Annotated in this window: 49 protein-coding genes and 1 pseudogene (1 of these 50 running past the window's edge); 20 read left to right on the top strand and 30 right to left on the bottom strand. The window is 57.6% G+C overall.

Annotated elements, in window-relative coordinates; translation table 11 throughout:
* The 8 genes in view from C6558_RS32560 to C6558_RS32525 are tightly spaced (at most 49 nt apart) and all read left to right on the top strand, a layout consistent with a single transcriptional unit that may run on beyond the window.
* Positions 1-449: the 3' portion of an ABC transporter substrate-binding protein gene (locus C6558_RS32560; protein WP_158268984.1), read on the top strand. Its footprint begins 262 nt before the window's first position; the window shows 449 of its 711 coding nt (coding positions 263-711); the start codon falls outside the window, past its left edge; its stop codon occupies positions 447-449.
* 30 nt (positions 450-479) lie between these two features.
* On the top strand, positions 480-1139 hold the full coding sequence (locus C6558_RS32555; protein ID WP_107028269.1) for an amino acid ABC transporter permease: 660 nt from the start codon (positions 480-482) through the stop codon (positions 1137-1139).
* A gap of 20 nt (positions 1140-1159) precedes the next feature.
* The gene (locus C6558_RS32550; protein ID WP_158268983.1) at positions 1160-1831 is read left to right on the top strand and encodes an amino acid ABC transporter permease; all 672 of its coding nucleotides are present in this window, start codon (positions 1160-1162) and stop codon (positions 1829-1831) included.
* Between the two features lie 10 nt (positions 1832-1841).
* Entirely contained in the window at positions 1842-2615 is a 774-nt protein-coding gene (locus C6558_RS32545; protein WP_107028267.1) for an amino acid ABC transporter ATP-binding protein, read from the top strand.
* Positions 2616-2625: 10 nt separating this feature from the next.
* Positions 2626-3849, top strand: coding sequence for a Xaa-Pro peptidase family protein (locus tag C6558_RS32540; protein WP_158268982.1), 1224 nt, complete (start codon positions 2626-2628; stop codon positions 3847-3849).
* 3 nt (positions 3850-3852) lie between these two features.
* Positions 3853-5034 carry a MalY/PatB family protein gene (locus tag C6558_RS32535; protein ID WP_107028265.1) on the top strand — a complete coding sequence of 394 codons (1182 nt, stop codon included), beginning with the start codon at positions 3853-3855 and terminating at the stop codon, positions 5032-5034.
* 37 nt (positions 5035-5071) lie between these two features.
* The gene (locus tag C6558_RS32530; protein WP_107028264.1) at positions 5072-6466 is read left to right on the top strand and encodes an amidase; all 1395 of its coding nucleotides are present in this window, start codon (positions 5072-5074) and stop codon (positions 6464-6466) included.
* 49 nt (positions 6467-6515) lie between these two features.
* A complete protein-coding gene (locus tag C6558_RS32525; protein WP_107028263.1) occupies positions 6516-7601 on the top strand; it encodes a mandelate racemase/muconate lactonizing enzyme family protein in 1086 nt (361 codons plus the stop codon).
* 87 nt (positions 7602-7688) lie between these two features.
* On the opposite strand, the gene C6558_RS32520 is transcribed toward C6558_RS32525, so the two are convergent.
* The 5 genes from C6558_RS32520 to C6558_RS32500 all read right to left on the bottom strand — a co-directional run bounded on the left by C6558_RS32520 (position 7689) and on the right by C6558_RS32500 (position 16791).
* Positions 7689-9461, bottom strand: coding sequence for a hypothetical protein (locus tag C6558_RS32520; RefSeq protein ID WP_107028262.1), 1773 nt, complete (start codon positions 9459-9461; stop codon positions 7689-7691).
* 130 nt (positions 9462-9591) lie between these two features.
* Positions 9592-11757, bottom strand: coding sequence for a thiamine pyrophosphate-dependent enzyme (locus C6558_RS32515; RefSeq protein ID WP_107028261.1), 2166 nt, complete (start codon positions 11755-11757; stop codon positions 9592-9594).
* A 146-nt stretch (positions 11758-11903) separates the two neighbouring features.
* A complete protein-coding gene (locus C6558_RS32510) occupies positions 11904-13946 on the bottom strand; it encodes an ABC transporter permease (RefSeq protein ID WP_245449252.1) in 2043 nt (680 codons plus the stop codon).
* On the bottom strand, positions 13943-15487 hold the full coding sequence (locus tag C6558_RS32505; protein ID WP_107028260.1) for a sugar ABC transporter ATP-binding protein: 1545 nt from the start codon (positions 15485-15487) through the stop codon (positions 13943-13945). The genes C6558_RS32510 and C6558_RS32505 overlap by 4 nt, the downstream gene beginning before the upstream one ends.
* A 20-nt stretch (positions 15488-15507) precedes the next feature.
* On the bottom strand, positions 15508-16791 hold the full coding sequence (locus tag C6558_RS32500; protein ID WP_245449251.1) for a sugar ABC transporter substrate-binding protein: 1284 nt from the start codon (positions 16789-16791) through the stop codon (positions 15508-15510).
* A 239-nt stretch (positions 16792-17030) separates the two neighbouring features.
* On the opposite strand from C6558_RS32500, the gene C6558_RS32495 reads away from it, so the two are divergent.
* The 3 genes from C6558_RS32495 (at position 17031) to lpdA (ending at position 20735) form a co-directional block, all read left to right on the top strand.
* A complete protein-coding gene (locus tag C6558_RS32495; protein ID WP_107028258.1) occupies positions 17031-17705 on the top strand; it encodes a GntR family transcriptional regulator in 675 nt (224 codons plus the stop codon).
* Between the two features lie 354 nt (positions 17706-18059).
* Positions 18060-19331 carry a pyruvate dehydrogenase complex dihydrolipoamide acetyltransferase gene (locus C6558_RS32490; RefSeq protein ID WP_107028257.1) on the top strand — a complete coding sequence of 424 codons (1272 nt, stop codon included), beginning with the start codon at positions 18060-18062 and terminating at the stop codon, positions 19329-19331.
* 9 nt (positions 19332-19340) lie between these two features.
* Positions 19341-20735, top strand: coding sequence for a dihydrolipoyl dehydrogenase (lpdA, locus tag C6558_RS32485; RefSeq protein WP_107028256.1), 1395 nt, complete (start codon positions 19341-19343; stop codon positions 20733-20735).
* Positions 20736-21243: 508 nt separating this feature from the next.
* Here the strand turns inward: lpdA and C6558_RS32480 are convergent.
* Positions 21244-22509: an MFS transporter gene (locus C6558_RS32480; protein WP_107028255.1), complete on the bottom strand. Its 1266-nt coding sequence runs from the start codon at positions 22507-22509 to the stop codon at positions 21244-21246.
* A 63-nt stretch (positions 22510-22572) separates the two neighbouring features.
* On the opposite strand from C6558_RS32480, the gene C6558_RS32475 reads away from it, so the two are divergent.
* Entirely contained in the window at positions 22573-23163 is a 591-nt protein-coding gene (locus C6558_RS32475; protein ID WP_107028254.1) for a CGNR zinc finger domain-containing protein, read from the top strand.
* Between the two features lie 240 nt (positions 23164-23403).
* Here C6558_RS32475 and C6558_RS32465 read toward each other — a convergent pair whose 3' ends face one another.
* The 3 genes from C6558_RS32465 to C6558_RS32455 all read right to left on the bottom strand — a co-directional run bounded on the left by C6558_RS32465 (position 23404) and on the right by C6558_RS32455 (position 26191).
* Positions 23404-24279 (bottom strand): LysR family transcriptional regulator, encoded by an 876-nt coding sequence (locus C6558_RS32465; RefSeq protein ID WP_107028252.1) that lies wholly within the window; start codon positions 24277-24279, stop codon positions 23404-23406.
* A 40-nt stretch (positions 24280-24319) separates the two neighbouring features.
* On the bottom strand, positions 24320-25351 hold the full coding sequence (locus C6558_RS32460) for an LLM class flavin-dependent oxidoreductase (RefSeq protein ID WP_107028251.1): 1032 nt from the start codon (positions 25349-25351) through the stop codon (positions 24320-24322).
* Between the two features lie 180 nt (positions 25352-25531).
* Positions 25532-26191, bottom strand: a complete 660-nt coding sequence (locus tag C6558_RS32455; protein ID WP_107028250.1) for a hydrolase — start codon at positions 26189-26191, stop codon at positions 25532-25534.
* 154 nt (positions 26192-26345) lie between these two features.
* Between C6558_RS32455 and C6558_RS32450 the strand changes: the two genes are divergently transcribed.
* Positions 26346-27230, top strand: coding sequence for a LysR family transcriptional regulator (locus C6558_RS32450; protein ID WP_107028249.1), 885 nt, complete (start codon positions 26346-26348; stop codon positions 27228-27230).
* 409 nt (positions 27231-27639) lie between these two features.
* Here the strand turns inward: C6558_RS32450 and C6558_RS32445 are convergent, their stop codons facing one another.
* Positions 27640-28596 carry a zinc-binding alcohol dehydrogenase family protein gene (locus C6558_RS32445; protein WP_107028248.1) on the bottom strand — a complete coding sequence of 319 codons (957 nt, stop codon included), beginning with the start codon at positions 28594-28596 and terminating at the stop codon, positions 27640-27642.
* A 758-nt stretch (positions 28597-29354) separates the two neighbouring features.
* On the opposite strand from C6558_RS32445, the gene C6558_RS32440 reads away from it, so the two are divergent.
* From C6558_RS32440 to C6558_RS32430, 3 genes are all read left to right on the top strand, one after another.
* Complete coding sequence (locus C6558_RS32440) at positions 29355-30191, top strand: alpha/beta fold hydrolase (protein WP_199197088.1); 837 nt, start codon at positions 29355-29357, stop codon at positions 30189-30191.
* A gap of 125 nt (positions 30192-30316) precedes the next feature.
* Positions 30317-30667 carry an ethanolamine utilization protein gene (locus C6558_RS32435; protein WP_107028246.1) on the top strand — a complete coding sequence of 117 codons (351 nt, stop codon included), beginning with the start codon at positions 30317-30319 and terminating at the stop codon, positions 30665-30667.
* 175 nt (positions 30668-30842) lie between these two features.
* Complete coding sequence (locus C6558_RS32430; protein WP_107028245.1) at positions 30843-31856, top strand: alpha/beta hydrolase; 1014 nt, start codon at positions 30843-30845, stop codon at positions 31854-31856.
* 12 nt (positions 31857-31868) lie between these two features.
* Here C6558_RS32430 and C6558_RS32425 read toward each other — a convergent pair whose 3' ends face one another.
* Both C6558_RS32425 and C6558_RS32420 read right to left on the bottom strand, forming a co-directional pair.
* Positions 31869-32090: a hypothetical protein gene (locus C6558_RS32425; protein ID WP_199197083.1), complete on the bottom strand. Its 222-nt coding sequence runs from the start codon at positions 32088-32090 to the stop codon at positions 31869-31871.
* A gap of 171 nt (positions 32091-32261) precedes the next feature.
* Complete coding sequence (locus C6558_RS32420; RefSeq protein WP_107028244.1) at positions 32262-33002, bottom strand: SDR family NAD(P)-dependent oxidoreductase; 741 nt, start codon at positions 33000-33002, stop codon at positions 32262-32264.
* A 165-nt stretch (positions 33003-33167) separates the two neighbouring features.
* Here C6558_RS32420 and C6558_RS32415 point away from each other — a divergent pair, with 165 nt between their 5' ends.
* Positions 33168-34049 carry an AraC family transcriptional regulator gene (locus C6558_RS32415; RefSeq protein WP_107028243.1) on the top strand — a complete coding sequence of 294 codons (882 nt, stop codon included), beginning with the start codon at positions 33168-33170 and terminating at the stop codon, positions 34047-34049.
* Positions 34050-34329: 280 nt separating this feature from the next.
* Here the strand turns inward: C6558_RS32415 and C6558_RS32410 are convergent, their stop codons facing one another.
* The 7 genes and pseudogenes from C6558_RS32410 to C6558_RS41170 all read right to left on the bottom strand — a co-directional run.
* Positions 34330-35265: an alpha/beta hydrolase gene (locus C6558_RS32410; protein ID WP_245449250.1), complete on the bottom strand. Its 936-nt coding sequence runs from the start codon at positions 35263-35265 to the stop codon at positions 34330-34332.
* 16 nt (positions 35266-35281) lie between these two features.
* Entirely contained in the window at positions 35282-35374 is a 93-nt protein-coding gene (locus tag C6558_RS41800; protein ID WP_107028241.1) for a twin-arginine translocation signal domain-containing protein, read from the bottom strand.
* A 316-nt stretch (positions 35375-35690) separates the two neighbouring features.
* Positions 35691-36818: an alpha/beta hydrolase gene (locus C6558_RS32400; protein ID WP_107028240.1), complete on the bottom strand. Its 1128-nt coding sequence runs from the start codon at positions 36816-36818 to the stop codon at positions 35691-35693.
* A gap of 125 nt (positions 36819-36943) precedes the next feature.
* Positions 36944-38197: a DUF5996 family protein gene (locus tag C6558_RS32395; RefSeq protein ID WP_107028301.1), complete on the bottom strand. Its 1254-nt coding sequence runs from the start codon at positions 38195-38197 to the stop codon at positions 36944-36946.
* A gap of 94 nt (positions 38198-38291) precedes the next feature.
* Positions 38292-39227, bottom strand: coding sequence for a pirin family protein (locus C6558_RS32390; protein WP_107028239.1), 936 nt, complete (start codon positions 39225-39227; stop codon positions 38292-38294).
* A gap of 72 nt (positions 39228-39299) precedes the next feature.
* The gene (locus C6558_RS32385) at positions 39300-40169 is read right to left on the bottom strand and encodes an SDR family NAD(P)-dependent oxidoreductase (protein WP_107028300.1); all 870 of its coding nucleotides are present in this window, start codon (positions 40167-40169) and stop codon (positions 39300-39302) included.
* 30 nt (positions 40170-40199) lie between these two features.
* A pseudogene (locus C6558_RS41170) lies at positions 40200-40404 on the bottom strand (LLM class flavin-dependent oxidoreductase); the annotation flags it as partial.
* A gap of 198 nt (positions 40405-40602) precedes the next feature.
* Here C6558_RS41170 and C6558_RS32375 point away from each other — a divergent pair.
* Complete coding sequence (locus C6558_RS32375) at positions 40603-41487, top strand: LysR family transcriptional regulator (RefSeq protein WP_107028238.1); 885 nt, start codon at positions 40603-40605, stop codon at positions 41485-41487.
* A 270-nt stretch (positions 41488-41757) separates the two neighbouring features.
* Here the strand turns inward: C6558_RS32375 and C6558_RS32370 are convergent, their stop codons facing one another.
* On the bottom strand, positions 41758-42771 hold the full coding sequence (locus C6558_RS32370; RefSeq protein WP_107028299.1) for a homoserine dehydrogenase: 1014 nt from the start codon (positions 42769-42771) through the stop codon (positions 41758-41760).
* A gap of 153 nt (positions 42772-42924) precedes the next feature.
* Positions 42925-43128, bottom strand: coding sequence for a hypothetical protein (locus tag C6558_RS41165; RefSeq protein ID WP_245449249.1), 204 nt, complete (start codon positions 43126-43128; stop codon positions 42925-42927).
* Between the two features lie 554 nt (positions 43129-43682).
* Between C6558_RS41165 and C6558_RS41160 the strand changes: the two genes are divergently transcribed.
* On the top strand, positions 43683-43940 hold the full coding sequence (locus C6558_RS41160) for a hypothetical protein (protein ID WP_245449248.1): 258 nt from the start codon (positions 43683-43685) through the stop codon (positions 43938-43940).
* 575 nt (positions 43941-44515) lie between these two features.
* On the opposite strand, the gene C6558_RS32355 is transcribed toward C6558_RS41160, so the two are convergent.
* Entirely contained in the window at positions 44516-46309 is a 1794-nt protein-coding gene (locus C6558_RS32355; protein ID WP_146160936.1) for a hypothetical protein, read from the bottom strand.
* An 809-nt stretch (positions 46310-47118) separates the two neighbouring features.
* Between C6558_RS32355 and C6558_RS32350 the strand changes: the two genes are divergently transcribed.
* Positions 47119-48333 (top strand): hypothetical protein, encoded by a 1215-nt coding sequence (locus C6558_RS32350; RefSeq protein ID WP_146160935.1) that lies wholly within the window; start codon positions 47119-47121, stop codon positions 48331-48333.
* Positions 48334-48599: 266 nt separating this feature from the next.
* Here the strand turns inward: C6558_RS32350 and C6558_RS32345 are convergent, their stop codons facing one another.
* The 8 genes from C6558_RS32345 to C6558_RS32310 all read right to left on the bottom strand — a co-directional run bounded on the left by C6558_RS32345 (position 48600) and on the right by C6558_RS32310 (position 56940).
* Entirely contained in the window at positions 48600-50249 is a 1650-nt protein-coding gene (locus C6558_RS32345) for a Na/Pi cotransporter family protein (protein WP_107028235.1), read from the bottom strand.
* A 20-nt stretch (positions 50250-50269) separates the two neighbouring features.
* On the bottom strand, positions 50270-51061 hold the full coding sequence (locus C6558_RS32340) for an inositol monophosphatase (RefSeq protein ID WP_107028234.1): 792 nt from the start codon (positions 51059-51061) through the stop codon (positions 50270-50272).
* Positions 51062-51072: 11 nt separating this feature from the next.
* On the bottom strand, positions 51073-51858 hold the full coding sequence (locus C6558_RS32335; protein WP_107028233.1) for a metallophosphoesterase: 786 nt from the start codon (positions 51856-51858) through the stop codon (positions 51073-51075).
* A 12-nt stretch (positions 51859-51870) separates the two neighbouring features.
* Positions 51871-52683 (bottom strand): carbohydrate ABC transporter permease, encoded by an 813-nt coding sequence (locus C6558_RS32330; protein WP_107028232.1) that lies wholly within the window; start codon positions 52681-52683, stop codon positions 51871-51873.
* Positions 52680-53555, bottom strand: coding sequence for a carbohydrate ABC transporter permease (locus tag C6558_RS32325; protein WP_107028231.1), 876 nt, complete (start codon positions 53553-53555; stop codon positions 52680-52682). Before C6558_RS32325 ends, C6558_RS32330 begins: the two co-directional genes overlap by 4 nt.
* Positions 53556-53632: 77 nt before the next feature.
* Complete coding sequence (locus C6558_RS32320; RefSeq protein WP_245449247.1) at positions 53633-54853, bottom strand: ABC transporter substrate-binding protein; 1221 nt, start codon at positions 54851-54853, stop codon at positions 53633-53635.
* A gap of 114 nt (positions 54854-54967) precedes the next feature.
* Complete coding sequence (locus C6558_RS32315; protein WP_107028229.1) at positions 54968-56050, bottom strand: ABC transporter ATP-binding protein; 1083 nt, start codon at positions 56048-56050, stop codon at positions 54968-54970.
* A 92-nt stretch (positions 56051-56142) separates the two neighbouring features.
* A complete protein-coding gene (locus tag C6558_RS32310) occupies positions 56143-56940 on the bottom strand; it encodes a DeoR/GlpR family DNA-binding transcription regulator (RefSeq protein ID WP_107028228.1) in 798 nt (265 codons plus the stop codon).
* Between the last annotated feature and the right edge of the window lie 731 nt (positions 56941-57671).

Genomic DNA, 57671 nt, shown 5'->3' with positions numbered 1-57671 from the left:
TCGTCAACTTCTCCCGCTCTGGCGTTTGCTACGTATCGCTGAAGTCCGCCGGACAGGTAGCAACTCGCGAGGAAATGCGCAGTACGAAGCTATCGATCGTCATTCCGGCTGGAGCATCTTTCACACAGGATTTCTCCAAGGCATATCCGCAGATTGAAGTCGCCACGAAGCCCTTCCCTCCGGGTGCCAACGACTTCTTCGACGATGTCCGCACGGGCCGCTATGACTTGACGATTATCGAGGGCGTCCTTGCGCCCCAGGTCGCCGCCCTGAATCCCGATCTCCAGGTGGTTCCGTCGATCGAGCAATGCCTGGCGAGCCCTGACTTCCCGATCGAAATCGGCATTGCGGTCAACAGGGGCGATCCAGCGTTCGAGACCTATCTCTCAGGAGTAATTGAAGCCGCTGCCCCCGAGATCGAAGCTGCCGTCAAGAACAACAGCAAGTGATCACCCGACGCATAGCCTCGAGGCCAGCCAATGAACTTCCACATGGAATTGCTACAGTATTGGCCCTTCCTGCTACGCGGGCTTGGATGGACCGTGCTTATGAGCCTCGGGGCTATGGTCGGAGGTTCGATCGTGGGCCTCCTGTGCGCCGTGGGACGCAGCAGTCGGAACCGACTGCTGCGGGGTACCATCGCTGTCTACAGCAATGTTTTCCGATCCACTCCGCCGTTGGTCCAACTGCTGCTGATCTTCTACGCACTGCCAGTGTTGACGGGATACTCCTTCAACGGTGTTCAATCGGGGCTAATTGGATTGAGCCTCTATGCCGGCGCATATCTTGCGGAGGTGTTTAGAGCCGGCATAGGGTCGGTCGCAAGGGGACAATTGGAAGCGGCAGAAGCTCTGGCCATGCCAGCAATGCTCGCATTCTTCCGGATCGTACTCCCCCAGGCGATCCGCAATATGCTGCCTGCACTCACCTCTAGCGCGATTGTTCTGGTGAAAGACTCCGCGCTGCTATCTTTTGTTTCCGTCAGCGATCTTATGCGCAACGGCCAAGTCGTTGCGTCCGTCATGCACAGCAGCATGGAAGTCCTGACCGTCGTGGCCGTGCTGTACCTGTTGATCACGGCCCCCTTGGCAATCCTTTCGCATTACCTGGCAGTCGCCCAGACGCACGAACGGTCATGAAAGAAGGGAGGAAATTTTCGATGCAATACGTATGGGATTTCAGTGTCGTTTGGGTAGAATGGCCGAAGCTGCTCGTCGGCCTTGGCTACACGCTCCTGCTCACAATCCTGAGCTTTGCGCTCAGCGTCCTTTTAGGAATGATCATCTGCGGATTGCGCGTTTCTTCGGTTCGGCCGATAGCTTTCTTGGCGGGCGTCTATATCGAGTTCATGCGGTTGACGCCGCTCCTCGTGCAAATGCTTTGGATCTACACCAGCCTAGCCTTGATAGCTGGCATCGCCCTGTCGCCATTCGTGGCAGGACTGTTTGCCCTCAGCATGAATTCCGCAGCGTTTCTGGCTGAAATCTTCCGCTCCGGTCTGCGCTCAATTCCAAAAGGGCAATATGAAGCGACGGCCGTACTTGGTTTCACGCCTTGGCAATCGATGAGGAGAATTATTGGGCCACAAGTATTTCGAACAATCCTTCCGCCCTTAGGAAGCGGGTGGGTCAGTGCTTTCAAGGATACATCACTTCTGGCGGTTCTCGGAGTACCGGAACTCCTGACCCAGGCACAGGTCATCAGTTCGGCGACCTTCCGCCCGCTCGAGGTCTTCATCACCGTCGGCTTGATCTACCTGGCGCTCGCCTATCCGCAAGCACTGTTGGTCGAGCACTTTTACTCGCGGCGCAAAATGCAAACACGCGCCTAGGAGCGCTCACATGACAACTCCGATCATTGAAGTCAGGCAATTGCGAAAGTGTTATGGACAACGGGAGGTGCTCGCTGGCATCGACCTGACCATCAATCGTGGCGAGGTCACGGTCCTGATCGGACCGAGCGGCTCGGGCAAAAGCACGCTGCTGAGATGCCTGAACAAGCTCGAAAAGCCGTCATCAGGACAGATCTTGTTCGACGGCGTTGAAGTTGGCGACGATCCGCGTCGACTGAGGCAGTTGCGCCGGCGCGTCGGTATGGTGTTCCAGAGTTTCAATTTGTTTCCGCACATGACAGCCCTCCAGAACGTGATGGAGGCCCCGCGAACCGTACTTCGGCTGTCTCGGGAAGAGGCCGAGGCCCGAGCGATGAAGCTGCTTGGCAAGGTTGGGCTATCAGCGCGTGTCCACCAGTACCCGGCCACACTGTCGGGCGGTGAGCAGCAGCGCGTCAGCATCGCACGCGCCCTCGCCATGCAGCCTGAGGTCGTTTTGTTCGATGAAGTCACTTCGGCGTTGGACCCGGAGCGCGTGGGGGATGTCCTGAGCGTCATGAGGGAGCTTGCCGATGAGGGAATGACGATGGTCGTCGTGACCCATGAAATGGGTTTCGCCGAGCGGGTCGCCACGCGCGTCATCTTCGCCGACCAGGGCAGCATCATCGAAGCCAACTCACCGGACCAAATCTTTCACAACCCACAGCGCGAGCGGACGCGCCGCTTCCTTCGTCAACTCCATTGGGATGCCGCCGGACCGGCCGAACAAGCAACGGCCATATGAGAGGTCAGCCATGAGTGAGCAATTAAACCGTCGTCCAGCCCTGGAGGAACGCGATCAAATCGCGATCCAGCTCAAACTCCAGGAAGAAATGGAGCGTTCGAAAATCGATGCGCTCATCGTAACCGAAGCGAGCGCAATCTATTACGCCACAGGGCACAACAGCATCATGCAGACCCGCGCCAACACCGCCGGCTACACGATTGCAATTGTTCCTGCAAAGGGCGCATGCACGATCATCTGCCCCGACTTCGAGTTCCAGATCGCGCAAAATCTTGCGGATGTCGAAGTGTTAGCACAGCGAACCGGGATTTACATCGATCACTACTCCGACCTGGGGATCGAGGGTTCTCATGCCCAACGTCCTGCGACGGTGGGTGCCACACAGGGTTTTGTGTTCGCGCTCGATCTTGCGCGCAGTAGCAAGGCCAACTGCGTTATCGGTATCCAGCGTTCGCTGCTCACCCCGGCGGCGCTCAGCTATCTCGAGGCCAACGCGGGTGGCGCAACCTTTGTTGATTGCGCGGCCCTGCTTGCCAGGGTCCGTGCCATCAAGACGCCCTGGGAAGTCGAGGTCCTCCGCACAGGTGCCCAGATGTGCGAAAGGGTGATGAACGCCACCGGCCGCGAACTTCGCGAAGGCATGACGGAAGGCGAATTGATGCAGCTCTATGCCATCAATTGCTACAAGGAAGGTCCTGGAGTGACGGGACTATCTGACTGCCATTCCTTCGGCACGCTCTTTTCGCCCGCCGTTGTGCCTAGAGACGTAAGGCTCAAGAAGAATGATCTCGTAAGATTCGATACCGGCCCGGAATACTTAGGATACATCAGCGACATCGCCCGCGTCTTTTGTCTAGGCAGGCCATCCGATGAAGCAAGGCGAATCTATGATGCACTGGCCGCCGGATACCGCCACGCCTTTGGCATGATAGGACCTGGCGTAAGACTGGCCGACGTTTTCAAGGAAACGCAGGAGATCGTACGACGCAACGGCTTGCCCGATTACAATCGCGGCCACGTCGGGCATTCGATTGGCTGTTACAAACTGTCCGAGGAGCTGCCATACATTTCACCTGGCTCGGACGCCGTCTTCGAAGTCGGAATGGTCATGGCCTTGGAGACCCCTTACAACAGCCCACGATTTGGGGGTCTCGTGCCAGAAGACAATTTTGTTATCACTCCCAATGGCTACGAGATGTTCACTCGCGACCCACTCCAGATCGTCGAGGTCTAAGCGATGTCACACTTCGACACTGTGCCGATGCGTCGCGGTACCAACAGCCACAAATGGGATCTCGATTGCGGACCAGACGTAATAGCTATGTCTGTTGCCGACGCCGATTTCGTCACGGCTCCGTTCATCCGCGAGGCTTTGAGCGAATGTGCTCGGCGGGACGTATTTGGCTACACGTTTTGGCCTACAAGCGCTCGACAGCTAACAGTCGATTGGCTGGAGCGCCGCCACGGTTGGAGGCCTTCTGGGAACGCCGTGCTCCACTGTTCGGGTGTTCTCACGGGCCTGCGGGCTACGTTGGCCTCAGTCCTGAATTCAGGTGAGGCCGTGGTAGTAACTACGCCGGCGTACCCGCCATTCGCTCACCTTCCGCAATCGAACGGCTACCAAGTTTATGACAGCGCTCTTGTCACGAAGGAGGGGCGCTACACAATTGACTATGACAGCTTGGAAATTCAATTACGCCGCCCCGAAGCCAAGGCGATGATACTCTGCAATCCACACAATCCAGTCGGGCGTGTCTATGATCGCACCGAGCTGGAAACTGTCGTATGCCTGTGCGTTCGGCATGGAGTGACAATTATCTCCGATGAGATCCATTCGGATATCGTGATGTTCGGCAACAAGCATGTGCCTATAGCGTCCCTCTCTTCCGAAGCGGCGTCGAACACGGTCACACTTGTCTCGCCCAGCAAAACTTTTAATATTCCCGGCCTTCCCACTGCGGCAGTCATCTGTGAAGTTCCAGAACTGCTCGCGCGGATCGATAGCGCGATAAAGGCCACTGGAAATTATCATCCAGATCCGTTTGCGGTAGCAGCCTACGAAGCAGCTTTGTCCGTCGGTGGTTCTTACGTAACCTCTATGAACGAATACTTAGAGGCAAATCTCCAATACGCGTGTGATTTCCTCGCGAGCAGATGCGAACCGCTCGTCGCGCAGCGGCCGGAAGGAACTTACCTCCTTTGGATCGACTGCCGGGACCTGGGTCTTGCAGACGATGATCTCCGGTCATTCTTCGGCCATAGGGCGAAATTGAATTTGCATAGTGGCCGGCTTTTTGGAGCTGAAGGGTCCGGCTTCATGAGGCTCAACGCAGCGTGTCCGCGTAGCGTGCTGGCTTGTGCATTGAACGGGATCGAGACCGCACTTCGTACTCGTTCTCAAGAACGACGCACCGCGTAGTTTAGCGCCGGCCATCATCTTGCCAACGGAGTTAAATGTGACCGCACTCCACTACTGGTCGATTCTCGAGCTTTCGACCGCCCTGCAGATGAAGAAAATTTCGGCAGTTGAAGTTGCCGAACATATGCTGGCGCGTATCGCCGAAATTGACACTAAATATCATTCCTACATCTCAGTGATGTCTGACCGGGCGCTGGCACGTGCCAAGGCCGCTGACGAGGAAATCTCACTTGGAAAAGAACGCGGGATCCTTCATGGAATTCCGTTGGCTGCGAAAGACCTGTTCGACACTCAGGACGCGCCGACCACTGCTGGCATGCAGATTTTCAAGGATTTCGTCCCAGCATCGGATTCGACCGTCGTCGAACGCCTCTATGAGGCCGGAGCCTACCTGCTTGGCAAAACAAATCTCACAGAAGGAGCGCATGCCAAGCAGCACCGTGCCTTCGCACTGCCAATCAATCCTTGGAACGATTCCTATTGGGTGGGCGCTTCCTCGCATGGATCTGGCGTCGCCACTGCCGCAGGCTTGGCGTTTGGGTCTCTGGCCACCGACACAGGCGGCTCGATCCGGTTTCCATCTGCCTGTGCCAGCATCACAGGGATCAAACCGACATGGGGCCGCGTCAGCCGACATGGCGCCTTCCCCCTGGCTCATTCCCTAGACCATGTCGGTCCTTTTACGCGTTCGGTCGAAGACGCGGCCATAATGCTCTCGGTGATTGCCGGGGGCGACGACAAGGATGCCACAACCTTAACAGCGCCTGTTCCCGACTACCTCGCAGCGACGCGCCGAGGCGTGGAAGGCTTGCGTGTCGGGATTGATCCCAAATACGCCTTCGATGCGAACGATGTCGAAGTTGTCACTGCAGTGGAGGCTGCAAGCGTTGTTCTGGAAGCTGCGGGCGCCAAAATCCGTGAGGTGTCGTTTCCTGTTGTGCGCGAAGCTATCTTGGCATGGAGGGACATTTGCGGTGCTGAGGCAGCAAGCTTCCATAAACCGACCTACCCCTTGATGGCCGAGCGATATGATACCGGGCTAAGCGAACTCATTGAGCACGGCATCAGAACCTCAGGCATAAAGCTTGGGCAAGCATGGGTGACACGGCTGGAATTTAGGGGACTTGTTGCCGCGGCGCTAAAGGATGTCGACGTTATGCTCATTCCCACCCTGGACACGCCGGTCCCAACATTGGCCGAAGTCGAGTCCTTTGGCATAGGAGACGACGTCCTGGTCAAAATGACCAAGTACACCATTCCTTTCAACATGACGGGGAATCCCACCCTTGTCATGCCCGGCGGGTTTTCGAAAGAAGGCAAACCCATCTCCATCCAACTCGTTGGCAAACATGAAGCAGAGGAAACGCTCTTTGCCGCTGGGCATGCGTTTCAACGAGCGACTGACTGGCACTTGCGGCGTCCGATCCCATGACAGCCATCAATCCGGCCTGAGGCAGGCATAAAGAGACAAGGGTAACGCAATGCAGATCACACGCATCTTAGGTTTCGAAGTGTCGGTCCCTCCACGACCGGTGACCGGACATTCTCCACAAAACCGCCCCTATTACCTCCTGAGGCTGGAGACTGACACAGGCATACTAGGAGGCGCGATCAGCCGCCCGAACGGCACGCCGCTTCTGAGCTATATCGAGATGATTGCTCCCTACTATCTCGGCAGGGATCCGCTAATGCGCACGGCCGCATCTTCCGACCTTGAGCAGCTTCACCGACCGAATTTCCGTGCTCTGCGACCGACTGTCAGCCTCTTCGACGTCGCAATGTGGGATATCGTCGCGAAACACGCCAAGCTTCCGCTTTACCAGTTGCTGGGGGGATCGCGAACCAAAGTGCCATTGATGCCGATGATCGGAAACTTCATCGCAGAGCGAAGCATCGAAAGCGTCAAAGATGAGGCGAAGGAACTACTCGATCAAGGCTATCTCAGGTTCAAGCTACCGATCGTGGGAAATGTGAAGTTCGAAACCAAGTATGTCGAAGAGATTTTCAAGCTCGTCGATGGCCAACTCAGCGTCGACTATCACTGGTCGTTCCTCAACTACAATTGTGCGCTTTCCGCATGCCGGTCGCTTGATCGGATGGGTCTTCACTTCATCGAAGATCCTTTTCCCGCACAGTTCGTCGATTTGACTTGCAGGCTTTCAAGAGAATTGCAGACGCCGCTAGCGGCCGGCGAGGACATGACGGACTTCGACGATATCAAGCGCGCCGTAAACGAACTCGGTTTGTATCGCCTTGATGCCACGCGATGCGGGGGCGTCACAGGGGCAATCAAAGCGCTCAGTCTGGCCGACATTCAAGGATGCGGTGTTGTTCCACTGACCTCTCCGGAGCTACATGCACAGCTCGCCGGCGCGTTTTCCGTCATCGAGGCGGTCGAGTTCATCCATCGTGGAGAGCGTGCCACGCCCGCTGCAATATTGACCCGGCCGATGAACGTCGAGCAAGGCCACATCCACCTCGATGACGAACCCGGGGCCGGCTGGCACTTCGATTGGGATGCAATCGCCAAATACACAGTGGCAACAACTGAAATGACAGCCAGCTGAACGTTCGCACTTTTATCGCATGACGTTCCTGTTTCGTAGTGCCCCAATGCACTGATCGCATCGGGTTATACGCGCCCGTGGGCCGATCTAATTGCGTTGCCGGCCAGCACTTAGGACTTCAACGACCACCACCACGGCGGCAAGGACCAATACTCTTGGGAAATGGCCAAGACCCGCAGCAATCAAATATGTGTCCATGAAGACTATTGCAGTTGCAGATAGGGCCGCTGCGCCTACAAACGTCAGCAAGGACGATTTAAGATTCACGGCCAAGAACGCGGCAGCGAGGGCCGGAAAGGTATTCACGTCCACTAAAACAAAATGAGCCGTTCCATTTAGACCGGCCAGCAGGATGCCGTAAGTTGCCGAACATAGCGCGCTGTAGACGAAAGCCATCACGGACGCTAACCGCCTGTTTCCGGAGGACGTCTCCGGCCAAAACACGACCGGAATGAACAACACGGCCACGGCGATGAACGGAAAAATGGCAAAGCCACCCGAGCGGTGTTCAGTCAGCAGCGTCAGGAACGATGGCGCATAACTTCCCGGAAAATAGAACAGTAGTGCGGTCGAAACGGATTGCACAACGCCGGCTGTCGCGACAGTGACTGGGACGACGGCTCTTTTCAGATTGCTCGCCAAAACGCCGTGAAGAATGCCAACTCCAGCTGCTGTAACCAACAACGCGGGTACTATACCAAGAAGCCAGAGGTTTCTCCCGCCGGTCAACGAAATCACCGCCACGGACGCAAGACTAACCACGGCTGGCATCGAGAGATCGATATAACCGAGGCGAGCCACCGCGGCCTGTCCTGCCGCCAGCAGCGCCAGTCCGATGATGGTCGTCACAATATCGACCTGGACCAACTTCCATCCGAGAAACACGACAGCCAGAAGGACTATCGCTTCCGCGATATCTCCGGTACGGAAACTACGTATCGGTTGGACCGCTTGGTGTGATCCGGTGGCAAGACGCTTTAGACCGCCGCCTGTTGCTGCAGCGACGAAAAGCCAAAATGCGTCGAGAGAAGTCGACAAGAATTCTGGAACACCCCACAGTACCGCCATGTACTCCGTCACGACTACCACTGTTGCCCCCAGCAGCGACCCAAGGATAGCGCCTGTCCCACAGTTCGAGAGGCTGCCACCCAGAGCTACTGCCGCCAGAACCTGCAGTAGAACGGGCACGCCCAGAGAGGCATTCATTGACCCCAAAGAACCACCGAGGAAAATTCCGGCTGCCGCCGATCCCATCCCCGCCACGATATAGCTTCCAACTATTTGTGCGTTTGTCGGCTCAAGCCATGAGTGCCGATCTAGTTCCAGGATTTTCATTGCGTAGGAGGCAATACCGCACATTACGGCAATACCCGCCAAGGGTATGAGCGCTATTCCAGAAATCTCCATCCCGAACAGCACGTCGTAAAGTGCACTTCCGGCCGGCGCGGATGCGCCGTTGACGATGTCGAGCGAAAGAGCCACGGCCGCCGCGCCCATTGAGAGTGTCACAACACTCGATTTTGCCCTGAATTTCCCAACAAGAATGCCTGTCGCTGCCCCCAAGACGGCGCCAATGGAAACTGCCAGGCCGCAGGCTTTAAACAATTCTTCCGCCCCACGCGTGGGCAAGGCGGTAACGATCGTCGCTCCCAACAGCACAATCGCGCCGGCTGAAAGCCCATGCCCACCCGTCGCGAGTGGCAGCGTCTGGGCGACAGCTGCGATTACAAGCGGCGTGGCGGCGATTAGGACGTTGTTCAGATCAAGTGACGAGGTGGCCACAACGGCAGCGAAGGCAAAAAGCGCTGCCAGATAACAAAACGATACGCAAGGACGCGATGGGATCGGGAGAAAATTCACCTGAAACTTCCATACCGGTCATGCATTTCGAGCGGACACCACCGGCCAAGGAACTTGTGTGTAGACAAGATCCTTAGCCGCCACTTCTGCTGTCAGCAGAGGTGATCAAGAGCGTCGCTATCCTCGAGGCTCAGGCAACATATTCCCGAAGGGCACGGACAACCTCTTCCTTGCCTACGAAAGCAGCCCTTTCCAAGACCTTCGAGATCGACGGCGAGGCTTCTCCACCGGTCACCCGCTGGACGGGTTGGTCGAGCCAGTCAAACAGCCTGCGCTGGATCTCATCCGCAATCCAACCACCCCAAGAGGTGCCGCGCGCGCCCTGCTCGACAACGACAACATTGTTCGTCTTTTTGATGCTGTCCGAAAGCGTCGCCCAGTCGACGGAGGCCCGGTCGAGGCTTCGCACGTCAATGATCTCGATGTCCAGTCCAAGCTCTTCGGCCACTTCCACCGTACGATGCACCATCGACAGGTAAGTGATAACGGTCGCCCTGCTGCCGGTCCTGCGGACAGCAGCTTTGCCGAATGGAATGAAATAGTCCATGTCGTCGACGGCAACGGGCATCGTCTGCTGGTAAAGATCTACATGCTCGATCACGAGAACAGGGTCGTTGCACTTGAGCGCGGAATTCATTAACCCGACATAGTCGAACGCCGTTGACGGAGCCACGATCCGCCAACCCGGCGCGGTCGCGAAAATACCCGCCGGATCCATGGAGTGCTGTGACCCGTAACCGGTCCCCATGGCGACTTTGGTCCGCAGCACAAGCGGAACGGAGGAATCGCCCCCAAACATGTGCCGAGCCTTGCCGGCTTGGTTGAAGACCTGGTCCGCCGCCACCCACATGAAGTCGGGGTACATGAATTCGACGATCGGACGGCATCGGCCATCCATCGCCATGCCTGTTCCGAGCCCGAAGAATGCGTTTTCGCTGATTGGTGTGCCAAGTACCCTGTCTGGAAAACGATCTTTCAGACCGCGTGTCGCACCGTTCGTGCCGCCTTTCAAACGATGCACATCTTCGCCCAGGACGATCACCCGTGGATCGGTTTCCATTCGCCTGCCAATGACATCGGCAATCGCGTCTACGAACTTCCGGTTTTCCAAACGTCCTTTGAACGACGATTGTTCCTCCGTTCTGACGCCGTTCAGTTCGGAAAGATCACCTCGGATTCCGACGTCGCGGAAATCGGGAGAGGGCCAAAGAGACTGCCGCACCTTGCGCTTGTTTCCCTCGGTCGCTTCCGTCAATTCTGCTGCGAGTTCACTCATCACCTGAACCGACGCGTTGCGTAGGGCTTCGACACCAGCAGCCGTGATGAGCTTCCGCTTAATCATCTTGGCCGCGACCAACTCAAGCGGATCGCGCTTTTTCCAGTCAGCTTCCTCCTGTTTCGAGCGATAGCCAAAAGCACTCCCGGCAAGCGGGCCGCTTTGGTGGAAATAGCGATAGACATCAACTTCAATGAGGGCTGGTCCTTCACCGCTCCGAATTCTCCGAACCGCAGCTTCTGTCGCCAGCATCACTGCCAACGGGTCCATACCGTCAACGTGCCAGGAAGGAATTCCAAAACCGGGACCGCGTGCTGAAACTCGCGGCTCTGCGGTGACCTCATCGACGTGAGTTGCGACTGCATAGCGGTTGTTTTCGACGAAGAAGAGAACCGGCAGCTTCCATGCCGCAGCAAGATTAAAGCTTTCCAGCACGGACCCAATGTTAATTGCGCCTTCTCCAAAGTAGGTCACGGCCAAAGCATCGGTGTTCGCAAATTTGTGCGCGAAGGCCGCGCCCAACGCCAACGGCGCTCCACCACCGACGATCGCGTTCGTACCTAAACCGCCCGCCTCGATCCATCGTAGATGCATTGACCCTCCCCGCCCCCTGCAATAGCCCGGAGCGAGCCCCATGATCTCCGCCAACGTCTTGTAGAGGATGTCTCGAGTATCGGTGGTGACCGGCGAAGCCGGGTCTATTCCGCCCGGAGAGACATACTGCAATGCTTTGGCGAGAAATTGGTGATGACCGCGATGCGAACCATTCACCTGGTCGTCGGCTCGAAGTGCCAACGCCGATCCAACGGCACCGCCTTCCTGGCCGATGGACGAATGCGCCGGTCCGTGAACCAACCCCTCTCCGACAAGGTCAAGAACCTTTTCCTCGAAGGCTCGAATAAGGTGAAGTCCGGATAGCATGCTCGCCAACTTTTTCGCATCCGCTGCCTCCCAGTCGGATTGCTCCGCGGAGAGGGAGGACCATCGCTCGTTTGGCGTAAGCGTTTTCAGAACAGGCATATTTTACTCCAATTACCGAAGAATTTGGTTAGGTTGGCCTACGGCACGACCGCTTTGAATTGCGATGGTACGGCTCCAACCCTTGCTACTGGTGTTGGGCGGGCTTCTGGGTGGCCTCCTGCGATGGCGGCCGGTTTCTTGGAGGACTATCCGGCCCTTTTCTCACGCAGCAGAACCACTGCGATGAGGACAACAAATCCGTAGATTATTTCGCGGGCGGAGTTGGGGATCGTCGTGCCAGCGAGCAGCGTCTGCAAACCGGTCAGCAACAAGACGCCGCCGATCATTCCGATGTAGTATCCTCGCCCGCCGGTGATCAGTGTTCCCCCGATGATAACGACGGCAATGGACGGCAGCAGGTAGACATTGCCCATTCCAAGGCTGGCTTGTCCGCCAAATCCTGTCAGAAGAATGCCGACGAGGGCAGAGCAAAAACCGCTGAGCATGTATACGCTGACCATGACCCTTCCCACATTGACGCCGGAAAGACGTGCCACCCTTGGACTGTTGCCGATCGCGTATATCCGGCGGCCCAACGCGGTCCGCGACAGCAGAATGATCCCAAAAAGAGCGAACACTGCAACAAGCCAGACAACCGGGGTGAAGCCAATTAATCGTCCCGTCATCAGCCAACGAAGCCCGGGAGATGCAAAGCCATCAGGCGTTCCATTACTGTAAAGCATGGCAATGCCTTGCAGGACTCCATTCATTGCTAGTGTGACGACGATCGCGGGAAGTTGGAAGACAACGACGCCAATCCCATTCGCAAATCCAATCATTGCACCCACCAGGAGGGTCAGAGGTACGGCCCACCAGAGGGCTCCATCGTCGCCGTGCAGCCATCCACCGATCAATATCCCGCACAAACCGATAGCCCACGGGATCGAAAGATCGAGTCCTCCCCCCAGTATGACGGTCCCCTGCCCCAATGCCAGGATAATAAGGAACGAGCTAAGAACCAGAAGCGAATTCACATAGGAAAAGTCGATAGGCTTGATGAGAATTGAGGTCAGTAGCACCACGACGGCGAAGCAGGCATAGGCAGGTAGCACGTGTCGGAGCGCATCTCGATGACGCATAGCCCAGCTGGCTTTTGGCAATGTCGCCTTCAACGGCTCAATCAGCTTGACGAGACCTTGAGAGCCATTGGATCCCGGGCGCCAAGTGAGGCGTGCCGAAAGTTGAGACAACCAATTACGAATGCTCTGCGTTCGCCATGCTCCGGCTAGGGCAGCCGCGACAAGAACACAACCTTCCACAATTGTCGAATAGTAGGCCGATACATTGAGAACAAGAAGGATGTTGACGATCAGCATCAAGCTATAAGCACCGACCAAAGAGCCGATGCTGCCCCCGCGACCACCTCCAAGAAGGGTCCCACCGAGCACTACCGCTGTGAATATCTGCAAGAGAAGCGGCTCTCCCACCAGCGGATCGGCTGTCGCTGTCTGTGCGGTGATGACAACCCCCGCCAAACCGTAGAAAGCACCAGCGAGACCATAGGCCGCAAGCTTAACTGCACGAACGTTGATACCCGCAGCAGCTGCGGATTCCTGATCGCTTCCGATCGCATATATACTTACGCCAAATCTGCTGTTCTTGATGCCAATCCAAAGCAGCGCTACCACCGCAAGTACCACGACAGCTGACGGCAAAACGTTTTCAATGGCCGAACCAACGAAGAAGTTTGAAAATGATGCGGGGACATAGCCGCCCGGCTTGTCCAAGATAAGCAGCGTGATGCCACCGGCAATGAACATTGTAGACAATGTCACCACAATGGACTGAAGCTTCAAGAACGCTACGAAGAAGCCGTTGAACATGCCCACCAGGGCACCCACCAACACTCCAAGTAGAGACATAACGAGATGATTTGCGGGATCGTCAGACAGTTGGGTCGCAACGATTACGTTTACGAGCGAAATTATCGCACCGGCGCTCAGATCGAACCCTCCGGTCAAGATGACGACCGTCGCGCCAACGGCTGCAATGGCGAGCGCAAGTCCGCCGGAGGAAAGATATAAGAGGTCGAAGTATCCGAAGGCCGAAGCAGACAGCAAATTGACTGCAACCAGGAGAAGCGTGAGAAACCCGGCTGCGATCATGAGACCGCTGTGTCGCGACAGGTTTACGATTGGACCAATTACTCGCGTGCTCGTCATCGTTACGCCTTGTTGGGCAACGTTCATTGTACCGCCCCTTCCAATCTGGCTTCATCCGACCCGAGGGCCGCTCGAATGATGGCCGATTCCGTGATCTGCTCCTTTGCAGCATCTATCTCGCGCCGAATTCTGCCGCGGTAAAATACAAGCACCCTATGACTGAGGTGGACGACCTCTTCGATCTCGGTCGAGTAGATCATGACCGCGCCGCCAGCTGCAGCATAGTCATTGATGAGGCCGTAGATTTCGTGCTTTGTGCCCACGTCGACACCACGCGTCGGATCGAAGAGCAAGAGCACCCGGCTGCCCGAAAGCAACCACTTCGCCATGACGATCTTCTGTTGGTTACCGCCGCTAAACGCGCTTGCCGGCGCATCGAGCGCGCGATCAGCAACTTGGACGCGGCGAAGGCTGCCCATGACCGCCTTCTCTTCTTCGTCGAAATCTATCAAACCCCATTTCGTGAAATGTTCAATTACTGGAAGGGTGACGTTGCGCCGACCGTCCAAACGCAAAAAGAGGGCGTCGGTCTTTCTCTCCTCGGGAACGAAACTAATCCCGATATTCGCCTTGATGGCGTCCCGCGGCGACTGGATGCGAACCTCATTCCCATCCACCTGGATCGATCCTGACCGCCGTGGGACATCTCCAAACAGCGATAGGAACAAATCCCTCTGCCCCATGCCTTGGAGCCCGGCGACGCCGACCACTTCACCCGGGCGGATCGCGAAGGAAACATCCTCGCACCGTCCGGCGGACAAGTTCCTGACGTCTAGAACGGGCGGCTTGGATCTGTCGACCGGCGGAATCTTGGGAAACACCTTCTCGATAGACCTGCCGACAATCAGCTCGATTACTTGGTCGTCGGTAACATCGTCGAGGCCATAACTGCCGACCGTTTTTCCGTTTCTCAAGATGGTAAGCTCATCACAGAACATGCGCACTTCGGGCATGCGGTGGGTGATGAAGATGATCGTCGTTCCCTTCGCCTTTTCCTGGGCTACGATATTGGCCAACCAGGAAACGTCGTTGCCTGACAATGCCGAGGTCGATTCGTCGAGCAACAGGATTTTGGGTTTCCTGAAAAGGGCTCGGGCGATCTCGATCTTTTGCCTTTGCGGTAACTCAAGATCCCGGACTTCGGCGTTGGGCGAAATCGTGCCCAAACCCAAGGCTTCTAAGTGCGAGCGCACGGCGTGCATGCCTTCACCACGTTTGAGCTGCCCGAAGTAGCCGACGGGTTGGTATGGCATCAACATATTTTCGGCGACAGTGAGATCGCCGATCAGCGTCAATTCTTGGAATGCCGTCTGTAGTCCTAGCGCATGCGCACTCTTGGGGCTGTCGATCGAGACCTGGCGTCCAAAGATCTGCACTGCCCCCCTGGTGGGCCGCGCAAGGCCGCTGAGGATCTTAACCGTGGTGCTCTTTCCAGCTCCGTTTTCGCCGAGGAGAGCGTGAACTCTCCCCTCGGCGATCGAAAAGCTCGCATTGTCGAGAGCGACTGTCGGACCATATTCTTTGCGAACAGCCGAGAAGGCTATCGCCGCTGCGATACTGGTGTTCATGATACTTGTCCGTTTGAAAATCAGAATTCAGGCTGACCGGTGAGCGCCGCGTTTAGTCCGATTTCCGGCGTCTCCGCGTTAAAGATCTCGGCAAACCAGCCCGGATTGGTGATGATCGAAGGCTGGAAGACGTTGCAGCCTGACTTCATCTCCTCAAACGATCCCTCCAAACAAATCTTCACATTTTCGTTCGTGATTTCCGGGAGCGGGACGATCACGTCGTGAGGAATTTCTTGACCTTCGATTGCCTTAGCAGCCAGTTTCAGAGCGTAGGCGGCAGAAACGGGGGGCGATGCGTACGAGAAACTCGGCGCTGCCATTGGTCGGTAGCTACCATTTGCGCCATCTACCGCCGCATCCAACGGCAGCATCTGAATGCGATGACCGTTCGAGCCCTCCCCAGAGCACGGCTTTTTCTGATCGTCTGGGATGCCGGCTTCGTCCTGCATGGAAAAAATCGTGAAGCAACCTGCCTGACCGAGAACACCATCGATGTCCTTCCAGTCACGCGTTGCGAGCACTTTAGACATCTCTGTGCGAGTAACCGCCTGGCTCCACATGCCCGGCGTTTGAGCAACCACCTTGATCTCAGGATACTTGGCGAAAACCTCCATCGAACCTTCCGTTCGGAGGGTGTCCGTCGATGTGCCGGGGACGCCGGAGAGATAGACGATATTGCCCTTGCCGCCGAGTCTGTCTGCCAACCATTGCGCGGCCTTGGTGCCGGCTTCCTTTTGATCGATGTGAACGTTGTGGGCGCAGAGCTCTGTAATTTCGGCGTCGTACGTGAAAATGTGTACGCCCTTCGAGCACGCATTCCGGACGACCAGGTTGAGGGCAGTCGGCGAAATCGGATAGACTACAATCGCTTTGGCACCTGCCTGCACCATCGCATTGATCTGCTGGATCTGCTTCTGCGCGTTAGGCCCTGCAACCTGAACCTCCAGATCGATCTTATCCTTGAGATCCTTTGAAAGCGCCATGGCGCGCACCGTATTGGCGGCTTCCGCCTGCCAGTCGTTGCCAATGTAGCTCATCGAAAGAAAGACCTTTGCCTTGTCAGCGGCAGCAGCGGTAACAACCGTCGACGCAGCAATCAAAGCTCCAAGCGCCGAGCTTAAAAAAAAAGTACGCATACTTCCTCCCTTTTCACTTTTGAGATGCCGGGATCCCCGTCCTTGCGACGAATGGATACGATCTCGGCGCAGCATGAGCTCCTCCCATTTTGCGCCGTCGAGCATGAATAGCTCGATCACGCATGCATAAGACATCACCACGCCACGGAAGTCAACAATTGGATACATTTTATTGATCTGCCCGCCGTTTTACGAAGTTTATAGCGCACGATATGCCATCTTTGGATACGATCGACGCGAATGACGCGGATTTATCGGCATAAGAGAAGGCGCTCAGATTAGTGCGATCTTTGCGCAGAGCCGTGTGGCGATGCGTCCACTAGCGGGATTGGATCCACCGCGATGGACACTATATGTTGTGCCTGCTAGCATCCCATTGGGCTAAGGCACTACTTTATGGATGTGTAATGAGCGCAGAAACCTACCTTGACCACGTAGACGGTACGGATCTCCTTAGCGATCGCGTTGCGAATGCTGTAAAGGAGGAGATTTTGTCTGGTAGACTTTTTCCCGGCAGCCGGATCCGACAAGAAGAACTAGCGCGTCGGTTCGAAGTTAGCCGAATTCCTGTGCGTGAAGCCTTGAGGCAGCTGGAGAGCGATGGGCTCGTAACATTACGGCCCAACAGCGGCGCATGGGTATCTCGCATCGACCATGAAGAGTTGGTGGAGATTTACAAGATTCGAGAAAGACTGGAGCCCCTGGCATTGAGAGAGAGCATTCCAAACCTCTCCTCAACGCACATCGATCGGCTCGAAGAACTTTCCGACAAGATGCGACAGCCCTTAAGCACCGAGGCCTTCCTTAAGATGGATCGCGACTTTCATCTTATGACATACGCAGGTTCGGAGGCGAAAAACTTGTCCGAGATGATTGAGCGCTTTTGGAACACAACACAGCACTACCGGCGGCTGTTCACCCAAGAGGCGCAAGAAAGCACACGATGGGCAGCGCATGCGGAACATTGCCTGCTGGTCGACGCAATCAAGCGGATGGATCTCGAAGTGGGCGAGAGAATACTCGTTGGACACATCGCAAGAACAGGCGCTGCGCTTTCAATTCCGCCTTCGAGAGCAGACTAATTCTGCTCGCCAACTTCATCAATGTATCCAATATAGGCGTTTACGGCGAATAATTCGCCATTTCTTCCCGACATCATTGACATTTGTATCCAATACATGCGATGTCAGTTGACACCATCGCTTTCGCGGCGGCGATCGCCACTCCAAAAGGAGCATCTGCCTGAGGATCGCTCACAGACGTCTTACTCCAGCGAACTAGTGCCAATGGCGCCTCCCTGACGAAGAACGCGTTCTTCGGTGGCTTACGGATGCAGTGTGATTGCTCGTCGGCGCCCACAACGCCGACGCCGTAACACGTACGATCGCGAACCGTAGAGCGACGGTGCCCGTCGAGAATCTAAGAAGGAGGAGAAATTGTCTCACAAACTGCTGATGCCCGCGCTTTCGCCGTCAATGACGGATGGAAAAATCGGCAAATGGCTAGTGAAAGAGGGTGTCAACGTAACGGCCGGAGAGGTAATAGCGGAGATCGAAACCGACAAGGCAACGCTTGAATTTGAAGCGCCGTTGTCGGGTACCCTCATCAAAATCCTGATCCCGGAGGGCACCGAAGGCGTACCTGTAGATCAGCCGGTCGCCATCCTCGGCGCCGAAGGAGACGCAGTGGAGGGACAACTTGCTGCACAAGCTCCGATCGAGGGCAAGGTGGAGATGACGCCAAATCAAGCCACACCCGAGCTGCAGGTTACCAACACCGTCTCCAGACAAGCCAGCGCAAATCCTCGTGTTTCTGCCAGCCCCCTGGCGCGAGTCCTGGCGCGCCAGCACGGCATCGATTTGGCTGGCATCACGGGTACTGGACCTGGTCAGCGCATAGTCAAAACCGATATTGAAAAGGCGAAAAAAGAGATTGAGAAAAATAAGCCGACGCCCCAATCGACAGACGCCACTCCAGCCAATGATGCTCGTCGCAACCAGCTGACGCCTCAGCCATGGCAAAAATACGAGACGCTAAACAACAACACGATGCGTAAGACCATCGCGCGTCGCTTGAGCGAAGCGAAACAACACGTTCCCCACTTCTACTTAACCACATCTGTTCAGATGGATCGGGTACTGGCGCTAAGGGCAGAACTCAACGCCCGTCCAGCCGCAACTTACAAACTTTCGGTGAACGATTTCATCATAAAGGCAGCCGCATTCGCTCTTCATCGAGTTCCGGACGCAAACGTGATGTGGACGGAGGATGCGATTCTCCGCTTCAAGGATGTCGATATCTCGGTAGCAGTTTCGACCGAAGGCGGACTGGTAACGCCGGTAATCCGCAATGCCGACAATAAAGGCTTGCAGCTAATCAGTGACGAGATGAAAGAGCTCGCGTCCCGCGCTCGCGCGAACAAGCTCAAGCCAGAAGAGTATCAAGGTGGAGGTTTTAGCATCTCGAACCTTGGTATGTTTGGCGTCGAACAGTTCTCAGCAATCATAAACCCGCCGCAGAGCTGCATCCTGGCGGTCGGAGCGACTGAGAAGCGCGCGGTTGTAGGAGAGGACGACGCTGTTGTGGTCAAAGCCATGATGACGATGACACTGTCAGTCGATCACCGTTCCGTGGATGGCGCCTTGGGGGCGCGCCTTCTTGCTGAAACGAAAACGGCGCTCGAAGAGCCGCTGAGCATGATGCTTTAGGAGGCCACAATGCGGACAAAGGAATACGACGTCGCAGTTGTTGGCGGGGGCCCAGGTGGGTATGTCGCGGCGATACGCGCTTCACAGCTGGGACAGAAAGTAATCTTGATCGAACAAGAACATCTTGGTGGAATTTGTCTCAATTGGGGTTGCATACCCACCAAGGCGCTGCTGGCGTCCGCGGACGTGCTCAGGACAATAGGCCGCGCATCCAATTTCGGAATCAATGCGTCCGAACCTCGCGCGGATATCCAAGCCATCGTCGTACGGTCCAGACAGGTCGCAGCCCAGTTGTCTGGCGGCATCAAGGGTCTTCTGAAAAAGAACGCGGTCGATGTCATCATGGGGCGGGGACGTTTGACCGGTGGGCGGTCTATCGCCGTTGAGACCGGAGAAGCTCCCCTACAAATCTCGGCAGGAAACATAATCCTGGCTACCGGTGCGCGGGCGCGACAACTGCCAGGCATCCACGTAGATGATGACGTCATCGTCACGTACAAGGGGGCGCTTCAGCCCAAGACCATTCCGAAGTCGCTCCTTATCGTGGGTTCGGGAGCGATCGGGATCGAGTTCGCTTGCTTTTACTCCACGATGGGCTCGAAGGTCACGATCGTTGAAGCGCTGGATAGAATTGTTCCCACAGAGGATCATGAGGTTTCTGCCCATTTGGAGAAATGCCTCGTGAAGAGTGGTGTAGAAGTCTTGACTTCATGCAAGTTAGAAAGTCTGGAAAATCAAGGCGGGCGAGCAGTTTGCGCGCTAGGGAAAGACGGGCTGACTATCTCGCGAGAATTTGATAGGGCGATCCTGGCGATCGGCATTTCCGCGAATATCGAAGATATTGGTCTTAATGTCGCCGGGGTCAAGATCGAGCGAGGTTTGGTTGTCGTAGATGAATCCTGCCGAACCTCTGTCCCAGGGATCTTCGCGATCGGCGACATCGTTCCAGGACCTTGGCTAGCACACAAGGCAAGTCATGAAGGTGTGTTGTGTGCAGAGATCATCGCGGGTCAATCGCCTCACTCTCTCGATCGAACCTCAATACCAGCCTGCACCTATTCACATCCCCAGATCGGTTCGATCGGTCTGACCGAAACTGCTGCACGGGCTCTAGACCGGAAGTTGCGTATCGGAAGTTTTCCTTATCGAGCCAACGGCAAGAGCATCGCAATGGGCGAAAGTGATGGCTTCGTAAAGACTATCTTCGATGATGAAACAGGAGAGCTTCTTGGTGCTCACGTCATTGGCGCTGAAGCAACGGAGGTAATCTCCAGCTTTTCGTTGGGAAAAGCAGCGGAGATGACGGATCACACAGTCGTCGCCGCGATCCTTCCTCATCCAACCCTTTCCGAGATGATTCACGAGGCAACTTTGAATTCAATGGGCAGAGGTATCCATTTCTGACAAACGCCAGCCTTGACTATATCATATAGCTCAAGAAAAAGCCCGGACCGCGACTAACCAACGCGGTCACTTTCTCGTCTCTATGATCTGGATGTCCGCTCCGATGGAGAGGTTCGGCTCCAGCAGTCATCTGTCTTACACCCTTGAATGACCGCCATGTGGTCAAAGCATAACCCGGACACCACCATCCGAATGCGGCAAACAACCCTCGCGATCGGGGATCGTTGACCCCGCTACCGCTATCCCGTTCCACCTGTATTCGACCAGCATGGACGGTGATGAACGTGCTGCGACCGTCAAAGCTATGGCAAGCGATATCAGTGCGGGGTGCTGGCCAACCTAGAAAAAGTCTCCGGCTGGTTGACGCGGACAGCGGGCTTATTGACAAGCTCCGGCGCCATTGCGGTCGCGATGTTCATAGAGATAAGCCCGACACATGATTACCAACTGGTATCGTAAATCCTCAGCTACCTGACCGGAAAAGTTCCGCTCAAAAGCGTTGCGCATGTCACGCCTCCCCCATTGCTGAGCCGGTGCGCAGATTGAAAGACCTCTCCGTGTATCTAAAGGCGATGGCCAGCCCCAAGCCGATAATAGCCACTGCCGCATTCACACCCCAAAGCATCCAGGGAGCTTCAGCTTCCAGAACCGCCCAGCTTCCGACGTAGCTGCCAAGGGCCGACCCCATTCCCCAGGCAAGACCCAGTGCGCCGAAATACGTGGCCTGCTTTCCGTCCGGAGCGAGTTCTGCTGTTACTGTTTCGATTGCGGGCAGGATCAAAGACTCAGCCACCGTGTAAATGAAGACCACCAGCAGGACCCAGGAGAGCAAGTGCCAAGCAGGAGCAATAAGGTACGCGAGAAGTAGGATTGCGTAGCAATACACATTCATCTCTCGTGGCTTGATCCACTTGAACGCAAACAGCGACACGACGACGAATATCAGACCAGACACACCGTTTGTCACGAATACAGCGTTGGCTGCGCTCTCGTTGCCTGCGACCCGTGTGGCATGCAGGGGAAATGCCACGAAAAGCTGGGAGAATAGGAACCACCAGGGAAGCGTCGTCGCCAAAAACCAGAGGAACCTCCGGTCTGTAGAAACAGCAGCCCAGCTTGAAGTCACGGTCGAACGACTTTCATATAGGTGGTCCAAGTACCCAAATCTCATAGACCACAGGCCAAGAAGCAGGAACAGAAGCGCGGCCACCCTGAATGGCATGATCGTGCCATAAAGGATGAAGACTGTTCCGAGCGTTGGACCAACAACAACACCCATATTGAGAGCAAAGTTGTTGAGCACGAAAACCCTGGTGATCGTATCGTCCGATTGGCGACCGAAGATGCCGTAGAGCGCAGATTCGTAAGATGCAGTACCGAGCCCGATGAGGAGCGTTGCGCCAACGACGCCGGCTGGATTAAAGGCTAAACTGAACAGCAAGAAGCCAGCGGAGCGGGCCAAAAGACCCAAGACCATCAGATTTCGAAACCCGAAACGATCCACCAGCGGTCCGGTTATGATCGGCAACGCCCGACCGAGAGCCAAGTGTATGGTGAAAACTGTTCCAATTGCAGCCGCGGCAAGACCAAGATGGTCGACCATATGGACGGCCATCAGCGGCATTGCAGTAAAGGTCGCGAGGTTCATGAGGAACTGCATCAGAAGCAGCACGCGCACATGGATGCGCACCCCCTCAAATTGTTCTAAAACGAAGCGCCGCCACCAAGCCGAATGCACAGCTCTCAAGCGGTACTCCTCCTCCTGACGTTTCATTTTCCCCAATCCTCATGTAATGTGTTTTTTGTGAATTGGTGATTACAGTATCGGATTTTTGTAATGGGTCAAACGGATATTATAGATTACAGACACAACCGACTGGCCTGGGAGGGGTTTGCCGAGGCTCTCCTGAGAAACTACGAAGTGGCGCTACCTGAACCAGAGGGGCTCGGGGAACCTGGAGATCTCGACAGGTTCTTGCTTGCACTCGGCCATTCGTTTGGTCCATCAACGGTCGGCGATGTCGCTGAAACACGTGCGCTGCGAGAACGGTTGCGGCGCATTTTTGATGGGAACATTAATGTGGAGCAACGCTCGGCAGAGCTGAATGCGATGCTTTCAGATACACCTGTCAGGTTAGTGTTGGACCCACGCTCGCACACACTGGACTTCGCACTACCGGTACTAAACGGATCCCTCGTCGAGAGAGTTTCTACGCTCAGCGTCGTCAGTCTTGCATTGGCGGTTAGCCAGTTTGGTTACTCAAGACTGCGGATCTGCGAGGCCGATCCCTGTCGGGATGCGTTCGTCGACACGTCAAAAAAAGGTTCGCGACGTTTCTGTGGCGCCAAGTGCGCCAGCCGCTGGCACGTAGCCGCCTTTCGCGACCGCAAAAAGACTGGAAAGGGAGACGAAGGCAATCAACCCTAAATCCGTGCGGTTGCGAATCCTATAGGTCGGAGTTCCGCGCAAGCATCAACTGCGCGGGAGAAATGATTTCGAGCCCCGCCGCCGGCAATTTCGCCAAGTCGGACGGGTCACCGATGTCCGAAGCACGATATAAGGATGGGCAGATGACCGGCGTCATCCTTTCGTTGAGAACATCTCCGACCACGACGTCCCTTCCGAACACAGTCAGGTCGTGCATCGCCGTTGAGCAGACGATGCACCTCACAAATGCGGGCTTCTTTCGAATGCTTCGATCAAGAATTCGCAGAGGACGCGCACTTTTCGTGCAGAGTGCGGGCTAGGTGGCCGCACGACATAGACGCCACCCGCCGGTAGCGGATACCGGGTCATGATTGGAACGAGCATGCCAGTAGCAAGATATTCATGGGTAACACAATCGGGGAGCCAGGCTATGCCAAGCCCTGCCGCCGCCGCGCTGGCGAGCGCCGCGCCGTTATCGGAACTGAAACGACCTTGGGGCTGAACAGTGACAATCTTGTCGCCATCCAGGAACCGCCACGCCTCTGCACCGACCAGAGCTTGATGAGCGCTGATTTCATCAGGCTTTTCAGGCGAACCATGCATCCTGATGTAGTCCGGGCTTGCCACCAGCTTGCCGTACATCTGGCCCACGCGCCTTGCTGTCAGATTCGAGTCGCGCAGGGCGCCGACCCGGATGGCGCAGTCGAAACCGTCGGCAATCAGATCGACGAACCGATCGCTATACTCGGCATGGATCTGAAGCTGCGGGTGGTGGCGGGCCACCTCCGCCAGCACGGGTGCAAAATGTATCGGGCCTGATGTAAGTGGGACGGCCACCCGCAAGCGCCCGCGAAGGTCACCGGTAGGCAATACTGTTTCTCGTGCAACGTCGATCTCGGCACAGACTCTGGCCGCATAGTCCCGAAACGTCGCCCCAGCTTCTGTCAGCCCAGCGCCACGGGTCGTTCGCGCAAGAAGCTGAATGCCGAGCGATTCTTCGAGCCGGATGAGACGACGGCTGACCATCGACTTCGATATCCCCAGTCGACGTGCCGCGGGAGAAACCCCGCCGGCATCTGCAACTTCGACAAATGTCCTCAGATCCTCGATGTCCATTCGGCGCTCCGCGCTTTGTGATAAAGTCCGGCATCCCTCGCTATCGAGGCGCCCTCACGATGGGTGCGACCTCGTTGCCTAGGAGTTCGATCGATCTCTTCATCGCTGCCAAGTCGAGAGAGGCCGTGCTCATCTGGAAGGTGATGCGCGAGACGCCACCGAGTGTCTGACTGGCCTGCCGCATCTTGGATGCGACGGTCTGCGGATCGCCGACCAAAAACGCGCCTCCTGGGCCTGCCATGGCTTCGAACTGCTCACGTGTCGGCGGCGACCAACCGCGCTCGCGACCGATTTTTGTCGTCAGATGCGCCCATCCCGGGAAGAAGGCGTCTTTTGCCGCGGTATTGGTCTCTCCGACAAAGCCCATCGCGTGGACACCGACCCTAAGCCTCTCAGGGCTGTGTCCCGCGCGCTTACCCGCTTCGCGATAAAGATCGACAAGCGGGCGGAAGCGTTCGAAGCTCCCGCCGATAATTGCGACCACCAGCGGCAGGCCAAGCGCACCGGCACGAGTGAAGGATTGCGGCGTGCCACCTACTCCGATCCATAGAGGCAGCTGTGGTTGATGGGGACGCGGAAAAACACCTTGCCCTTTGAGGGCCGGACGGAAGCGACCTTCCCATGTGATATTGGTCGTCTCGCCAAGCTTGAGAAACAGGTCAAGCTTTTCAGTAAAAAGGTCGTCATAGTCGCGTGTGTCCAGACCGAATAGCGGATAGGCTTCCACGAAGGAACCTCGGCCGACAACGACTTCCGCACGGCCTTTTGAAATCAGATCGAGAGTTGCGAACTCCTGAAAAACCCGCACCGGGTCGGCGGCACTCAGAACGGTCACCGCACTCGTCAATCTGATCCGGCTAGTCCGGGCCGCTGCCGCAGCCAAAATGACAGTCGGCGCAGAATCGAGAAATTCTCCTCGATGATGTTCGCCAATACCGAAGACATCGAGCCCGACGCGGTCTGCAACGACAACCTCCTCGATAAGGTCGGCCATACGCTCGGTCGCCGAGGGTAGCTTGCCCGTCGCCGGATCAGGGAGAAGAGCTGCGAAACTGTCGATACCGATTTCCATTTTGGTCCTTGAATATTTGTCAGCCTACGCCGACGACTGACGCTGGAAAATCATCATGCGCACAACCAAGCCGGTGCTTCAGATACTTCGAGCTGTCATGAAAAAGGGACGACGAGGTTCAACGCATCGTCCGGGCACTTGCGATACGTTCATCGAGAACCCCGTCATCCTCGTTAGGTGCTAGTGCCCGCTTTTTGTGGTAGGCACCGGGGTGTTGAGCAACTGCTGCTCCCAAAGATATGCAATGCCGCTGCCGCTGAAGTGCTGGATGAGAATCTGGGTCAGTTCCTCGACATGCCCGGTGCGCGCCCAATCGCGTTGCCATTCACCAGCGAGCGCCATCACGGTCATCACGTTCGCACCGGCCGCGATCATTCGCTGGATGGCAACTTCGTGAGACTCCTTCGAAATCCCGCCCGACGCGTCGGTGATCACGGTGACGTCCCAGCCTTCGCCGGCGGCCTGGATGACAGGCATTGCGACGCAGACCTCGGTCCACAGCCCGGCGATGATCAGTTGCTTGCGGCCGGTCGCCTTGACGACGTTCACCACATTCTCGTCCTGCCAGGTGTTCACCCAGGTGCGATCGATGACTTCCTGGTCCGGAAATACGTCAGTGATCTGCTTGAAGAGAAGTCCACCGCGCCCCGCGATCACGCTGGTGAGAATGGTCGGAACATTGAAGGCTTTTGCCAGTTTCGCCAGCGCGGTCGTGCTGTTGACCACAGCTTGCGGATCGTGGCTGTTCAAGTTCGCCAGCTGGTAAGGCTGATGATCGATCAGAACGAGGACGGAATCTTCGGGGCGGAGAAGTGAGTCAAGGCCGTTACGAAAGGTCATGGTTTCATCCTATGTTGGCGGTATTTTGAAGCGCGTTTGTTCAAAAAGAGATGCGCCCCCAGAGGCGCTGCCGCGGGACGAAACTTGTCATTCCTGTTTGTGATGCGGTAGTCCTTGCGTGTGTTAAACTGTGTCGCAGAACGAGGAACGCCGAGTGGATATTGAAGATCTCCGGACATTCGTCGAAGTCGCTGATGCGGGAGGCGTCACTTCGGCCGCGTTGCGACTTGGTATCTCCAAGTCGATCGTCAGCCGACGGCTCGTGCGGCTTGAAGCGGAGCTTGGTGTCCAGCTTCTAGCCCGATCCACCCGCGGAGCTTCACTGACCGAGGCGGGCGCAACCTTCCGGGACTACGCTGCCAGGGTTTCTGCCGAAATCGACGTAGCCAGGGAGACGATCCTACCGGCCGGCGAACTTCGCGGAAGCTTGCGTGTAGCCGCGCCGCTTTCTTTTGGCCCAACCCATTTTGCACCTGTGCTTGCCCAGATGGCGCGGCGCCACCCACGACTTCACATTCAGTCGTGCTATACTGATCGTTTCGTCGACCTGATTGCGGAGGGGTTCGATTGCGCGATTCGTGTTGGCTACCTGCAGGATTCCAACCTTGTCGCCAGACGTGTCGGGCCGCTTTATGGTAAGCTGCTCGCAAGTCCAGATTACATCAATGCGCATGGTGCCCCCGAAACTCTAGACGAATTTAGCGCCCATCAGGCTCTACAGCACGGCACTGAAGCCTGGCAATTAATGGATGGCGATAAGATCGTCACAGTGAACCCGAGAGGGCGCTTCAAAGCAGACAACGGCGTGGCTCTCGTCGCTGCCGCATTAGCCGGACTGGGCATCGCCAGATTGCCGGACGGTCTAACCGACGATCACGTTGCGTCTGGCGCCCTGGTACCGGTCATGACGCGCCATCCGCCACCGCCGGCCGGGATATATGTAGTCAGGCCGCCGGGGCAGCGTCCTGCTAGAAAGGTACGTGTTCTGACTGAAATGCTGATCGAGTGTTTCGACCATTGTTCAACGTCGGAGAGGTAGCGCGACGCAGTTCGCTATGCCGCAAGATGTTTCGAATAGAATGTCGCAACGGGAATCCACGGATCCCACGCCGCTCGCCAGCTCGTGCCTTGCCTATCCGCTTATTTCCCGCACCTAGCGAACGTCCCGAAGCATTTTGCGAAACGCCTGGCCGATGTGGTTGGCGACAACCGTTCCAACTGCCTTGAGACAATGCTCGGTGAATGGCGCGTTGATCCGCACCCACCCCGGGCACAAATTCCCAAAGGGCCGACGCACTCTTCGTCTAACATGGGGGCAGCGTCATCAGTTGCCTGCGCGACCGTGCCTACGAACGTCGCGAAGCCTCGGTTAGCGACAAGCAACTGCATCTTGCTATGACCCGATAGCCGCTCGCCCCACGCCCAAAAGGTCCCTGGCATCGCCAGAGTCAGGGTTTCATCACGACGCGACCCAGCGGTTTGGCTGTCTCCGCGTAGTCATGTGCCTTGGATGCGTCCTGCAAAGGAAATGCCCGATCGATCACGACTTTAAGGCGCCTGTCAGCCGCTGCCTTGAGAAGTTCGTCAACTCTCTTGTGTATAGTAGGCCTCTCAAAAAGTGGTCCCATGAAGACACCGTGGAGGGTTTGATTGTTCTGCATCGCATGCCACAAGTCGACATCAAGCCCGCCACCGCCGGCGTTTCCGACGAAGACGAGGCGTCCCTCGGGAGCGAGTGCGGAGAGCGAGGCCTGCAAGGTCGAACCGACGGGATCGATGACGAGCTCGGCTCCCTTGCCGCCGGTCAGCCTAAGGACCTGCTCGACGACGTCATTCTCCAAGCGATCGATGACATGTGATGCACCGAGTTCGATCAGGCGCGCTGCACGCTCGGTACCACTCGCCACAGCGATCACGTTCGCACCTGCCTCAGCCGCCAGTTGGACGGCTGCCAGACCAACCCCCCCCGCAGCGGCCTGGATCAGGGTAGTCTCGGCTTCCTGCAAGCCCCCTCGGGCCATCACACACTGATGAGCTGTTCCAAAGGAAATTGGGAGCGCGGCGGCCTGTGCCATGTCCAGACTGTCCGGGACCAGCCATGTGCGCCCGGCCGGCACTGACCAGAGCTCCGCATGCGAGCCCTGCAGATCGAAAGCAGCGACCTTTTGTCCGACTGCGCGATCGCGCACGTCTTCACCCACCGCAACCACGGTCCCAGCGGCGGCATAGCCAACAATCCAAGGCGACTGCTGCGGTGTGGAACGGCGGTTGATCAGGTCGCCGCCCTCGATCGAAATCGCTTCAACAGCAATCAGAACATCATGCCGCCCGCAGACAGGATCGGGCACATCGATGTATCTCAAGACAGTTGGGGGGCCGGGATTGTCATAGACTGCAGCTTTCATATGCTTTTCCTTTGCAAGAGGGTTCTGACCCAGCTCGACGAAGTGACGATCGACCGATTGAGCCTCCGCGGCGGTCAGTCAAGGCGCATCATCTTGCCACCCCACGAGCAGCGCCGTGAAAAGCAGCCGCCACCGCACCCCAGATCTTCGAAAGAACATCGGTTCGAACTGGCCGAGCAGTGCGGTCCAGCCAACTCGTCGTCCGGTCGATCAATACGGTCGCAATTTATCGATGCAGAATTTATGTCGGCATTTGGTAGCGTCGCCAATAAGAGCGGGATAGCCTCGCCAGCTGCAAAACTCTGTTGCGGAAAGTGGAACAGCGATATCAATTACGCTGCGTGTCAGCCATGCGAAGTGTTCCGTGTTTGGCGACACAGCTTCCCGCTATGACGTACTATCAAATCGCTTGTCGAGATGCCATCAAGTCTCCGGGCAACGCTTGAGAGCAGGCCCGCCGGCAAACCTACACACTGGAAGGCCAGCCAAGGACAAGCTCATAACCCCTCCAACCGCACATTCGCTTATAGGCCCATCGCCGATCCTCTATGCGAGACCGCTGCGCATGATCGCAACCGTCGCCTTGGATTAAACCACGGAACATCTCCATGCCTCCCACCTCCGCACCGGGCCCGTCGCTCAGCCGCCGGGATACCCTGATCTCGGCTTCGGCGCTTGCCGTTAGCTTCGCCTTTCCATTGGGCACCGCGCGTGCCGTGGAACCTGTCACCCTCAAACTTCCAGAAGGAGAACTGACCATGGGCTTTGTCACGACGGACGACGACGTACAGATTTTTTACAAGGACTGGGGTCCCAAGGATGCACAGCCCATTGTATTCCACCATGGTTGGCCGCTCAGTTCCGACGATTGGGACGCGCAGATGCTTTTCTTCCTGTCGAAGGGTTATCGCGTCGTCGCGCATGACCGGCGCGGCCACGGACGATCGGAGCAGGTTGCCGAGGGTCACGACATCGATCACTATGCAGCCGACGCCTTTGCTGTCGGCAAAGCTCTGGATCTGCGGAACGCTGTTCATATTGGCCATTCCACCGGGGGTGGGGAAGTCGCACGCTATGTGGCACGGCACGGCGAACCGGCCGGCCGGGTGGCAAAGGCCGTCCTGGTCGCGGCCATTCCGCCGCTGATGCTGAAAACCGACAGCAATCCCGACGGCACACCGATGGAGGTCTTCGACAGCTTCCGGTCGGCGCTGGCCAGCAACCGTGCCCAGTTCTTCCGTGACGTTCCGGCAGGCCCCTTCTACGGTTTCAACCGAAACGGTGCGACGGTCCATGAAGGCGTCATCCAGAACTGGTGGCGGCAAGGGATGATGGGTAGCGCCAAGGCCCACTACGATGGCATCAAGGCTTTCTCGGAAACCGACCAGACCGAGGATTTGAAGGCAATCACCTTACCGACGCTGGTGCTACACGGCGAGGATGACCAAGTCGTTCCTATCGCCGCCTCGGCCTTGAAGGCGGTCAAGCTGCTGGCGAACGGCTCGCTGATAACCTATCCCGGTTATTCTCACGGCATGCTGACGGTGAATGCTGATGTGCTAAACGCCGATCTGTTGAAGTTCATTACCAGTTGAGAGCGTGCGGGGCGGGCGCCAGGCCCAGTCCCGCCGTTCAGTCGAGCCATCGCCTCCCCGGATCCGCAGCGTCGGGTCCGGAGGGTTATGCCGCGTTCCACAGCCGATCTCGAAGGAGACAATTCATGACCATTCACAAGTTCGCCATTGCCGACGCAGTGCTTGAACGCTCGCCAGGGCAAGACGGCGACATCTTTACCGGCAACCTCCTCGACCAGCGCCATGGCGGGCCGGTCACCATCGGTTTTGGGCGCTATGGGCCGAACCAGAGCCTGGAAGAGACTATGGCCGTGCACGACACGATGGTGATCCTTGAAGGAAAGATCACCGTTTCCGACGGCCACAAATCGGTGACTGCGGGACGCGGAGAGATCATCGCCATGCAGAAAGGTGACAAGGTGACGATCCGTTCCCACGAGGATGGTGCCGTGACGGCTTACGTGACCTATCCTCATTGGCAACTGCCGGACGCTTGATCGGGTCTGGAAGACCTATCCGGATTCCCGCTCCATCAAAAGATTCCGCCACGCCGCGCACGTGGATCACAAATGACCGAGCACTTGGCCGCGTTAACCTGCTGGCCAAAATCACCAGCGGGCTGGATTGGTGTGCAAAGAACGGTGGGAGGACATTTCAAACTGGAGGGCCGGCATGGAGCACAATCATAAAAGCTCCACAGCGGAGGGCGTCCGTGTGGATGAACGCATCATCCCCGTTCCCGCGTCCATCAGTACCGAAGCACAGGCTATGCTGCGAGCTGCCGTACGAGATGACGGCACACCGCTCAATGCGCTTTACCCGCTTCCCGCCCCAGAGGATCACGAGGCGTGGCGTCGACTGCAGATCGCAGCCGACGCCCACTACGCCGACGCACTTAGGGGTGCCACGGATGAGACGAAGGTCGCGATAGAAACTCTACGTCTGGGCACAGCCACCGTTCACGTCGCGACGCCAAACAATCTTCGGTTCACAGATTGCGTCTTTATCGATCTGCATGGCGGCGCGCTGGTTTTCGGTGGTGGCGATGCCTGTCGTGAGAGCGCGCGGTTACAGGCAGATCGCCACGGCATGGTATGCTATGGTATTGACTACCGGATGCCGCCGGATCACCCCTTTCCGGCAGCACTCGATGACTGCATGGCGGTCTACCGCCATGTGATTGATCAATATGGAGCGGGTCGCGTCCTGTTTGGGGGGCGCTCGGCCGGCGGCAACCTTGCCATGGCTACCATCCTGCGAGCGCGGGACGAAGGCATGCCGTCTCCAGCGGGTGTTGTACTTCTGTCCCCGCAAGTGGATCTGACCGAGTCCGGTGACAGCTTTCAGACCAACCGGACCGTCGACGTCGTCTTGCCTAACTCGCTGATGTCGAACAATCTGCTCTATGCAGACGGAGCGGAGTTGTCGCATCCGTACTTATCCCCGCTTTTCGGAGAAATGTCAGCCGAGTTCCCGCCAATATTCTTGCAAAGCGGAACGCGCGACCTGTTCCTCTCCAATACGGTGAGACTTCATCGCAAGCTGCGGCGCGTAGGAGTTCCGGTCGAACTTCACGTTTTCGAGGCAATGCCGCATGGGGGCTTCGCAGGCGCGCCGGAGGATCTCGAACTCGCGGCAGAGGTCGTCCGTTTTGTCATGGACTGTCTGCCGCCAGCGGTTCGCTGACGGGTCGGCGCCTTACTCCATGGAGGTAGAATTGCCGGCCGAAGCGCGAAATAGACCAGCCAATAACGCGAGGGCGGCGAAGATTGTGACGGCCGCCCCTGCTCCGAAGCTGCTCAGACGCATACCGAAAACCGGCGCGACGGCGGTCTGCTCTTTGGCAATCGTGAGGATCCCGATCATCAGCCCGGTCGGATACATAGACCGCGGCAACACGCTTAGAACCATCTGTTCCATTCTTCGCTCATGAGACGGCTTCGTTCAAGAGCGCGCAGTCGTTCCAAAAGGGGGCTATAGGCCGGACCGTTTCGGGGTCAGGAAGCGGACTTATGAAAGCAAGGGAGCAGCCACGCCGATAATCGCGGCCTGCTCCCTGTTGGCCCCACCCGCCCTGGCTGCTGATCCGGCCTATGCGTTGGCGCCCCCGTCAATCGTCACGATGCTACCAGTGATCACGCCTGCGGCAGGGCTTGCCAAGAACGCGACCACATCGGCGATTTCGCGCGGCTGCGCAAAACGTGCGACCGAGGAGAAGCTTCGCTGGAAATCAGCACTCTCCCCATCAGCCGGGTTTGCCTCAGTATCGGTTGATCCGGGCGCGACGAGGTTCACCGTGACGCCTTGCAGGCCGAGCTCACGCGACAGACCACGCGTGAAAGAGAGCAGCGCCGATTTCGACATCGCATAGGCCGTCACCCCCGGAAAGGGGACGCGATCTCCAAGGCTAGAGCCGATCGAGATGATGCGACCGCCATTAGGCAGGTGGGGTATTGCTGCCTGCGCGAAGGCAAGCGGTCCGCGGACATTGACGTCCATGAGAGTTTGATATTTCTCGAGATCGAGGTCAGCGATCGGCCCGGCCAGTCCGATGGCTGCACTATTGACCAGAATATCCAGGCGACCAAGCGTTTCGACGGTGTCAGAGACGGCCCGCTTGACGGCGTTTAGATCGGCACTATCAGCCCGTACGGCCAAGCCACGTTGGCCCAATTCCTCGATTGAAGACACGATGCCATTCGCGCGCTCAGCCGCGTTCTGGTAGGTGATCGCGACATCCGCGCCGTTCTCGGCCAACGCCAGCGCGATGGCCGCGCCAATGCCCCGCGACCCTCCAGTAACGAGAGCGCACTTGCCCTTGAGATTACCCATCTCTTGTCCTCTTCGTGCATGTAAGTTGAAGACCCGCAGCCGGGTCCTGGAACGTGGTCATCACGTTCTCCTAACTGCCTGAATTAAGCCGAAGAGGGACAAAAGTAACATCGACGATCGTATCAGAGACTTGCCTAATCCTGCCAAAACTGGAATAGAGGTCTCATGGCCAGTTTCGACGATCTGCTTACCCGACTATTGGACGACGTCACCCCCTACATTGCCGAAGGCGCAGGCATCACTGGCCATGCGACACCGATTCCACGCCTGACGGTGTGGACTAGCTCAACTCCGACCCTCCCCACGCGAGCGGTGTTCGAACCCATGTTTTACGCCGTCCTGCGCGGCACCAAGGTGTTGATCATGGGAGCCAATCGCTTCGAAATGGTCGCAGGGGCTTGCGCGGTGTCGTCCTTTGGCCTCCCCTACACCCACCAATTGACCGGTGCGACGCCTGACCTGCCTTACGTTGGCGTCAGCCTCCATCTCGATATCGGGATGCTCACTCGCGTCATGCTCGATATGCCGAAGTTCGATAGCCGGTGGACATGCGCGGTGGCGGCAGGTGATCTCAACGGCCCTGTGGGCGATACGTTCACTCGCGTCGTTGGGCTCCTCGGAACGCCGAACGACATCGGCATGCTCGCGCCCCATTACGAAGCAGAACTTTACTACCGTCTTTTGCAAACTTCGATGGGTGATACGCTTCGCCAGATCGGTCAGCGTAGCGAACGGTTTCAAAAGCTAAAGATAGCGGCAGATTGGCTTGCTGCTAACCATAGCAAGCCCGTTGTAATTGCCGAGCTCGCGGCGTCTGCAGGTATGAGCGTCACCTCGTTTCATCGGCATTTCAAGGCTGTCACGGGCTACAGTCCGCTTGCCTTTCAACGCCAGATCCGCCTCATGGAAGCTCGAAAGCTACTGGCCGCGGGTACCGCGAATGTAGCGCGCGTAGCTTACGAGGTGGGCTATGTAAGCCCATCGCAGTTCAGCCGTGAGTACAAGAGCATGTTCGGTGACCCTCCAGTTGCTGATTTGCGACGATAAACCTCGGTCAGCGCACTGATTCCGCGAGCCCGTGAACGCGACCACGGGCCCGTCGAAGTTTTTACCGGCTAGAGTCGTGATTGAGAGCGGCAATAGATATCAATTGCAGCAGCGAGGCTTCGGCGAAGCCGCAGGCTCGCCCAAGTCCAGCGACGGTTCGTGCATTTCCGAAAATGGCGTGTACCGGACGATGCTCGCTTTAGACGTACCGCTCGGGACGCCCTGCGGCGAACCGAGCGGTCGGATTTCGAACCAGGACGGCTTCGGAGTAGGTCAGGCTTCAATCCTCGCCTGAGGCGCAAAGATGCTTCATATAAAATGACACCAGACGGTCAACTGCAGGCCCCACGTACTCGGGCTTGTAATACATGTCGTAGTGCCCCGCCCCGTCGACCACGAAGAGGTCCTTCTCTGCCGCGGGGGAAAGTTCGAACAGCCGCTTCCCGGCCTCATACTGACCGGTATTACCGCGTTTCCCGCCAACGATAACCTGAAGGGGCTGCGTAAGCAGCTCCGGTACGAGGTTGAAGGCGTCGAAGCTGAGCAGCTCTGCGTAGCTCGAAAAAAGGAGCCGGTTGGTGGAGTTGGGATGGCGATAGCGCGATTCCCGATAAAATTTCACCGCCTCCAGCAGTTCCGGGTCCTTGATCCCTGTCGCCTCAGCTTCTTTCAGGCTATCCGGAATCCAGGGGTCGCGCCGTGGTTCGCCACCCCGCGCCTCCAACGTGCGCTGCTTGCCGACGTCCTTGAGCTTCCTGAGGAGGTCTTCCTTAGGCTGCATATGTCGGAAAGCGCTACCGATGTCATTGGCGACAACCGTTCCGATTGCCTTGAACCGGTGTTCGGTAAGCGCAGCACAGATCGCATAGCCGCCTCCCGCGCAGATGCCGAGCAGGCCGACCTTTTCCTCATCCACGAAGGGTTGCGTCATTAGGTAATCGACGGCGCAACGAATGTCCTCGACCCGGGCCGCCGGATCTTCGAGATCACGTGGCTGGCCACTGCTTTCACCTTGGTATGACGGATCGAAGGTTAGCCCCACGAAGCCCCGCTCCGCTAGTTTCGCAGAATAAATAGCGCCGATCTGCTCCTTCACACTGCTTCCAGGAGTAGCGAGAACGATCGCAGCATATGTCCTGCTCCCATCGAAATCGTTCGGAAAATGGACGTTTCCAGCGATTTCGATGTTTCGATTATTGAACGATACGCGTTTCAATTTCCGCATCCTTCCGTCATCTTCCGGCCGGGATGGCCGCTGCAGCTGCGGTGGCACCCGCTGCGGTGAGGACATTCCGTCTGGTAAGGAACGTACTGAGGTCTGGCATGCCATTCAAACTCCAACGGATGGAATATTGGAAGAGTCGCGCCCATTGCGTCCCAGACAAACGCCAGCCCAATAGACATGCCGATCAGGGCATCTAATGATGGCTTAGCAAGTACTTGTAGCGCAACCGCGATACTTACCGTCACGGCAATTGCTCCGACTGCGGCGACGTAAGCGGTCAAAAAGTTTACGAGATGGAAGCACACCCGCCCAATTACGCCCCTCCACTTTCGCACGTCAATCAACCTCAGTTTCGGTGTTGTTCGAGGTTGGCACCGGAGCACCGATATTCTGCGCTAGACAGCTGCTCACGTACCTTACGGCCGAGCAATCCGACTTGCCAATCGAAATGGGCTCGACACAGCCGCGCCAGCAGCGTCGAATACGAACGCACCCGCGCCTGCTAGACTATTGCTATCCTGGGTCTCGTTCTGCGCTAACTGATCCGCATACCGGGCGAAGGTCGCAAACCGGTCATGACCTAGTCCATCAACGGACTGCAGCGAGGTTATATCAACAACCCTCAGGCGTTCCGCTCTTGCAGCTTCTACGATGACTGGGTCATAAACATCGACCTTTCCGACGCGCTCACGCTTCCTCGCTAGAAAACTCGACACCACCAAAGCGCGATCAGATTTCGATACGAGCAAGGTTATTGGGGTCGACATTTTGCCGATATCCAGCAGTTGTGATCGGAAAACATCAACGTCGATGTCGGGAGAGGCAAGGACGATCTGCAGCTTATCAAGAGTTTCGGAACGCCCCTGCAATCGCAATTGCCTGACGACTTCCATCGATAGAAAGGCGCCCATACTGTGACTAACAAGTTCAATCCGATTTATTCGGGGAGACCTCGCGAGCGCGACGAGAACTTGGCCTAACTCACTTCGAGAATAGAGTGCTCCATCTCTGTCGGCTACGTAGCCCATTACGCTTGCCGCCGAGGGCCACGAAAACAAGACAGGCGGACTTCGCGAATTCACATCTGCGGCCATCTGCGCAGTGCGATACACGGCCTCCTGAAAGCTGTTGTTGTATCCATGGACAAAAACAGCGACCGATCCATCAAATGCAGGAGCATGCGTAATTGCGCCAACGAAGTTCTCCGTCGTGAGCTCGTCCCGCTGCGTGATAAAATATTGCCGTTGCGGATCCGGACGTGCATCGGGATACGCTATCTTAGTTCCATCGCGATTAGCCGGAACCGAGAACTGAAAGCGTTCGAATGATAGCGCGCTCGCCCATTCTCCTCCATACCCACTACCGTTCGGTGAACTTGCTCGGTTCGTGGCAGCAATCAACGTGACTTCCTGCGCCGGAGCTGCACCAAGCTTGACGGGTGTAAGAACCGCCTCCGTGGGACGCGAAGCGCAGCCAATAAGCATCACGGCAAGACCGGCCGCAGCGCCTACTATCTTTGTGTGATTGAGGAAGGATGATCGCATGGATCGATACTCTGTAGATTGAGGTAGATCGTGCAGCGACGATGGGCCTCAGCCCAAAGCGCGAGTGGCGATGGCATAGAGCGGAGTAGGATGGCCGTATGCGCACTTCCGGGTTTCGACGTGAGCTATGGCCGACGCAGCACATCCTGCCATTCGGGATGACGTTCAATCTGAGCCTTCGCGAATGGGCATAGCGGTATGATGGAGACCCCTTCACGTCGTGCGTCCTCGAACGCCCGCCGCACCAGCCTTTCGCCTACTCTGCGTCCGCGCAATGCTGTTGGAACGTCGGTATGATCAATGATAATCAATCCTTCACCTGCCCGACTATAGGTCATCTCGGCTTCAATCCCATCTACGATCGTCCGGTAGCGACCCTTCGATGCACCGTCTTCCCGCTCAACCTTTTCGTCCGCCGATGGAGCGGCCTTGTTCGATTGCTCTGCGTCTGGCGGCCGTATCTGTCCTGGCAGCCCATGCTTGCATTTCAGCAAATCTCGATCCCATTTGCCAAGGTCGGCGGCAGCCTCAAAGGTCGAGGTTAGAAAGCTCAGAAGGACTTCATCGGGATCGGCCGAGGACTGTACGGCATCGTAAGGCAAAATGAATTCCAAAAGGCCGTCGTGCCAGAATGCCGCGTCAGGCCAGACCTGCGCTGCCCGCAAGCCATTTGGCGCTGGATAGGCGTAAGCATAGAAAGCTGGGTAGTCGATTCCATCGCCCCCGGGCCAAAAGCCTACCGAGGAGACCTCCCGGTCGTAGGCTTCTTGGGTGACGCCGTCAGGCAGCGCCGGAATGCCGCCCGGATGGAGAGGAGCACGTCGGCCTGAAAAGCGAGTCATCGCTAGATCAAAGCTGCCCCAGAACAGGTGGATAGGGCTGGACTTTCCGAGAAAGGAAGTCCTGAACTTCTTAAATACCTTGTCGATCGCCATCAATGCACCATGGAAGCGTCGAACGGCATCGCGATCATAAGGCCGGTCGCGCTCATCTTCCTCGAACGGTATAGGATACGGCACTTCGTTCGGCTGACCGCCGGGGATAGGCCTACCACCAAGCTCGGCCACCAACCGGGCAAAGTTGGCGTGGAACGTCGCGACCGTCATTGGCAAGAGTTCAAAGTGCGCGCTATGCCCGTCGCCATTTGTACCTACGATCCTGTGATCGTGGAAGTCGAAGAGGATCTCAATGCCAGGGCCGTCGGGGATCATCGAGGACGTCAGCCCGCGAGGTGTGACATAGAACGTCGCATTCCAGGAATGATTGAGCCACGGAGCGTGAGCAAGCCGATATTTGCCGGCGATCTGGAGGTAAAGATGCAACGCGGAGCGTGTCTCACGCCAGCTGAGGTAGTCTAGATCAGGCCAGTTGTTGCTCATGCTTACATCCTTGGTCCAGATAAATTTCGGCATGTCACGCTTTTGATGTCTACCAATTTCCCCGCCGCGCATCGGAGGGAAAAGATGGTTACGATCACTCCGGGAGAGGAATGTGCTCATCACGGTCGCCGATCGGGAGGTCGAAGCGGCCCTTGCCCCATTTCTGCGCTCGCCATTCGGCTTTAGCCTCTTCGATACGCTCCCTCGACGAAGCCACAAAGTTCCACCAGATGTATCGCGGGCCTGACAGGGTCGCGCCGCCGAGTATCATCAGTCGCGCACCTCTGTCACCGGCCGCTATCGCAATTCTGTCGCCAGGTCTGAACACCATCATCTGTGGCGCCTCGAAACTCTGGCCGGCAATCGAAATGGATCCGTCGACGATATATATGCCTCTGTCTTCGTGGTTGTCCGGCATTGGCAGGCGACCTCCTGCCTCGAGCGTCACGTCGGCGTAAAACGTCTCGGAAAACATGGTCGCGGGCGCGGTCTTTCCATAGGCATTACCGAGGATGAGACGCACCGAAACGCCGCGGTCCTCGATCACTGGCAGCGTCGCTTTGCTGTGGTGCTCGAACATTGGCGCCATGTCTTCGTTGCTTTCCGGCAAGGCCAACCAGGTTTGAATTCCAAACAAGCTGTTCGGACCAGATCGTGCCGTGGCGGTTGTCCGTTCTGAGTGCGTTACACCGCGCCCGGCGACCATCCAGTTCAACTCTCCCGGGTGTATTATCTGGTCGACCCCAGTGCTGTCACGATGATGGAAGTCGCCGCGATAGAGGTAAGTGACAGTACCGAGACCGATATGCGGATGCGGCCGGACATCAATGCCCTGGCCGGTCACTAACTCGGCCGGCCCTGCCTGATCAAAAAAAATGAACGGTCCCACCATTTGCCGCGTCGGCGCTGGCAAAGCGCGCCGAACCTCAAAGCCGCCAAGGTCGCGGGCTCTGGGAACGATAAGGGTTTCGATCGCGTCGATACCGACTTCATCGGGACATCCCGGTTCTATCGCTGGATTCCAACTCATTGTGCAGTCCTGTTTCTGTGTTGCATTGATCTTGATAGTGACTACCCAAGCGTCCGGCGCTGGATGATGAGCCTAAGCCAAGCCGACGAGATTGAGCCGCAGCGCGTCGAGCTCCAAATCGGATTTCTCGCGGACCGCCCGGAGCATCTCTTCGGCATCGAGGCCGATTGCAGCGCGGATCGGCGCGGGTCGCCTTTCCGCGATCTCAATGAGGCATGCGGCAGCAACCGCAGACTCTATTCCATTCTCGTGCAAGCCCTTTACTCCATTTGCGAACCTGCCAAATGTCTTTCCATAGAGTTTCCGTTGCTCTTTCGTCATGGTGGCAGTGACCCGTCCCAAGGCAGCAGCCGTCCCTGCTGAATTATCGTCACTTATGTTGCCTGCTGGTGCTACCACGACGTCAATGCCGAACGGCTTGAGTTCGGCGCGATAGACGGCAGAGAACACCTCCATCGCTGCCATCGAGGCTTCTAGAGGTCCGCTGAAAGGCAGCGGTACACTCGCTGTCCAGGTACTAATTTGCACGATACGTCCGTGTGCCTTCCGCAAAGCAGGCAAGAATGCATTGATCACGGAAAGAGCCCCGAAAACGTTCATCTCGAACTCCCGTCGGATATCGTCTCGCGGGAAGATTTCAATTGGACCTGGCGTCGGATTGCCGGCATTGCTTATCAAAACGTCAAGCCCGGCCTCGTCGAGTGCGTCCGACACACCACCGGCCCAAGCTGTCAATCCCTCTGTCTTGGTCATGTCGCACACGGTGAGGCTGACGCGTCCGCCGGAAGCGAGCCTAAGAACTTGAACTTCTGCTGCCGATGTCGCCGTACCAAAGACTATGTAGCCCTTGGCGGCTAGTCCAAGCGCGATATCGCGGCCTAGACCCACTCCTGCGTTGGTAATCACCGCTGAACGATAAGATCGGAAAGAGCTCGGTGACATCATTGGCCTCCGTTTCGACGTTGGACGTACCTATGGTCCGACTAGTGCCGACCGGATGATCGGCGCTACCTCACAGCCAAGAAGCTCAATCGACTGTCTCATCGCCTCCCGTGTCGAGCGAAGCTGTGCTCATCTGGAAGGTGATGCGCGATATGCCTCCAAGTGCCTCACTCGCACTGAGAATCTTCGCGATGATTGTCGCGGGATCACCGACGAGAAACACTCCCTCTGGACCACTTCGGGGCGGAGAAGTGAGTCAAGGCCGTTACGAAAGGTCATGGTTCCATCCTATGCTGGCGGTATTTTGAAGCGCGTTTGCTCAAAAAGAGATGCGCCCCCAGAGGCGCTGCCGCAGGACGAAACTTGTCATCTCTGGTTGTGATGCGATAGTCCTTGCGTGTGCTAATCTGTGTCGCAAAACGAGGAACACTGAGTGGATATCGAAGATCTCCGGACATTCGTCGAAGTTGCTGATGCGGGAGGCGTCACTTCGGCCGCGTTGCGACTTGGTATTTCCAAGTCAATGGTCAGCCGACGGCTCGTGCGGCTTGAAGCGGAGCTTGGTGTCCAGCTTCTAGCCCGATCCACCCGCGGAGCTTCACTGACCGAGGCGGGCGCAACCTTCCGGGACTACGCAGCCAGGGTTTCTGCCGAAATCGACGTAGCCAGGGAGACGATCCTACCGGCCGGCGAGCTTCGTGGTCGCTTGCGTGTAGCCGCGCCGCTTTCCTTCGGGCCGACGCATTTCGCACCAGCACTTGCACAAATGGCGCGTCGCCATCCTCACCTCCAGATCCAGACCTGTTACAGCGATCGCTTCGTGGACCTCATCGCAGAAGGATATGATTGTGCGATCAGGGTCGGCACGCTTCAAGACTCAAACCTGATCGCAAGACGCGTTGGTCCCCTCTACGGGAATTTCGTCGCAAGCCCGGATTACATCAAAGCCCACGGCTCTCCAGAGACACCGGAAGAACTCGTTACCCATCAGGCTCTCATGCAGGGAACGGAAACCTGGCAAGCAATGGATGGAGACAAGGTGATAACCCTTCGACCACAGGGGCGCTTCAAGGCCGATAACGGGTTAGCTCTCGCCGTCGCCGCAGCAGCCGGATTGGGTATCGCCGCGCTTCCAGATGACCTCATAAAAGATTATCTAAACTCAGGCGAGTTGGTTACGGTCATGAAACGCTTTCCACCGCCCCCGGCGGGTATATATGTAGTCAGACTGCCCGGGCAACATCCTGCAAGAAAAGTCCGTGTGCTGACTGAAATGCTGATCGAGTTTTGCGAGCATGGCCCAGCGTCAGGGAGGTAGCCGACCGACAGAATCCGATCGGCGTCTACGACCATGACGCCTGTCCGATCATCACCCTAGAGAGCGAACTGCTGCGGGCGCACCTTGCCACCGAACCACCCAGAACCACGAGAAGATCGGCGCCCAGCGGATCGAGATGCCCGACATCCTGGCTCCGCTACATCCACACACTCGATGTCGTAGCCAGCTTCCCGCAGGGGACTTTTCAAAGCTGCCAAGATCTTCGAAACCGATATGGCGACAAGCTGCGCTTCGTCATCATGATACCTTCTACGCCGATAGGGGGTTTGCGGCTCGCACCGTCAGGATGTGGTCGAGATCCTTCAGCGCGGCGGCGGCTGTTGCAAGCGGCTCCTTGCCGGATCCGATCGCGATCGTTTCGCCCATCGCGTCAGTGATGATGCGGATCGCCTTGTCCTTTCCGCGTATGTTCGCGAATGGATCGGAAAGTGGGTATGTCCTGATGCCGACCTTGGCGCGGACTGTGCCGTTCACACGCGTAAGGCTGCCGACAAGTTTCGGAACGAGCCCCTCCTTGCTCCATGCCTCGATACGATCTCTGGTGACCGACTGGATACCCTCGACGGTCAGATCATCCATCGTCAGGTCGGTACCGAGGCCGAAATTGGCGAGGATCAGCAGCTTGCAGGCGGTGTCCCACCCTTCGGTATCGTTGCGCGGATCGGCTTCGGCGAAGCCACCCTGCTGTGCCTCATGCAACGCCGTGTCGAAGCCGATCCGACGCGTCGTCATAGCGTCGAGCAGGAAATTGGTGGTGGCGTTCAGGATGCCTTCGATCTCGAGCACCTCGCAGCCCTTGAGGCTGTGGTTGACGAGATCGATCGTCGGCAGCGCGGCCGCGGCAGCACCACTGAGTTTCAGCATAGCACCCGACCCCCGGGCCAGGTCCCGAAGCTGTTTTCCGCTATGGACAAGCGCACCCTTCGATATCACGATCGTGTCTCGGCCGGCCGACAATGCCGAACGAAGGTAGGCAAGGCCCGGACCGCCGGTGCGGAAATCACTCGGCCCCGCTTCGATGAGCACATCGGCGCCGCTCTCCTCTATAAATCCGGGACCAGACAGCCCGTCCTCAAGTCTGTCCAGTTGCTCTTCTTCCAAACCATCCGCGTTTATCAGGCCTGATCGCGATCCGCAGACCGCGACCAACCGGACATTCGCGTTGTAAACCTGGTGATAGCGCACCCGCCGAGACAGAAGCAGGCTTGCTGTCGCACGTCCCACGCCCCCGAAACCTGCGATGGCAATTTTATACGTTTTCATCCTCTCAGCTCTCAAGTACTTGCACGCGGTGAGACAGAGTACCTGCCGCTGTCTATTCGACGCTGCTACTCCGCTTAGCGGCTCAGGAACGGGCCGGACGTGCAGGCGGTCCCGGCCGTTTTTTCGGCGGCTTCCTCCACGTCAAGCTCAGCATCACCCAAAGCTCGCAGGCCCCTCCGCTCCCATCAAATAGGTGGATTCCACCGTTTCGCGGATCTGATATTCGACGCCTGCGGGGATCAACTCGACCGCGTGGCCACGATCGTAGATTTGCACAAGAATCTTTGCCTGCGGAAATTCATGCTGTGCCAATTCCACGATGTGCCTGGGCGCTTTCGGGTCGTTGATGCAAATCATCAGCGCCTCGGCGGAACCAGCCCGATTGGCGCAGGGTCTCGAGCCACGTGCCGTCACCGAAAAAGGGCTTGAACCCAAACTGTCCCGCTTCGCGGATACGATCGGGGTTCATATCGATCACAGACAGGCTGACACCCTTAGAAAGCAGCAGTTGCGATGCGATCTGCCAAAGCGGCCAACGCAGATAACAAGCAACCTTTCTATGGCCATCGTGTTGATCAAGGTCGATAGTATCGTTGTATGCTGGAATCTTATAGCCTCATCCTTTGCGAAACTCTGTCGCTGAAAGAGGAACGGCGTAACGCGAGGTCGTGGCGGTTCTCTTGCTATTAAGGATGCACGGTGATGTCGTTCGAATGCCTTTGCGAACAGGTCTATACCCACCCTAGGTGGCCGAAGGCCCGACGCAATGCGTTCCAAAATCTGGATGCAGGTTCGAATCTGTGGAATCAGGAGCTAGGGATCCCGTACGATCAGCTGCTTACCACGAGCGAAATGGCGGACTTGATAAGGTATTTCCAACAGGCCACCTCCTGGCCCAACAGCAGGGCATCGTGGATGCCTATTACATTTCGAAAAGCGGTGACAGCGCGTATCAGTCTGGTCAACGGCTCATAATCAAATCAGCGGCTGTCCTCGAGTTCGTCGATCTGGTCGATAAGCTCGGGAAGGAACTGCTGGCGCGTGCACGGCCCAAAATAGCGCCCCCTGCCGGTGACGTGTCAACGGCGGAGCTGGCTGAACGCTTGCAGCCACAAATCCATAAGAGCACAAATTTACGTCGCATCACCACGACGAGCACATATCCATAGTTATATTTTAAGATACCAATGGTCTTACGAACATTCATACGAATATATTCAGTTTACATCCCCATGTATCCTGCCCCTCCTCCTCCTCCTCCCCCTCCCCCTTAAAGAGGTCAGCGGCTGGGCGTCTCTTCCTCCCATTCCCAAATAGGAAAGGTCGAAATGCCCAGCCAAAAGCTACGGAAGCGATGTACAAGCCCAAGCACGGGTTCCACTCTCCACTTCCTGTGAGCCCTCTCCAACACGCTAAAGAAGTTGTCCGGATACGCGTCGTGCGGTTTCATTTCGGAAGGATCGGCGCGGAGCTGAAAGGCCACGTCACCTCGTCAGGCAGCCACGTTTGACATGGGGGGCGCTTCGCATTCCTCGCATCGGTCGATCGCGCGTACATGCGCCGGTCACGGATGTACTAGGGGGATGTCCGAGACATTGGCGGCGCAGCCCTCAGCCGCAGCACCCGAAGAAAGAATTATGGCTTATCGCATGAGGTCATGGCGATCGCGGAAGAATGCAAGGAAGAGGTTTCAGACGATTACGACGATCTCAGTTCAACTACGGTAGGAGACTATGGAAGCTATCTAGATGAGGGGCAAACGAAGTCTGCCGAGGTGTTCATTGGGCTCGTCGAGAGCAGCGGCGGGATCAAGGAAAATATTAAAGAGGGAGATGACATCCTTGGTGGCTCCCTTGCCCTCCTCCGTAAGATCGGCGGCAGATAGCATGTCGACTAAGTTGGGCTCATCCTGATCCACCTCCTCGTCCGCAGCATCCTCCTCGTCGTCGAGCGCCTTCTCCTGCGCATCCTTCTCCCGAAGCAGCTCCATCTTGTCCATAAGGCCTCCCCAGACGATGCGGAAATACTCGTTGGGATCGACAGGCAGCATTGCCTCATCGTCGAGCTCTTCGAGGAAGAGCACCGTTTCCCCAGAAACCTCGCGAGCCCGGCGTGCGGCTTGACGGCGCCTGATGCACTCGATCAGCTCGACCACCCAAGTCGTCATGAGCTTGAAGCCCGGCACAAAATGCACGGCGATGGTGAGATTGAGCAAGGCCGTAACGATGGCCATGTTGCGCGTAAATTCAGGGTCCTTGTCGAAGACAGCACGATCCTTGAGCAGATGAATGCCCGCGGTGAAGAAGGAGATCGCCATGCCGGCGCTATAGCGCATGAGCCTTCCCGCCATGAAGACGGCCGAGTGGGAAGGATTGAAGAATGATTCCCAGGTGAAGGTGAGGATCATGACAAAGAAGGTGGAATTGTCGCCGAGCGTCTTGATGTTGCCGAGTGCGCTCACGAGCTGGAGAATGGCGACGACATGGGCATAGGTGAGGGACGGGATTTTCTCGATCCTCTTGATCCATGGGCTTTCGGTCGGAGGCTGAGCAGGATGATAGGCACTGAAGGCGTCGCGCAGTTTGGTGAGGGAAGACTTCGCGGCGGTAACTTTGCCGAGGGTCTTGTTCTCGGGCGGGTTCGCCTTCTCCTCGTTCTCTAGCTCCTCGATCAGACCGGTGAGCTCGTTGGCCTTCTGGTCGAAATAGGCCTTGGCCACCTGCGCGTCCGTGCCCGACCCCATGGTGCGGAGCGTCTTCTTGGCGCGGCCCTGGTGCATCAGGCTCTTCGCATGATGCTTGCCGATTGGATATAGCACATGGGCGAAGAGCACAGCGAGGTTGGGAAGGATGATCCCAGCGGCCTTCTTGGCCCCTGCCTCGATCCCGTTGTAGATGTCGATGAGGGCAACCACCTGCGTGGCAATGGAAACGCCAAAGCGCATGACGAGGGCATCGAAGAACTGCCAGGCATCCGAGGTGTCGCTCAGCGCCAAGGTGAGTATTTCAAGGCCCCACATGATGTTGGTGGTGGGAGCGCGGACCTTGTAGGCGTTCTCATCGGAATTGGTGATGATGGCGAGAGACCCGCCGAGCACGATGGTGCTGGCCGCGGCCAAGCCCCATTTGGTGCTCTCGTCCGCACCCTTGATGAGCGGGTCGAAGTCCTTGATGGCGGCATTGGCAAGATCCTTGAAACGGTCCTTCTCTTCCTCGGAGAGCATGGCGAGCTCATTGTTGAGGCTTTGCTTGACGCTCTTCATCGTGCCTAAGGCGCGCTTGATCATCTTCTCGTGGCGACCAAAGGCCTGCTGGGGGGAAACATTGTCATCGTTCTCCGCCCGGCCGAAAGCGAGAAGGGCATTCTGGTCGTCCTTGTTGTCCGGTCTGCCAATGTTCTCGAGCAGCTGGTCGGTCTTCTTGCGTTCAATCTCGTCCTGGACGACGGTCCTCAAAGCGGCGCCGAGCCAGCGAATGGTGGTCTGGAGACCTGGGCGCAGGTCATCGAAGCCGGGAATTTGGAATTCGGGAGCAGACATGATGACGATGGGTGTTGGAAACTTGGAATTTTTTGGAAAGTGGCTTGGAAAGGCAGATTTCTCTGAATGGAAGAAGGCTGTGTGGCGATCGGTTTGCCTTCCTTCAGGCGGCAATGGGCAAGCCTATATAATTCCGGTCCCTTCCCTCTTCTCACCACGACCAGACCCGTTGCATAGACCAATCTCCGCAACGGCTCACTGTTACTTGATGCCAAGCGCTCTCGGTCGACCGGAATGTTGATTTCAAATCATGGTGACGCGTCCCCCAGCCACCAATGTTTCGGAAAGAGTGGCATCCGGCTTGGCTTCGCTTGCCGGACACCAATGGCAGACCAACAACGAAGCAGCTGAAAGGACGTCCCCACTTCACCCCTCTCAATCTCCGAGGAGATGCGACACTCTCAGCTGGCATCGGACATGAAGGCTGGCACAGCCCCGAAGGATGACACACCGGCGCGTAAACCAGCCAATCATCCTTCATCGATCAGTGCTGCCTGAAGCACGCATTGTATCGTACGAGCACGCCACCGGGGCTGTGTCGCCGATCGCAATTTCGCTTCCCCGGTGGCATGCGGATCACCGGAATGAAGTTGTACCGACGGACGAATATCCCTCCGATGGATCAGGCAGCGACGCCTATAAGGAGGGCTTCGCCCAACTGATGTAGTTCGACGCAGCTCATCTGCATCGCATTTCCCATCCATCCTTCTTCAGACCAGCACAACACAGGCTTCTTTTTCTGCCCGCTCTCCATCATCACAATGGCGAGCTACCCCATCCAAGCGGTTCCCGTCCACACGGCCCTCGGCATGAAGCCACGCAACTACAAGAGCGACCACCTCAGTCAGGAGCAGCTTAACGCCTTGACGGCCAAGCATAGTATCGCCAACCTCTTTACCGAATGGGCCAAAGACCCCAAAGCCGTTCGCGCCCGCGGTATTCAGCTCGCCTTGCATCGCCTCCTCTTTGACCCCTCCCGCGGCATCCCTGACAACAGCGACCTTGCCCACAACGCCCTGATCGAAGCCGGCGCCAAGATCGGTGAACGTGACATCAACAAGACCGAGGATGACGAGTTCATTTCCGCCCACCCTCAGGAAACCAAACGTTTCATGGAAGGCGCGAACTTCAAAATCGGTGCCGTCCGCGCTTTGGAACTCCTTGGCCGCGCTCACAAGATCGCTCAGGTATTCGGAGGCGAGTTCACCGGTGAAGGCCATCTGACGGGAGAGGTCATCGACACGGCCGCCAACCAAATCCGCCGCGCCGTCAGCCATGATGGCTACAACGAGATCGAGGATGCCCGCGATGCCAACGGTGCGGACATCATTCCCTATGCCTGGGACAACTTGAAGTCTCAACTCCCCGCGCTCATGTTCCAGAACTATCCCTATGTCCACCGCACCTATGACGACTTGTCCAAGAGGGTGAAGGAGATCAAGGTGCTGCCGACCGGCTGGCAGTCCCAGTTCAACATGGCCTCCTGCGTTACTGCAGAGACCCTGCTCATGTTCGCCAATCTCCACGCCGCCCAGGCTGGTACCAACGCCGATACCAGCGTCGCCAATCTTGAGGCGATCCTCGAAGCCCACTACGCCCCTTGGATCAGCAAGAGGTGGAACGTGTTCGCTGCCAATCTTGGTATCAGCTCTGCCGGAGACTGGCTTCACGACGACGAAAAGGGAGCCACCCACCCGAGCGGCTATGTCTTCAAGGAGCCGGGCATCATCGAAACGATCAAGGCGGTTCGCGCCATCAATAACTACAACGACCGCCTTCGCTCCATGCATCCCAAGGTCATGCGCATCGCCATGGCTCGCACCGCCGACTATTTCGACGACGACGGCAAGCCGTTCTTCTTCAGCATAATGAGTGGCGAGCCTACTCCTTGGCCCGAGGTGGGTACGGAGAAGCGCTACCTGGTGGAGGCTTCCGCCGACATCCACTACCCGATGAAGCACACCGACATCCTCATGACCGACCAGCCCATCGAGTGTCTCGAACTTCTCGCGGACAAGGCTTGAGCGCCTCATCGCCCATCGGAGGACGCCGGCGGAAGGACTGGTGGAACAACCAACCTAGATAGAAAATAGCGAGACAACCCAAATTGAACCCTGTTCTCGCCGATGCCTTTCTCTTGCCCGTAACGTCTCATGCCCCATGACTGACCATGCCAAGCCTTAGGGTTAGGGTTAGGGTTAGGGTTAGGAGATGTTTACATCGATATTTATCCTGCCGCACGCCACGCCACGCAAATCCGATCGGTCTTAGAGATGCGATTTGCAAAAGCCTAATCGGCGCCGTTAGCCCTCAGCCGGCTCTCGACGAGCAAACCGCTGCCATCAAGGATCGGGTGTGCCACGGAGACAATATGGGCGTTGATGCGCTTAAGGTCGCGCAGAATGTCCAGGTGGAGGGAACTTGTCCTCAGGCTGTCCGAACGGCCGTCCCGCAGGCGTTCGAGATGACGTTCGGAAGATTGGCGCTCCATGCGTCGAACATCCACCTTCACCTCCATCATCTGCCGGGCAAGGTTGAAGTCACCGGTGACGAAGATAGTCTGCGCCACACGCAGATTGTCTATGGTCAACGAAAAGAGCTTCTGCAGCTCCTCCAGGCCGTCCGTCGAGAACTTAAGCCCGAGCGAGGCCTTCTTGGCGACCTGCGGCATGAGCCCTTTCTCGACGATGTCGCCTATATGCTCGAGATTGATCGCGTAGTCGATGATCGTGATCGAACGTCGGCTTTCCTCATCGCTCAAGCCTTTCCTGCCGAGGCGCGAGAGATAGACTTTCACCTCTTGCTGCAATGTATCCACGCGCTTTTCCAGCACGGGGATCTCCTTCAGCTTGGCAAGGTTATCCTGGTCGAAGGCCTCGGAGGTGCGCATCAGCATGCGCTCGATGAGATCCCCCACGCCCAGCGTCTCCCGGGTCGCGCTGGCAAGCGCCACGACTGGCGCCGAGAGCTCGGCACTATCGAGATAGCGCGGCGCATCATCTCTTAGCGCCTCGTCGGGCACGAGCCGCAGCATCAGCTTGGAGAGTAGCCGCGAGAACGGCCAGGCCAGGAAGGCCAGCACAAGGTTGAATCCGAGATGGGCATCGACCGGAAGCTTGGCTGCCGAAAGCGGCAGCATCTCCAGAAGCTCGCCCGCAAAGTCTGCCAGCGGCAGCGCGACCGCCGCACCGATCGCCCGAACGATGAGATTGCCGAGCGTGACACGTTTGGCCGAAGGCGGCCCGGCAAGGGATGCGATGACGGGAGGAATAGCCCCGCCGAGATTGGCACCGAGCACCAGCACGATGACGAGACCATCGGAAAGAATGCCGGTAGAGGCCAGCGACAAGATGAGCACGACGGCGGCGAGGCTCGATGAGGACACGAAGGCAATGGCCGCCGAAAAGGCAAGCGCCACAGGCCAGGCATTGTCGAGAAGGGCGATGAAAGCAGCAAGTGCTGGCGACTGGCGCACAGGCTCCGTGGCGACGGACAGCAAATGGAGCGACAGAAGCATCAGGCCGATCCCGATCAGCGCTGCACCGCCGCCCTGACGGGCGGAGGAGGAGCTGCGATAGAGCACGATGCCCGCGAGAATGACGAGCGGCGAGACCCATTCGATGCCGGTCGCCACGATCCAAGCCGTCACCGCCGTGCCGACATTGGCGCCGAGCAGAACCATCTGCGCCATGCGAGGCTTGACGAGCTCGCGCTCGACGAAAGAGGCAATCATGAGAGCCGTCGCCGTGGAGCTCTGCAATGCAACCGTCGCCACGAAACCGGAAACGAAGGAGCGAAGTCCGCTCTTCGTCCCGGTCGAAAGCCCCGTCCTCAGCCGCGCCCCGAATGCCCGCGACACTCCTTCCTTCACCTGCGCAAGCCCGAACAGGAGCAATGCCACCGCGCCAAACAGATTGATCATGACGATGGTGGAGGACATCGGGTTTCTCCTTTACAGGACTAATGGCCGCCCGAAACCGGCGTCCCGAGCACACGTTCGCTCAAGGCCAGCATTTCCGGCCTTCCGCAGGCGAAATCGAGCTTGGTGTCCAGACCCGATGTCTCCCAGTTCACGGTAGTGGAGACGCCGAGCTCCTTAAGGCAGGGCAGCATGCCCAGAATGTCCCAGCTTGGAATGCCGAGCCCGATATAACCGTCCACCGTCCCGGTCGCGATGTCGATCAGCGAGACCACTGAGGAGCCGGTGACCCGGTAGGCGACCTTCAGGTCGTTGACAACACCGGAGAGAAGCCTCAGCCCTTCCTCGTTCGGAATGTCGGGATGAATACCGACGCTGACGGCAGCATACTTCTGTTCGAAGGGACGAAGGGCCGGAAGAGGCTGGCCATTGAGAGAGGCCGGAACGCCGGCGCCACCGGCAAATATCTCGCCGCGCGCCGGCGCATTGACGAGTCCGAAGGACGGCGTTCCATTCTCAAATAGCCCGATGGAAATGCCCCAATCCTTGCTGCCGCGCACGAAATTGAAAGTGCCGTCGATTGGATCGATAACCCAGGTCCGGCCCGTCGTTCCCTCGACCGCAGCCCCCTCTTCGCCGAAGATTCCGTCACCCGGAAAAGCCTTTGCGAGTTTATCCGAAATGAACGTCTCGACCTCACGATCGGCGGCAGTGACGAGATCGAGATGGCCCTTGGATTCCACGTTCAGAGCGGAAACGCCTTCGAAGTGACGCAGCGCGATCTTTCCGGCTTCGACGGCAATGGATTTCACCTTCTGGTACTGCTCGGTCAAGACAACATCCTCTAATCAAGTTCGACAAAACGGGTGTGGACGGCAAAGCTGCCGTCCTTTTGAAACCGGTAGACGGAATAGGAATAGGGTTCGTCCACCAAGCCTGGTTCGTGCTCGTCCGCTGCAAGATTCAGTGCGACTTGGAAGGCCGGGCTGCCGCCGACAGCCGCGTAGGTACCGCTCCACATGGCCCTGTAAGGCCGGTGGATATGGCCTGCGAGAAGCACGATAGGCGCGCCGCGATGGGCACCGAGGATGAGGCCGAGCTCCTGTCCGCCGGAGATCAGCGACGCCCGGTCGAGCGGAGCCATGCCCGAAGGAAAAGGGGCATGATGAAGGAGAACGAGCGTCGGTCCTTCGAAGGGCCGCAGCAGATGTTCTGCCAGCCAGTCAAGACTTTCGCCTACAAGCGCACCCTCGCCGCGTCCCTCGATCAGCGTATCGAGCGCGAGGATGCGCAGAAAGCCGATTTGCGTCTCGTAGTTCAGGTAACCCGTTTCAGCCAGAGGAAGCCGGTCTCGGAACGCCGCCCGTAGAGCTGAGCGCCTGTCGTGATTGCCCGGCACCACATAGACAGGGCATTGCAGAAGCGAGAGGATGTCTTTGAGAAGGTCATAATCCGCAGCCGAGCCGCCATCGGTCAAATCGCCCGTGAACGCGACCGCATCGAGCGCCGGCGTAAAGCGTGCGAGATCTGCGACGACCCGGCGCGCCGCCTTTTCCGCGTCTAGCCGCACGAGGGCGGTCTCCGGCTTGTCGGAAAAAACGTGGAAATCGGAGATATGTGCGATCAGCATGCCCCAACTCCCCTATCGGATACCGGCCCGCATGAAGCTTTGGACGAACTGCCGCTGGAAGATCAGGAAGGCAACGAGAAGGGGCGCTACGGAAATCAGCGTGGCCGCCGTCACCCGGCTCCAGTCGATCCCCTGCTCCACCGTCGCAAACACCTGCAGGCCCACCGTGATCGGCCGCGTCTCCACGGAGTTGGTGACGACGAGCGGCCAGAGAAAATTGTTCCAGTGGTAGCTGACGGTGACGAGGCCATAGGCGACATAGGTGGGCTTGGCAAGCGGCACGAAGACCCTCAGCAGCACCTGAAGCGCATTCGCCCCTTCCAGACGCGCCGCCTCTTCCAGTTCCTTGGGAATGCTCTTGAAGGTCTGACGGAAAAGGAAGATGCCGAAGGCGGAAGCCAAATAGGGCAGACCCATGCCGAGAATCGTATCGCGCAGGCCCAGCGCCGCCAGCGTGCGGTAATTCTCGACGAGCAGGATTTCCGGCATAATCATCAACTGCACGAGGACGAGCATGAAAATCCAGTTCGACCCTCGAAAAGGAAAGCAGACGAAGGCATAGGCCGCCATGGTGCAGATGACGAGCTGGCAGCCCAGAATGAGGCTTACAAGAAGAAAGGTGTTGAAGAAGTAGCGAGGAAAGGGCGCTGCCGCGAGCACCTGCCGGAAATTGTCGAGCGTCAGAGGCGCCGTGAGGTCGAAGCTCGACGCATGCTCTGGCGCATGGAAAGCCGCCCAGAAGGCATAGAGGAGCGGCGAAACCCAGAGGATTGCGAGAAGAGCTGCGCCAACGGTCGTCAGCAGCGATGCGTTGTCCTTGGTCATCTGTAATGGACCTTCTTGTCGAGATAGCCGAACTGAACGAGCGCGATGAGAGCGAGCACGACGAGCAGGAAGACCGTCAGCGCGGCTGCATAGCCCGTGTCCCAGTACTGGAAGCCGACTTCGTAGAGGTAGAAGAGAAGAAGCGTCGTCGCATTATCGGGCCCACCCTTGGTGAGCGCGATGACATGATCGACGAGGCGGAAGGCACCGATCAGCGCATTGACCATCACGAAAAGCGTGGTCGGCATGATGAGTGGAAGCGTGACGCGGCGGAAGGTCTGGAGCGGGCTCGCCCCTTCGAGACGGGCGGCCTCGATCAGCGTCGGCGATATCTGCTGGAGCGCAGCGAGATAGAAGATCATGAAGAAGCCCGCCTCCTTCCAGATCGTGATGACGATCAGGGCCGGCAGTGCGGTGGACGGCGAACCCAGCAAGTTGTTCTGCCCGAGACCGACGAGGTCGAGCAGCTGGTCGATTGGCCCATAGCCTGGTGCATAGAAGAAAAGCCAGATATTGGCGACCGCCACCATGGGCAGCACCGTCGGCGTGAAATAGGCCATGCGCACGAGCCCCTGCCCCCGGATACGCGCATTGACGAAAAGCGCCATGGCCAGCGCCAGGCCCATTGAAACCGGAATGGTAACGGCCGCATAGATCAGGTTGTTCGTCAGCGCCTGCCAGAAGACCGGATCGGAGATCATGCGTTCATAATGTTCGAGGCCCTTGAACACTGATGGTCTTCGCCCGCGCGGCGTTGAAAAGAGGCTGTGGTAGAGCGTCGCCACGATGGGCTGGTAGGTGAAAACCCAAAGCAGCAGCGCTGCGGGCATGAGCAGCAAGCTGCCATAGAGGAAATTGCGCGAAGTCTTCATTGTCGGTCCGTCGATGACGCCTCGGAATGCGTGAGAGCCGGTACGCGGTTTGGTTCGCCGCGTACCAAGCTTTATGGTCAGCGATAGGACGCCAGGATGCGGTCGATCTCGGTCTGAGCGTCGCCGAGCGCCTCTTCCGGCGTCTTGTTGCCGGTCAGCGCTGCGGCAAGCGCATCGTTGAGGACCTTGGTCGTACGGGCATTCTCATGGGTCGAGAATTCCGGCACGGACTGCGGAATCTGTTTCAAGGCCACCAGTGCCTGCGGCACCTCTTCCACATATTTCTTCAGCACCGGCGTTTCCCAGGCTCCGTCACGCGGCGCGACATAGCCCGTCGCGACCGCCCAGTCGGCAAGCGTCTCGTCGGAGGTCAGGAACTGGATGAACTTGAAGGCCGCGGCCTTATCCTCGTCCGAAGCATCCTTGAAGATATAGAGATTGCCGCCACCGAGCACCGAGGCCGGGTCTGGATTGCCAGGGAAAGGCGCCACGCCGAAATCGAAGGCTGCCGCCTTGCGGATATTGGCGAGGTTGCCCGTCGTGTGCCATATCATCGAGACCCGACCGGCGATGAAATCGGCCGGCGCCGTGCCCCATTCGAAGATGCCGGGCGGATGGATGCCCTCCTTCTTCGAGAGATCGACCCAGAACTGCAGCGCCTCCACGACTTTCGGATCGGTGAGATACGTTTCCGTGCCGGCATCGTTGACGAGCTTCACGCCATTTTCCGCGGCGAGCGCGCCGAAGAGCCACTGGGCCGAGCCGACATTGCCCGGAATACCGATGCCCCAGCGCTGGACCTTGCCCTCGGCATCCTTCTTCAGCGCCGCCGTGCCGGCCGCGACCATTTCCGACCAGGTCTTGGGATAGTTTTCAGGATCGACGCCACCTTCCTTGAAGGCGGCCTTGTTGTAGTACATCACCGCCGTCGAGCGCTGGAACGGCACGGACCAGAGGTGGTCCTCCGTCTGCGCGCTCTTCAGATAGGCTGGCATGAAGCCGTCGATCCACGCCTTGTCCTCGTCCGTCTTGACGAACTCATCGATCGGCGAGACCACGTCCTCGTCGATCAGCGTATAGACGTCCGTCGCGAGCAGCACGGCGAGTGCGGGAGGCGTGCCAGCTTTGGCGGCCGTCAGCGCCTTGGTGGTCGTATCGACGTAATTGCCGGCATAGATCGGCGCCACATCGATATCGGGATTCGCTTTCTCGAAGGCGGCGACGAACTTGTCGATGACCTCCGAGACCGGCCCGCCGACCTGGACGGGATAGTAGAAATCGATCTTGGTTTGCGCCAAGGCTCCTGCCGCTCCCAAGGCGAGATAGGAAAGGCCGGCTGCTATCAATGCTGTTCTATGTCGTTTTCCAAAATGCATTGTCGTCTCCTCCATAAAAACCTGGACAATTCCGGTTCACGAAATCGCAGAAAACAAAGCGCTATTGCTTGGCGCAACGTCGTCGCGCCGCCAGCCGCTCGACTGATCGAAGAAATGCATGGCTCCCGGCTCCCAGCCGAGTTGGACGACCGAGCCGTCCTTTAGCCCCGGCCGGCCGCCCATACGCACGAGCAGCGTCTGATCGCCGATGCGGCAGGTCAGGATCGTATCGGCGCCGAGAAATTCGCTCGCCTGGACGATCGCCTTTTCGCCCTTGTCGACGAGCTTGATATGTTCCGGGCGAATGCCGAACTGGAGACCGGCGGCGGTCGCCTTCGTCAAAGTCACGTTGCCGCCCGCGATCACCGCACCGTTCGCGCCTTTCACCGTCTTCAGGACATTCATCGGCGGTGTGCCGATGAACTCGGCGACGAAAACCGAGGCCGGCTTCTCGTAGAGTTCGGCGGGCGTTCCGGCCTGCTCGATTTTTCCGCCATTCATGAGGATGACCTTGTCGGCCATGCTCATCGCCTCGGTCTGGTCATGCGTGACATAGATCATGGTGATGCCGAGCCGCTTCTGGAGCGCGCGGATCTCGGCGCGCATGCCGGCCCGCAGCTTCGCATCCAGGTTCGAAAGCGGCTCGTCGAGCAGGCAGACGGGCGTTTCGGAAATCAGCGCCCGGCCAAGGGCCACGCGCTGCTGCTGGCCGCCCGACATCTGGCTTGGACGGCGATCCAGAAGATGGCCAAGGCCGAGAATATCGGCCGTCCGCTTCAGCCTTGTCTGCTGCTCGGCTTTCGGCACACCCCGTACCGAAAGGCCGAAAAGGATATTCTCCGCGGCGGTCAGATGGGGAAAAAGCGCATAGGACTGGAAGACCATGGAGAGGTTGCGTTTTGCAGGCGGGCGATGCGTCACGTCCTCAGAGCCGATGGAAATGCGGCCCGACGATATGGTATCGAGCCCGGCAATGAGGCGCAGCGTCGTGGACTTGCCGCAACCGGATGGCCCTAAGAGTGCCACGAACTGGTTTTCCTTGGTCGTGAAACTCACGTCATCGACCGCGCGGAATTCGCCCCAGTTCTTTGTCAGATTCTCTATGGAAATTCCGGTCAAAATCGTCCTCCTGCCGGCGTTCCAGTCTTGAAACTTGACCGACCATGTCTGTCACGCAGGTTGCCCTGGCGTCGTTTAATTATCTGATCTGATTATACAAAAATGAACTTAGCGCGAATTGTCGCCGGCACGTTGCGCAGGAGATCACGCGTTTCATTGTTCGTTACGATGTGGTGGATATCCTTCAATGGCGCGACCACGGAAAGGGCCGTCCGGTCGAATTTCGAATGGTCGGCGACGACGATCACGGTTTTGGCGATTTCGATCATCGCCTGCTGCACCGTTCCCATCTGCGAACTGCCGGTGGCGATGATGCCGCGGGAAAGATCGACGGCCGTTACGCTCAGAATTGCCTTGTCGACGCTGAAGCGCCGGATCTGGTCCGCCGCCATCGCACCGCCGAGCGAACGGTTGAGATCGATATACTCGCCGCCGATAAGATGGATGCCCCGCGCGCCGCCTGAAGCGAGCTCAGCCAGCGTATCCGTGCCGTTTGTCACAAAAGTCAGGGAATTGCGACCTGCAAGACACTTTGCCGCCTGAAGCGAGGTCGTGCCGCTGTCGATGAGAACGGCGTCACCGTCCACGACCAGCTCCGCGGCGGCCTTTCCGATACGGGCCTTCTCCTCCGCGTTCGTTCCTTCCCGGATGGGCGTCGCATAGTCCCGGGTCGCCTGATTGATGATCGCCGCGCCGCCATGCATGCGCTTCAACAGGCCGCGAGCCTCCAACTCCGTCAGATCCCGACGGATTGTGGCAATGGAAACACCAAGGGCATCTCTCAGCACCTGCACATCGGCAAAGACCTCGGAGCGCAAGTGATTGAGCAGCAGTGCCTGGCGCTGCGCTGCAGATGTGAACTGGCCATCGTAAAAAAGCTTGCTGTCCATACCGAGCCTCCTCCCTGGTGGCCGAGTAATGATCGTTATCGATCAAAGTATGATTTTTTACGCGCTTGTCAAGAAGCCATTTGTGGCTCAAATTAGAAAAATTGAGCTCAATTTGAGCTCAATCGATCACAAAATGATCTTAATCGATTAAGCACATGTATTGCCGCGTGTCGATAGGGGGCATCTGGGCATTCGGCAGTGCGGGATACCACTTAGGCTTCGGGCACCGACGAAGGTATCAAGCGTCATCGTGAACTGGACCAGTTTTGCATGTCGCCTGACACGGGGGTCGAGCTCTAAGTGGCACTAAGAAAGCAACGTTGGCTTGCGTTGCTTCACCATCGGTAAGACCCGTTCCCTGCGCTTGCGCGAACCTAAGAATAAAACCTAAACCAGCATCTCCGTAAGGAGACCAATTTTCAGTGAGAATGCTGCCCCGGTGGTCGAACGGCGAACGAACCCTCAAGTGGCGATAGCCTGTCTTAACGGACGGCGGTCGCGCAAGAAGCTGGACTTCGAGTTCCGCGTCGAACCGGAGGATCCGTCGACTAAAGATCGACGAACATGCCAAGCCGAAGCGCCCGGATGTCACTCCGTCGGCAACGGTCGTGTCCCCACAGGTGGTGTAGCTCGGCGGTAGCGAAGCCGCTCGCGAGCGCGCCCTCAACAGCGCCGTAGTGAGCGGGCGGCGGAGCGGTGGTCATCGATGTTCTCCGGTAGGGTCGGGTTGC

Origin of the sequence: Ensifer sp. NM-2, assembly GCF_003024455.1 — a bacterium.
Classification (GTDB): Bacteria; Pseudomonadota; Alphaproteobacteria; order Rhizobiales; family Rhizobiaceae; genus Ensifer; species Ensifer canadensis.
This window is presented reverse-complemented; position numbering and strand designations above follow the sequence as displayed.

Coding starts and splice junctions, on each gene's coding strand:
- C6558_RS32550 (WP_158268983.1), top strand. CDS start 1,160: ATGCAATACGTATGGGATTTCAGTGTCGTTTGGGTAGAATGGCCGAAG.
- C6558_RS32465 (WP_107028252.1), bottom strand. CDS start 24,279: ATGGACATCGAGGATCTGAGGACATTTGTCGAAGTTGCAGATGCCGGC.
- C6558_RS32420 (WP_107028244.1), bottom strand. CDS start 33,002: ATGGGTAATCTCAAGGGCAAGTGCGCTCTCGTTACTGGAGGGTCGCGG.
- C6558_RS32385 (WP_107028300.1), bottom strand. CDS start 40,169: ATGTCACCGAGCTCTTTCCGATCTTATCGTTCAGCGGTGATTACCAAC.
- C6558_RS32495 (WP_107028258.1), top strand. CDS start 17,031: ATGAGCGCAGAAACCTACCTTGACCACGTAGACGGTACGGATCTCCTT.
- C6558_RS32440 (WP_199197088.1), top strand. CDS start 29,355: ATGGGCTTTGTCACGACGGACGACGACGTACAGATTTTTTACAAGGAC.
- C6558_RS32460 (WP_107028251.1), bottom strand. CDS start 25,351: ATGGAAATCGGTATCGACAGTTTCGCAGCTCTTCTCCCTGATCCGGCG.
- C6558_RS32330 (WP_107028232.1), bottom strand. CDS start 52,683: ATGACCAAGGACAACGCATCGCTGCTGACGACCGTTGGCGCAGCTCTT.
- C6558_RS32425 (WP_199197083.1), bottom strand. CDS start 32,090: ATGGAACAGATGGTTCTAAGCGTGTTGCCGCGGTCTATGTATCCGACC.
- C6558_RS32350 (WP_146160935.1), top strand. CDS start 47,119: ATGAAGCCACGCAACTACAAGAGCGACCACCTCAGTCAGGAGCAGCTT.
- C6558_RS32415 (WP_107028243.1), top strand. CDS start 33,168: ATGGCCAGTTTCGACGATCTGCTTACCCGACTATTGGACGACGTCACC.
- C6558_RS32345 (WP_107028235.1), bottom strand. CDS start 50,249: ATGTCCTCCACCATCGTCATGATCAATCTGTTTGGCGCGGTGGCATTG.
- lpdA (WP_107028256.1), top strand. CDS start 19,341: ATGCGGACAAAGGAATACGACGTCGCAGTTGTTGGCGGGGGCCCAGGT.
- C6558_RS32510 (WP_245449252.1), bottom strand. CDS start 13,946: ATGAACGTTGCCCAACAAGGCGTAACGATGACGAGCACGCGAGTAATT.
- C6558_RS32395 (WP_107028301.1), bottom strand. CDS start 38,197: ATGAGCAACAACTGGCCTGATCTAGACTACCTCAGCTGGCGTGAGACA.
- C6558_RS32535 (WP_107028265.1), top strand. CDS start 3,853: ATGTCACACTTCGACACTGTGCCGATGCGTCGCGGTACCAACAGCCAC.
- C6558_RS32480 (WP_107028255.1), bottom strand. CDS start 22,509: ATGAAACGTCAGGAGGAGGAGTACCGCTTGAGAGCTGTGCATTCGGCT.
- C6558_RS32430 (WP_107028245.1), top strand. CDS start 30,843: ATGGAGCACAATCATAAAAGCTCCACAGCGGAGGGCGTCCGTGTGGAT.
- C6558_RS32335 (WP_107028233.1), bottom strand. CDS start 51,858: ATGCTGATCGCACATATCTCCGATTTCCACGTTTTTTCCGACAAGCCG.
- C6558_RS41800 (WP_107028241.1), bottom strand. CDS start 35,374: ATGCCAGACCTCAGTACGTTCCTTACCAGACGGAATGTCCTCACCGCA.
- C6558_RS41165 (WP_245449249.1), bottom strand. CDS start 43,128: ATGATTTGCATCAACGACCCGAAAGCGCCCAGGCACATCGTGGAATTG.
- C6558_RS32390 (WP_107028239.1), bottom strand. CDS start 39,227: ATGAGTTGGAATCCAGCGATAGAACCGGGATGTCCCGATGAAGTCGGT.
- C6558_RS32525 (WP_107028263.1), top strand. CDS start 6,516: ATGCAGATCACACGCATCTTAGGTTTCGAAGTGTCGGTCCCTCCACGA.
- C6558_RS32515 (WP_107028261.1), bottom strand. CDS start 11,757: ATGCCTGTTCTGAAAACGCTTACGCCAAACGAGCGATGGTCCTCCCTC.
- C6558_RS32540 (WP_158268982.1), top strand. CDS start 2,626: ATGAGTGAGCAATTAAACCGTCGTCCAGCCCTGGAGGAACGCGATCAA.
- C6558_RS32310 (WP_107028228.1), bottom strand. CDS start 56,940: ATGGACAGCAAGCTTTTTTACGATGGCCAGTTCACATCTGCAGCGCAG.
- C6558_RS32355 (WP_146160936.1), bottom strand. CDS start 46,309: ATGTCTGCTCCCGAATTCCAAATTCCCGGCTTCGATGACCTGCGCCCA.
- C6558_RS32455 (WP_107028250.1), bottom strand. CDS start 26,191: ATGACCTTTCGTAACGGCCTTGACTCACTTCTCCGCCCCGAAGATTCC.
- C6558_RS32400 (WP_107028240.1), bottom strand. CDS start 36,818: ATGCGATCATCCTTCCTCAATCACACAAAGATAGTAGGCGCTGCGGCC.
- C6558_RS32325 (WP_107028231.1), bottom strand. CDS start 53,555: ATGAAGACTTCGCGCAATTTCCTCTATGGCAGCTTGCTGCTCATGCCC.
- C6558_RS32505 (WP_107028260.1), bottom strand. CDS start 15,487: ATGAACACCAGTATCGCAGCGGCGATAGCCTTCTCGGCTGTTCGCAAA.
- C6558_RS32370 (WP_107028299.1), bottom strand. CDS start 42,771: ATGAAAACGTATAAAATTGCCATCGCAGGTTTCGGGGGCGTGGGACGT.
- C6558_RS32555 (WP_107028269.1), top strand. CDS start 480: ATGAACTTCCACATGGAATTGCTACAGTATTGGCCCTTCCTGCTACGC.
- C6558_RS32500 (WP_245449251.1), bottom strand. CDS start 16,791: ATGTATCCAATTGTTGACTTCCGTGGCGTGGTGATGTCTTATGCATGC.
- C6558_RS32475 (WP_107028254.1), top strand. CDS start 22,573: ATGGGTCAAACGGATATTATAGATTACAGACACAACCGACTGGCCTGG.
- C6558_RS32435 (WP_107028246.1), top strand. CDS start 30,317: ATGACCATTCACAAGTTCGCCATTGCCGACGCAGTGCTTGAACGCTCG.
- C6558_RS32545 (WP_107028267.1), top strand. CDS start 1,842: ATGACAACTCCGATCATTGAAGTCAGGCAATTGCGAAAGTGTTATGGA.
- C6558_RS32445 (WP_107028248.1), bottom strand. CDS start 28,596: ATGAAAGCTGCAGTCTATGACAATCCCGGCCCCCCAACTGTCTTGAGA.